The following is a 57,671-nucleotide window of genomic DNA, read 5'->3' as shown; positions in this document are numbered from 1 at the left end:
TCGCCGAGGCCAAGGCCGACTATCTCGCCACCCATCCCGGCGGCGTCCCCAAGGATGCGGACGGGGCGGGGTTGGAATAGGGGCGGGAGTTAAGCCGCGTCCAGAATCAGTGAGGCGCGCAGGCCGCCTTCCTCGCGATTTTCCAGCCGGACATCACCGCCATGATCGCGCATGATTGCGCGGGCCAGCGTCAGGCCGAGGCCCGAGCCGCCAGTGGCGCGGTTGCGCGATATCTCGGCGCGGGCAAAGGGTTCGAACATCGCCGCGATCTGATCCTCGGCAATGCCGGGGCCTTGATCATCCACATGAATCACCAGCTTGTCCCCGCTTTTATCCCCGACTTTATCCCCGTTTTTTTCCACAGAGATGGCGGCGCTCTGGCCATATTTTACCGCATTGCTGATCAGGTTCCTCAGTGCTCGGCGGATCAGGGTCGCGCGGATATTGGCAGTGGTGCGGCCGCTGCGGGTGAAGGACACGTCCGCGCCCATATCGGTAAACTCATCCGCCACCGTCTCGATCAGCGCGCTAATATCGGTGGGCTCTGCCGCTTCCTGTGATCGACCGAGCCGCGCCAGCGACAATATGTCATCGAGCGTCCGGTCCATATCATCAATCCCGGCAATCATCCGCTCGCGCTCATGGTCATCCTCGACGCTTTCCACCCGCACCCGCAGCGCCGCCAATGGCGTACGCAGATCATGGCCGATTGCGCCGAGCATCACGTCTTTCTCATCGAGCATCGCGCCGACCCGGCCGTTCATTTCATTAAACGCGGCGATCAGCTGCCGCGTGTCGGGCGGGCCGCTTTCGGCTATCGGTTCCTGCGCGCCGGGGCGGAAATCCTCCGCGCCCTTGGTCAGCGCCTTGAGCGGGCGGGATATATGGCGGCCCAGCCAGATGAGCGGGAGCAGCAGGATCAGATAGATGACGGCGGTCTGAAACAGCAACGTGCGGACCAGCCGCGGATTGCGGTCGCGCACGGTCGATGCGATGTTGAGCCACTGGCCGTCCGCGATCTGGGCTGACATCAGGATATAGCCGTCAATCGGGCGGGGCTTGTTGCGATAGCCAACCGCGCGCATTGTCTTGCGCCGTTCACCGCCGCGGCCGATCACGCTGTTAGTCATATTGGCGGGCAGCGTCTCAACTTGCGCAACCTGCACCGCCAGCACGCCAATGCCCATATTCGCAAAGGCCCGCGCGGCGCGCTCTTCCACCGCCGGCAGCCGCGTTTGGCTGGGGCTAATCGCGCTTTGCACGGTAACGCTGGGGCGGTTGCGGCGTATCCGCATCTTGCCATCGCGCCGCAGCCGCCGTTCGCGAAAACCGGGTTCGCTCATGCGTTCGACCTCGCCGCTAATCCGGCCTGCGGCCGCCACCGTTGCTTCCACAATTTTCTGATTTTGCGCGCCGCGATATAGCAGCACGATATTGATTGCCTGCGCGATTAACAGGGTGACCGCGACAAGCGCGAGCAGCTGGCCGATCAGGCTTTTGGGCAGCAGGCGCTTCATAGCGTCTGGACGTCCCCGGCCAGCACATAGCCGCCGCCCCAGACGGTTTTGACAATCTCTGGATGTTTCGGATCCGCCTCGATCTTGCGGCGCAATCGGCTGATCTGGTTATCAACCGCGCGGTCAAAGGCATGCGCCTCGCGTCCCTGGGTGATGTCGAGCAGCTGATCGCGGTTGAGCACCTGACCCGCCCGCGAAAGCAAGGCAAGAAGCATCTGATATTCGCCGCTCGACAGCGGCACCGTCACGCCTTCGCTATCGATCAGGCTGCGCTGGTCGGTCTTGAGCGTCCATCCGGAAAACTGGTAAATCGCACCGCTGCCGGGCTTCACGCCATTGCCATTGCCATTACTGGTGCGCCGCAGCACGACCTTGATCCGGGCGACCAGTTCTCGCGGGCTAAACGGCTTGGTCACATAGTCATCCGCGCCCAGTTCCAGACCGACAATACGTTCCAGTTCTTCTCCTTTCGCGCTGATGAAAATCACCGGTATCTCGGTTTTTTCCCGCACGTGCCGGCAGAAGCTCAGCCCGTCTTCACCGGGCATCATGATATCGAGCAATATGATGTCAAACTGAAACGCGTTCATCACCGAACGCGCCTGGCTGGCATCGCTCGCTTGCTGCACACGAAAGCCCTGTTTGGTCAGATAGTCGGCTAATGGCTCCCGCAAAGAAGCCTCGTCATCAACTAATAATATATGCGTTTGTCCCGACATCTGGTTCACCTAACACAGGAATAGAAAAAAGGAACGGATCACCGGCGCTGTTACGGGAGGGTATTGCCGGTGACCCGTTCACATAAAAGAGTGGTCCAGGGATTAACCGCCTCTTTTATTCCGTGCGCCGCGGCGGGCTTCGCGAGCCGCTTGCCGCTCTTCGGCAGTCACTGTGCCATCGCCATTGGCATCTACTCTTTCAAAGCGCGCTATGGCTGCGGCCTCAAACTCCGCTTTGCTGATCATCTGATCGCCATTGGTGTCGGCGCGCTTCATCATGGCACCGCGCTTGCCTTTACCGCCGCGTTTACCCCAACCTTTACCGCCGCGCTTACCGCGCATGCTCTGCATTTCTTCCTGGCTCAACGTGCCGTTACCATCGGCATCGGCGCGAGCAAAGCGTTCGGATTTGCGGGTTGCACGATAGGCTTCCATTTCGGCTTGCGAGACACCGCCGTCACCATTGGTATCCATTTCTGTGAAGCGCTGTGCCCGTTTGGCTTCCCGGTCGGCCTTGGAAATCTGTCCGTCCTGATTGACATCCATTTTCGTCCAGCGCTGTTCCAGCGCAGCGGTCATTTCGGCACGGGTGATCTGATTGTCATTATTGGCATCAGCCCGCATCCAACCTTTTCCGCCACCGCCGCCTGGAGCCGCAACAGCGACACCGCCTGCAATCAAAAGGGCTGCCGCACTCGAAATCAAGATTGTCTTTTTCATAATATTCATCCTTGTCCATTCATTCAGGGAGGCGGTCATTCGTAGCCGCCATGAATATATTTCTAAGAGGGATATGTCCCTGAAGTTTGTCAGAACAGGGTAAAATTGTCGCAAATTGTATCACAGGCAGCAAACCGTTCATTTTGTTGAAAGTTTGCAGAGGGCCTGGGGTTGGCGAATAGAGGGTTCCCTGGATATCCGTGACGTTGAATCCACGCTTCTGGATCCTGCATAGCAAAATCCCCCACGGGAATTCGCTTGTGATGAAATCATCGACATAATCCAGCCCAACAGTTAAGATATCTCGTGGTCGCTGTTGAATTTATTCCAACTATGGAGGGAATAAAATGAAACTGCTTGCCATCATTATGGGTGCCATCCTCTTCGCTGGGACAGCAGGCGCAGAAACCATGCCTGCTTCGAAAGCAGAAGCCATAGGCGCGCAGGAAGAGACATGGGCTGCAGCCCTTCTTGCCGCTGATCTTGAAACAGTCGCTACCCTCATGCACCGCGATTTTCGTTTGGTGCGTTCCTACGGTAATGCGCCACCAATCAGCCAGATCGCTAAAGGCCCCTATCGCGCAAAAATGGATGAATGACAGCAACTGGGCTGCCGGCAATCGCAAAGTCTGCGAATGCCGGCTCTGGCCCCGAAGCGGACACCAAGAAGACCCAATATGACACCCAATATGACAATGTGTCACGGGGTCACTGATCAGGAGACGAAAAAATGACGGAACAAGTTGACGAGGCCAAATTAGAAGCACTGGCCGGTAAAGTGATCGGCGATGTCGCCGGGGCAATGAGCCTGTTCATGGCCTATATTGGCGATCAGGCCGGGGTCTATGATATCATGGATGGCGCGGGCGCACTGACGGTAGATGAACTTGCCGCAAAAACTGGGATCAACGCAAAATATCTATCACAATGGCTGGGCTCAAATGCTGCGGCTTGCTATGTCACCCATCATGCTGATGAAGACCGGTTTTCCTTGTCGGAGGAACAGGCCCTTGTTTTTGCAAGGGAAGGACAACCCGCCTGTATGCAGGGATTTTTCCAATCTGTTGTATCGCAATATGAAACACAAGCCAAAGCCGTCGAGACGTTCAAATCCGGCAAAGGACGACCTTGGGGCGATCACAGTGAATGTTGCTTCTGTGGCACGGATCGCTTTTTCCGCCCTGGTTATGCTGCGAACCTGATCGACAACTGGATTCCAGCGCTCGGCGGGGTCGAAGAAAAGCTCAAGACAGGGGCAAAGATCGCGGATATTGCCTGTGGCCATGGATCATCAACAATCCTGATGGCGCAAGCCTATCCAAACTCGACAATTGTCGGGATAGATTTTCATGAACCGTCCATCGAGGAAGCAAGGGCCAAGGCCAAAGAAGCTGGCGTCAGCAATGTGGAATTTCAGGTTGCTCGGGCTCAGGATTTTGAAGGTAGTGATTTCGACTTCGCCTGCATATTTGATGCATTGCACGACATGGGTGATCCGGTTGGCGCCGCATCCCATATCAGGAAAGCGCTAAGCCCGGATGGCACCTTTATGCTTGTAGAGCCGCTTGCGGGAGATAGCATGAGCGAAAACCTGCATCCGCTGGGTCAGATTTTTTATGCTTTCTCAACCACTATCTGTACGCCGACATCGGTCGCACAGGAAGTAGGCCTGGGCCTGGGTGCACAAGCCGGTCAAAAGCGACTGACCGAAGTGCTCAATCAAGCCGGATTTTCGAATGTTAGCCGCGCGACGGAAACACCGACCAATATGGTGCTGGAGGTTACTGGCTAAGGGCCTCCCAACGCCCGCTATTGCGCCCTAGCTATTGTGAGCAATGGGGGCAGCTTGATCCCGAAAGCGGACACTGGAAACGGGAAGCTTTGGAGTCAGTTTGCTTTTTGTGCGGCTCCATTAAGGGCATTACATCTGAAGTTCAAAATATTCGAGGTCGCCGGATCAAACTCAAATTGGATGTAATTGCAACCTCCATCATCCATGCCCGGGATTAAGTCAAAATCATTCAGCCACATTCGGGTACCCGCTTCAGCAAATGAAATCCTTCTTCCTTCCGGTGTGCATATCGAAATCACTTCCTCATCATCACAAATTACGCTTTCGCTGACGTTAATGGGGGTAATGTAGACTACCGAAACCTCTCCATTTGCCGTGAAACTATAGTATCTTACATATTCGTCCAGAGTGCGACCGCTAGAAGGGATACTCACCTCATTTTCAATAACATCCATAATTGCACTTGTTTCAGCAGTTTCGTCATGCTTATTCTCATCACATCCTACGACAATAGATGACATTGCGAGAGCTAGGCAAATGCGTATGGCTGGGAGGCGTGGGTTCAAGAAAATAATCTTCAAGCTCATTCTTAGTTGTAACAAAGACGTGCTAGGTAACGGATGTCGGCCACGTTCTATTTTTTGGTGCGAGGCCGTCTCAAACAAATATCGGTTGCGGGTTAATATAGCAATCCTAGTGTCCGCTTTTGCGCCCAAAGCGAACGCTAGCATTGTGACCGCTATATCCCGAAAGCGGACGATTAACACTCAGTCTCGCACGAGTTGATACTCAAAGACTCTTCCCTTGTCGTCAAACCGCAATACGAGCCACTCAGAATCTAATCGCAACCAGCCTCGTTCCGGTCCTAACCAGTAGACTGCATCCCAGTCGGTGAAATAGCTTGTATCGGTCGGAGGGCCAAGAAGCGCCAAAATTTCATCTTGGGTCTTTCCTTCAAGCTTACGGCTTTCAATCAGTGAATCCACCATCGCAAGCCGTGGGGAACCTTCAACCTCCTCTGATTGCTTCCACCCATCTGCATCGAATGAACGGCTTGGCAGATAACCGAATTCGAATGTTAGCCACAGCATAGTAGCTCCTAGCGCCACGATTATAACGCCCATGCAGCCAACCAGTTTTCTCGGAGAAATAAATTTCATACTGACTCAATAGCATGAGCGAAAGTGTAAGCAATTGAGTCGTTAGCGGACAGTCCGATTGCTAAGCTCCAGTGTCCGCTTTTGCGCCCAAAGCAGACACTGGCCTATGGGTGAAATTTCAACTCTTTGCAGTTGGAATTCATATTGATTGATCGGGAATCGGCAAATTACGCCTAAACAATTCTCAATGCTGCGCCTTTGGCAACTGCACCTTCAGCCCATCCAGCTCATCGCTCATCGGGATCTGGCAAGCGAGCCGAGAAAATTCGGTTACGCCTTCTGCGAGTTCCAGCATCGTTTCTTCCGTTTCATCTCTGGTCGGAATTTTTGCAGCCCATTCGCCGTTGATAAAGACGTGGCAAGTTGCGCAGGCACACTGGCCGCCGCAATCGGCATCGATTCCGGGAACTAAATGGTCGAGGGCGGTTTCCATCACCGATGCACCGTTTTCTGCAACAACTTCATGAATGGTTTCATCATGTTCAACGAAAATAATTTTTGGCATCTATTTTTTATCCTTTGGAACGAGCCTGACCATCACTTCTGAATAACCCATAACGAAGCTGCTTTTCACGCGGACGGGATCGCGGACCATTTTCACTCGCTCAAACCGTTTTAAGATTTCCTCCCAGAGAATACGCACTTGCATTTCGCCAACGCGGTTGCCCATGCAGCGATGAATGCCAAATCCGAAGGACATATGCTGGCGCGCGCGTGGGCGGTCGATCAGCAGTTCATCGGCATTGTCAATCTTGGTCTCGTCGCGGTTGCCGGACACGTACCACATGACAACTTTATCGCCTTTCTTGATCTGTTTTCCTTGAAATTCAACATCCTCCTTGGCGGTGCGGCGCATATAGGCAAGCGGGGTTTGCCAGCGGATAATTTCCGAAACCATATTTGGGATTAATGTCGGATCGGCCAGGAGCTTGTCATATTCCTTTGGGTTTTGATTGAGGCCGACTATACCGGCACTGATACTGTTGCGGGTTGTATCATTGCCGCCAACGATGAGGAGTATAAGATTGCCGAGCAATTCCATCGGATTATCGATCATATTCTTTGTGTCAGGATTATGAGCCATTAACGAAATAAAATCGAACTTTGGTGGCTGGTTTGCCCGCTCGTGCCAAAGCCGGGAAAAGTAAGTGAGGCATTCACGAAGTACGGTGCGCCGTTCCTGAATCTTCTCTTCGGAGACGAACATTTCCACATTCGTAGTTATATCCGACCACTTGGTGAGCAAATAGCGGTCCTCAAACGGGAAATCGAACAATGTCGCCAGCATCTGGGTGGTCAGTTCGATCGATACGCGATCAACCCAGTTAAATTCTTCATCAACCGGCAAATCATCCAGGATCTTCCCGGCGCGTTCCCGGATAAGCCCTTCTAATTCGGCAAGGCGGGCAGGTGCGACACCTGGATTTGCTGCTTTGCGCTGCACATCATGTTTCGGCGGGTCCATCGCAATGAACATAGGTGTCGTAAAGTCATCCGGCGGATTACCAAGGGAAATCGAGGGTTCCGAAGAAAATTGCTGATGGTTACTGTCGATTTTTACAATGTCGTCAAATTTGGTGACCGACCAGAAGGGGCCAATATCACTGTCTCGGCAATAGTGAACCGGATCTTCTTTCCGCAAGCGTCGAAAATATTCTCCATGCGCGTTATTCTGAAATATGCGGGGTTGCGCCATGTTAATCTCGTCCAGAGGAATCGAATAGGGGTCTGGAATAATATCATCCGCATCCATAGTCAGGGTCGCGTCGCTCATATTATCATCCTCTAGCAATGTCTCGGGCCTGGTCATCAGTTCCAGTTTGCAACTTTATTCCAATATTGCGCGCATTTTGCAATTCCAACATCCGCTTTTGCACTCTCAGCGAACATAACTGCCTCGTTTCAAGACGCGAACATTGGCAGAAAACGCTGTATTGCTACCCCAGGGCTTTGGAGTTGCTCGCTGGCAGTAACGATGGCCAATATCTTCCCAGTGGCGTATTGTTCTGGGCGTAAGGCCGAACTGATATCGATATTTTCATCTCGGTTGTAACCAATTTACGGATCAGACCGAATAGACTCGATACTCGGGACATTATGGAGGAATCATGCCACAGAAGACGCGTCCTATCGCAATATTTGTATCAGCCCTGCTGATACTCACCGTTATTTCACAGCTAATCTATACGGCAACCCTCAGCGGTGTTGGGATTGTCGAAGGCTGGCCTCTGCGATCGACAATCTGGACCGCCGAACTTGTGGTATTTTCTGCCATTGCAATTGCTTCTCTTGTTGGTCTGGTCCGGTCGCAGGATATGCAATTGGGCTGGTCGGCCCTGGTGGTGGCCGGATTGATGAACATGGTCCAGTCAGGCATTGGCCTGTCGATGTTTCTGCCCGCGACCAATGCTGGCGAAGAGTTTGCGCCGCTTATGGGTACCGTGCTCGCAGGATCATTTCTGTTCTATTATCTCGCCAAGGTCGTCCTTGGATTGGCTGCCATATTTTTTGGTCTGTCGCTTTTTCGGGGTGCGGACACCATTGGCCGCGTCCTCGGTCTGGTCAGTTTGATCACCGGGTTGATCGCAATTGTCCTGAACATTGCTGCGCTACGTTTGGGGCTGGGAGCCGTGCCACTGGCCGGAGCAAGTGGAGCCATTGCCACTTTTTTTGCCGGATGCGCCGTTTGGTATTCCGCTCGCGAAGTGGAATAACACATAGATCAGCTATTCCCCCGGCGACCATCCGGGCACCGCGTCAAACGACAGTGAGACCGACGTCGACATTGCCGCGCGTGGCGTTTGAGTAAGGACAAACCTCATGCGCCGCGTGAACCAAACGTTCGGCATCGGCGCGATCCACACCCGGCAATGCGATCTGTAAATCGGCTGTAATCCCGTAACCGCCTTCCTCACGCGGGCCAAAGCCAATTGTTGCTGTTACTGTTGCATTGTCCGGGACTTGAACAGATTCCTTTCCTGAGACGGCTTTCATTGCGCCAAGAAAGCATGCCGAATAACCGGCGGCGAAAAGCTTTTCCGGATTCGCGCCGACACCGCCCGGCCCGCCCATTTCTTTGGGCACCACTAGCTTGACATCAACCGACCCGTCATCAGATTTGGCAGATCCATCTCGTCCGCCAGTAGCCGTGGCGTTGGTTTTGTAGATTACATTAACAGCCATCTGCATTTCCTTTCAGGTTAGAATGAGGGCTGATATTTTAATCACCCTGTAATCTACGTCCACCCAATAGTCTCGCGCTCTCACAAGCAGTTGCGAGCGCGCGGGACTATTGGGCGTTGAAAGAGATGCCTAGTTCAGCAATTCATGTTCGCCTGCTTCAAAGGCCTCGGCCAGTTTGAACTTCTGAATTTTCCCGGAGCCGGTAAGCGGCCATTCCGATACGCTTATCCAATAGGCTGGCGTCTTTTGTGGCGACAGGCGATCGCGGATGAAGGCTTTCAGATCATCCGCGTGCATTGTCTCGCCGGACCCGCTGCGGAAAAAACAGGCGACCTGCTCACCCCATTTATCATCCGGAATGCCGACCACGGCGACCTCGTCAATCGTGTCATGCTCCAGCATCGCATTTTCAATCTCCGCCGGGAACAGATTCTCGCCGCCGCGAATGATCATCTCTTTGACTCGGCCGGTAATCTTGACATAGCCGCGCGCGTCCATGCGCCCGAGATCGCCGGTATGCAGCCAGCCCTCACTATCGATCGCGGCGGCGGTGGCGTCGGGATTGTCATTATAGCCCAACATCACACTATAGGCGCGCGCGCAAATCTCGCCCTGTTCGCCAATCGGCAGCACGGCATTGGATTGCGGATCGCGAATGGAAATTTCCGTATGGGCGGCCGGCTGACCAATGGTCTGAGTCAGGTCATCGTCCGAATCCTCATACCAGGCCTGCGTCAGCACCGGCGACGTTTCTGTCTGGCCGTAGACAATCTGGATCGGTGCGCCAAACACGTCCTTGGCATCGCGGCACAGTTGCGGCGCGACCATTGCTCCGCCGGACATGATCCGCCGCGTCGAGGACACGTCCTGACCGGATCGGCGCACTTCGTCGATCAGCGCCACCAACATGGTCGGCACGCCAAGGATGAACTTGGCGCGTTGGCTTTCGATGACATTGGCAATCATCACCGGATCAAACATCGGGGCGAGCAACATGGTACCGCACCGGCCAAAGCCGCCCAGCACCAGAATTGCGCAGCCAGTGGTGTGAAAAAGCGGCATCGTGTGGACAAAGACGTCACCCTGCTCCATCCCGCCCCGCGCCATCGTATCAACACCGTTGCGGACCAGGCCGTTATGATGGAGCACTGCGCCTTTCGGGAAGCCGGTCGTCCCGGATGTATATTGCAGCTGCACCGCATCCTGCGGCTTGGGATTGCGCAGCGTACCGCTATCTTCCCCCGCATAAAGGGCATCATGGTCGCTCAGCAATATCCGGTGTTTGATTGCCGGAATTTCATCGCACACCGCATCGGCAATCTCCTGCATCGGGTTTCCACGAAAGTCGGCGACATAGTAGATCGCCTCGGAACGCGACTGTTCGAGGACATATTTCAGCTCGCGCTTCTGATAGGCCGGATTGACCGTCACCAGCGTCACGCCAGCCAGACCGCAAGCCAGTTCCAGCAACACCCATTCCGGCACATTATTCGCATAGACCGCGACCCGCGCGCCCTCTGCATGGCGACTGGCCAGCGCCCGGCCCAGCCGCTCTGCGTCGTGCAAAAGTTCGGCATAGGTCCAACTGCGATCAATCGCACCTTCATAGGTCAGCTCTTTGAGTGCCGGTTGGTCTGGCGCCTGTGCCGCCGACTGACGCAGCATGTCGCCGACAGTCATCGGAGACGGTTCCGGTCCGCCCTGCGCTGGAAAATAGGATTCGGTTAGCGCAACGTCATACATGGGGCAGCCTCCTGATTTTAAATCAGGCTAACTGCTGGCGAGAAACATGTCTAGCGCTAGCACAAGCCGAGCCTGTCGCAGGCAACTGCGATCAAGGACCAGCTTCTGGGAATTTGCAAAATGGAGCGGATGAAGGGGAATGGCGGTTGTCGTCTTTTGCAGAAAACGATGGTTTGGTGAGATATCTGACACGCTTTCTTATCTCCGCTTTGGGCACAACAGCGGCCACGAGCAATTTGGAAAAGCCGGAACGATCCGCACGGTTGCCCCTAGTGAAATCGTTCTCGTTGTTCTTTAAACAATTCTTTGTCATATATTTTCGAATGTCAGTTCATTCAATCTTCACCCCCCCAAACATCATTCTAGTAGGTGCTTTAATGGCAGCGGTTGGCGCCTGACAAGATCCGTCTATCGAATGCTGACGGGGGATAGTTTATTAGATCAGGGGCTGGCAAGCAGCTGCGTATCATGTAAATCACCCGAAAATTCTCTCTCATCAGGATATCCCTATGCGCATTCACGTCTCATTTCTTGTAGTACCGTTTCTGATCCTCCTTGTCGGCTGCGGTGGCATGGTCTCGCAGGACACGGCTCAACGGGGCGAAATCGCGCCAATATTGACAAGTGAAGAAGCGTTTGATGATCAGACTTTTGCGAAGCCTGAAGAGGCGCGGGTGACGCATATTGACTTGGATCTGGCAATGGACTTCGATGCGAAGACTATCGGAGGGACGGCCACTCTAGATGTGCTTGCGGCGGATGAGGCAAGCGAGATTATCCTCGACTCCAATGGCCTTCGCGTCTCTGCGGTCGCCGATGAGGCTGGCAATGCTCTGAAGTTTGACCTTGGCGAGGTGGTCGAAGGCAAGGGCGAACCCTTGACCATAGAGCTTCCGGCTCAGAAACTGGAGCGAGGCGCCGAACTGGCAGAGGGCGCGCTTGCCGCAACACACCGGATCGTGGTCGAATATGTGTCTGCTCCTGGGGCCGAGGCCTTGCAGTGGTTAAGCCCGGAGCAGACAGCTGGTGGCAAGTATCCCTTCATCTTCAGCCAAGGACAGGCCATCAATAACCGTACGTGGATTCCTACCCAGGACAGCCCCGGAATCCGTCAGACATGGCAAGCGACCATCTCGGCGCCCGAACCTCTGAATGTCGTCATGAGCGGTGTGATTCAGGGCGATCCCGAACCGGAGGACGGGAACCGCCGTGACTTTCGCTTCGTGATGAACAACCCGGTCCCTCCTTATTTGATTGCCATTGCGGCGGGTAATATCGAATTTCGCAAACTTGGCCCGCGTTCAGGTGTATGGGCAGAACCCGAAGTCATCGAAGCTGCCGCGCAAGAGGTCGGCGATACAGAAGAGATGATCGACGCCGGGATTGCATTGTTCGGTGACTATCGCTGGGGCCGCTATGACATGATCATCCTGCCGCCAGCCTTCCCCTATGGCGGTATGGAAAACCCGGTGATGACCTTTCTTACACCGACCTTCATTGCGGGTGATCGCTCTAACAACGGGTTGGTTGCACATGAATTGGCACACAGCTGGTCAGGAAATTTGACCACTTATTCGAGCTGGCGCGATGGATGGTTGAACGAGGGGGTTACCTCCTATTTCGAGAACCGTATCGTTGAGGAAGTCTATGGCAAAGAGCGCGCCGAGCAAGAATATGCTCTCAGCTATGCCGGTCTGGTCGACGGCATCAATGATGTCGGCGCAGACAATCCCAACACAGCCATGCGTTCACCCGACGCAATAAGCCCGTTCGATACGAAAGGTTTCGCGATTTACGACAAGGGGACAGTGTTCCTGCGCACGGTGGAGAATATCATCGGCCGTGAAAAGTTTGATGCCTGGCTGACTCAATGGTTTGACAGTCACGCATTCGAGCCGGTGACATCCGAAATGTTCCTAGCTGATCTGCGCAAGAAGCTGATCGTTGACGATGCTGAACTGGAAAAACGATTGATGTTGGACGAATGGGTTTATGGCACCGGCCTGCCGGAAAACGCTTGGAAACCAGATCCGCAGGCCTTTGCCGTTGTGGACGGCGCAATTGCAGCTTATGCGGACGAGGGAACGCTACCCAATGTCGAGGCCTGGCGCGACTGGACAGCAGCAGAGCAGCGACGCTTCCTCGAGGAACTCCCTCAGGATTTGTCTAACGAGCAACTGGCAGCACTAGACACGACCTTGGGGCTTTCGCAAACTGACAACAATGAAGTGTTGTTTCTTTGGCTGGAGGCGGCGCTAAGCAATGAATACGGTCCGGCCGTTCAGCAAGCCGAACGCTTTTTGGCGAAAGTGGGACGCAATAAGTTTGTCAGCCCCTTGTTCACAGCACTCAACGAAACGGATTGGGGCAAGCCAATCGCTCAGCGCGTCTATGCCGAAACGCGTAGCAGCTATCACGCCTATACGCGCGGCAATGTGGATGAGACACTCCAATATGAAGTATCTGCGGGAACGGCGCTATCAGACTAACTGCAACTTGCCTCTGATTGGTCTTGTCAGACTAAACGTACTTTGTTGAAAATCGGGCAAGCCGGGATAGGGTGAATTTATGCCCAAGTGTCCACGCTCGGGATATAGCGGATATCGGTGAGCTGATCTCAGAAGCTTTGTGGCGAGATTGTAACGCACTTTTTCCTCTCGCTAACCACAAGGCGAGAATTGAATAAGGCTCTTTATTTTTCCAGAAATTGGAGCGGGTGAAGGGAATCGAACCCTCGTCGTAAGCTTGGAAGGCTTCTGCTCTACCATTGAGCTACACCCGCCTGTTTCCAAGCGCGCCTATTGCCATCGCGATGGCGGCGCGTCAATCAGGAAACGGTGCTGGCCGTTTTTGTTCGCATATCCTGCCTGGCGAACCAGTCCGCGACCGCCGCTTTCTGATCTTCATTCATGTGCAAGCCAAGCTTCGAACGGCGCCACAGCACGTCTTCGTCAGTCGTGGCAAATTCATGGACGATCAGCCAGCGCAGCTCGATCTCGTATAGACCGGCACCAAAATGATGCCCCAAGGCAGCTTCGTCGCCGGCATCGCCCAGCATGGTTGCCACATCGGTGCCATAAGCGCGCACCAGCCTGATCATCACGTCTTTGCCAAGAAACGCCCAGCGCCGAGAATATTTCGCGACCAGAGCGTCAAAACCGTCTGCCGGAAAATCTCCGCCTGGCAATGGCGCGTCTTTGGTCCAGTCATCGGTCTCGACATGCAGGGCCGCCTTCAGCGTCTTCATCGCCTGCCGCGCAAGCACCCGGTAAGTGGTTATCTTGCCACCAAAAACGGATAGCACCGGTGCGCCGCCATCATCATTATAGTCAAACACATAATCGCGGGTGACGGTCGAGGCCGACTGGCTATGATCGTCAAACAACGGCCGCACCCCGGAATAGGTCCACTGAACGTCATCACGGGTGACCGGATCGGCAAAATATTCACTGGCCGCAGAGCAGAGATAGTCGATTTCGCCATCGCTGATCTTTGCCGGACCTTCATCATAGCTCCATGGTTGATCGGTCGTCCCGATTAGAGTGTGATCGCCTTCATAAGGTATGGCAAAGATGATCCGCCCATCCTTGTTCTGGAAGATATAGCTGTGATCGCCTTCAAATTTGCGCGCAATCACAATATGGCTGCCTTTGACAAGCCGTAGTTTCGCGGCGTTGCTGCTCTGGTCATAGAGCGCAGTGACCGGATCAACCCAGGGCCCGGCGGCATTGATCAACACTTTGGCCTGCTCTGTCGCTTCGCCGTCATGTCCGTTAAGCTGCCCCTTTAATTGTAGGGTCCAGTGATCGGCGCTGCGTTCGATCCCAACACATTCTGTCTGGATACGGATATCGGCGCCGCGTTGTTTCGCATCGCGTGCCGTCAACGATACAAGCCGCGCATCCTCTACCCAGCAATCGGAATAGGCAAAGCCCTTTTTCAATCGTTCTTGAAGCGGCTTTCCACGCATATCTCTGCGCAGGTTGAGGCTCTTTGTTCCCGGCAGCAGCGACCGCGTGCCAAGATGATCATAGAGAAAAAGACCAAGGCGCAGGAACCAGGCCGGGCGCATACCCTGATCCACTGGCAACACGAAGCGCATCGGCCAGATAATATGCGGCGCGTTACGCAGCAGCACTTCGCGCTCCTGCAATGCTTTGCGCACCAGACTAAATTCATAATGTTCCAGATAGCGCAAACCGCCATGGACCAGCTTGGTGCTCGTCGACGATGTGTGCGCCGCCAGATCATCACGCTCGACAAGCAGGACTTTCAGGTCTCTGCCCGCCGCGTCACGCGCAATGCCGACGCCGTTTATCCCGCCACCAATAATTGCCAGATCATACATAGATCGCCTCATAAAGCTTCTGGCCAGATGATCAATGTTGCAGTGCAATATATAGTAAAAAACAGTGCGAACTGAGAAATGCGGTCCTGTTCTTCATTGAGATTTGCTTATGTTGCTGACCACATGTCGGTCTTTCTGGCCGACTTTCTTTACACTCGACCTGTATTGTGCAAGCTTTGTCGTCGAAAAGGAGTTCCCGATGGAAATGAAGAAGAATATTCTGGTCGCCCTGGGTCTGACAATTTCCGGGATGGCGCTCTTCCCCTCTCCGTCGGTAGCGACACTAACCGATCCACAGTCATCTGATGCAGATATTGTTGTAACCGGCAATAAGACCACGAAAGCAGCCATTGCGGATTTTATCCGGACAACAATTGCAACGCCAAAAGGCGGACGCCATGACGGACAATATGCACGCTTTTCTGACCCGGTTTGTCCACATGTGGTGGGTTTGTCTGAAGAGAACAGCAAGCAGATAGAAAAACGCATGCGCGGTGTTGCGTTGGCCGCCGACATGAGGGTTGCAGGACAGGGCTGCTCGCCGAATGTTTATGTCATGGTCGTTGCCGATGGCGAGGAAGCCATGAACCTTATTCGCAAGAAAAGGTCGCGCCTGTTTGGCGGCATGGCACATCATGAGCGCGAGCGGATCGCGAAGAGTGGCGGTCCCGCTTATGCTTGGAAACGCATTCAAACAGGTTCTGCCGAAACCAGCGCTTTACAAAATTCTGATGAAGTGACTGTTCTGCCTACGACAGGAGCCACAACCGAAGTTCCGGTAATGAACTCAAACGTCAAGTCAAAGATTAAACGCACGACACAACAGACCATGACCCACTCTTTTCTGTTGCTGGAAAAAGATGCGCTCGTGGATCTGACCACAGTTCAGATTGCTGATTATGCGGCAATGCGCTCTTACATTGACACCAAAGACAGCAAATCCCGACAAACCCCGCAATATTCCATTCTGTCCTTGTTCGACTCATCAAATTCCGATGAGAAAACACCGAGCGCTGTCAGTGAAATGGATCTGGTGCTGCTCAGTTCTCTTTACAATTCCGCGTCTGATGTCTCTGCTTCCATGCAAGGTGCAGCTATGGCGCACCGCGTTGAGAAGGAACTGACCTCTCGTAACAAGGAATGAGCGGCTCTTTTCTGGCGCTCGCTTAGCGTCAGTTTGCTTTCCTCAAGAATGAGATCCCTCCTCTATCCCTGTATCCAGTTTCTCTGAAGAATAGAGGAGGTATTGCTCTAAGCGGCTTTCAGGGCCTTGATTTGATTGGAAGCGTCCTGACGTTTTGCTTTGGTATCCTGGTTCATCGCATCGGAAGCAATGACCGACACATCAGTGATGCCAACAAAGGCCAGAGCCTGTTTGAGGTAAGGAGTGGCAAAATCGACGGGGCTTCCAACCGGTGTCCCGCCGGATGCGACCAATATGATGGCACGTTTTCCTTCTAGCAATCCAACGGGCCCGTTTTCTGTATACCGAAAAGTAACCCCGGCCCGGGCAATCATGTCAATCCAGGCCTTGAGTGTCGCCGGAACACCAAAATTATAAATCGGGGTCGAGATCACAACGGTGTCAGCCGTTGCAAGCTCTTCAACAAGATCATCTGAAAAAGCGAGCTTGGCCCTGTCGGCAGCGGTGCGCGCTTCGCTTGGCGTAAAGTTGGCATTGACCCAAGCTTCGTCAACAAAGGGCAATCCGCTTGAAACATCACGGTCAACAATGTTGACGGGCGTGAGTTCGGCAAGGCGGTTGAGTGTTTCATCAGCGAGGCTGCGCGTGACAGAACCCGTTTTCCGGGCGCTGGAATCGATGCGAAGTATGCGGTTGATTGATGTCATGTCGTGTCTCCATTTGTTCGATGACCAATCCCTAGATCAGATCGTTTTGGAGAATTAGAGGGCTATTTTGGAAATCATTGTTCTGATATGGAGAACAAATGAGCAAATATGAAGAGATAGAGACCTTTGTGCGGGTCGTGGAGGCCGGATCAATAACGGGTGCGGCGGAACAGCTGCATATTGCCAAATCGGCGGTCAGTCGCCGACTCAAGGAACTGGAAACGCGACTTGGTGTTCAACTAATGCAACGGACAACCCGGAAGCTGTCGCTTACTGACACTGGAGAAGCGCTTTATCAGCGTTCTATCAGCCTGCTGGCGGACTGGGCGGAAACGGAATCAGCGACAATTAACGCGCAGACGGCGCTGGCCGGAATTGTCCGGGTCGCTGCGCCCCTGTCGTTCGGTGTTGCCCATTTGGGGCCAGCTATTCTTGATTTTATGAAAGTGCATCCAGATGTCGAGTTTGACATCAATTTCAGCGACCGAAAGATGGATCTTGTCGCCGATGGAATGGACCTGGCGATACGTATCGGTGATCTTCCGGATTCCAGTCTAATCGCACGCAAAATCGCTTCGATTACCATGGTCGCTGCGGCAAGCCGGTCCTATCTTGAACAACATGGCTATCCGGAAACGCCCGACGACCTGAAGAACCTCAAGGAATTGCGGTACGGTTATCGAAGAACGCCATCATGGAAATATCGGGCGCCCGATCAGAGCGAAGGCCAGGTTGAAATGGCGCCAAGATTATTGGCAACCAACGGCGACTTTCTTCGCGATGCAGCGGTTGCTGGCGAAGGCGTTATCATTGAGCCCCGATTCATTGTGTACGAGCATCTTGAAGCGGGTTCTCTTGTCGAAATCCTGCCCGATTATGAGTGGCCGAAATTGACTGCTTACGCCGTCTATCCGCCAACCCGGCACTTGTCTGCCCGCGTACGAACATTTGTCGACTTCCTGGTTGAGCGCTATCGGGGGACGCCGTATTGGGAAAAGGGATAGCTATCCAACCTATTTTCTCGCATATCCCATCGAAACACGGATTTCCGGACATCATTTTTCTGATCGTATAATCCAAATGGACTAATCACATTGCCAATAGTGGTTTATAAGGCCGTCATGGTCCCAGATTCTCATCAACAGCCATTGCGCGTAATCATTGTTGATGATCATCCGACAATGCGAGCTGGGCTACGCGCGTTGATCGATGATGATCCGACCCTGGAAGTGATTGGAGAAGCGCAGGATGGGGGAAGTGCGCTGCAGCTCTATAGCCACAAGAAACCTGACGTGACCATCATGGATCTGCAACTTCCGGATATGGACGGCGAAACGGTTATCAAGCAGATTGTTGCCGATCACCCGGCCGCTATGATCATCGCGCTGACCACCTTTGACGGTGCCGACACGATCAAGCGGACGCTTTCTGCCGGAGCACGCGGCTTTCTGACAAAGGATACCGCAAGGCGGGAAATTGTGGATGCCATAAAACGCGTCCATGATGGTCAGCGGGTATTCAAGGGTGAAGTCGCGGAGCGACTGGCAGATGCCATGATGCAGGAAGATTTAACCCCGCGCGAACTGGATGTGCTCAAGATACTGGCAGCCGGAAATTCTAATAAATCGATCGCCTACAAATTGGATATCAGCGAATCCACGGTTAAAATTCATCTCGGCAAGATCCTCGACAAACTGGCCGCCAGCGACCGGACTGAAGCGGTTTTGACGGCTCTCAAGAGAGGGATAATCCGTATTCAATAGCATTGTCGCAATAGCAATTTGGAGACGTCAGGATTGCGGTATTTCCAGACGCACAACCGATCCTGATCCGGCGGAGGATTCTATCGAGAACAGGGCATTGATAAGCTTTGCGCGCTCACGCATGCCGGTCAGCCCATAATGCCCCGGTAGAGATGAATTTGGATCAAATCCAATGCCATCATCGTTGACAGATATCTTGATCAAATGGGCGTCCCGAAACGTTTCGGCACGAATATTTTCAGCTTGCGCATGCGTGACTGCATTGGAAATCGCTTCATCAACAATGCGGCAAATCTCAGCACATGTCTCCGTGTCAATTGGCGGGCCATGGAGATTGTTTTCAAGGGTGATGTTGATATCGGATCTTAGCCGAAAAGCGTCCACAATATTGGACACCGCGGCGGAAAGATCATTCCCGAAATCGCTGCGGGCACCAATTATCGACAATCGCGCGGAACGCAGAGCTTCATCAGATTGTACCAGCGCAGTTTCCAGAATTTCATGCGCGACTTTAGGATCGGTTTCAATTTTAGATTTGGCCAGTTCGATATGCAATCCGGTAGCGGTGAAATCCTGTAGCAATGTATCGTGCAACTCTCTCGCAATCCGCATCCGTTCGGCCAGCGTTGCTTTCATTTCCAGAGAATATCGTTCGAATTCCGACTGCTGTTTCCTGCGCAGCGCCATTGATATTGCGAACCCGGCAATCAGAACCGCTATGGCAATTAGCGCCGCAACCGTCGCATAGAGCGACCTGATTTCAGCTTCGTTTCGAAATTGGTCCAATCGTGCGGCGGTATTGGCCAGTTGCAATGTTTCTGTTGGAGCACGAAAATTGTCATCGCGGCGGAAGGCGCGCGACAATCCAAAAGCGGCACTTCTCGGATCATTGTTAAAGGCTTCGCTCAGCCTCATGACTGGCCGCGCCGCGAACCCGCTCTGCTCCTCAACATTGCTTACATATTGCTGTAATTTCCGAATCAGCAGTTCCTGATTTTGTTGATCGGAACGCCGTTCAGCCAGATCGATTGCTGCCAATAAAATCGAAATTTGAACATCGGTCTCGGTTATGGCTTCAAGGTTTTGGATCGCCTCCCCAATCTCCGTTTTGGCCAATTCCAACTGGTTCAACTGCGTTGCTACAACTCCTCTCTTATAGTGATAAACCGTCCAAAGAACTGGATCGTTCAAAGACTGCAGACGTGGCATCACCTGATCCAGCATCCGGGCCGCGCTGGAATATTCAGACAGCTCGATGTGATAATCAGCCAGATCCAGATAGAGTGAGGCGTGAACAAAATCGGCCAAGGCCTGGTTGGTTCCAACTTCAATTTGGCCAGCGCGGTCAATCGCCAAGGATAATGTTTCGATAGCCGATGTGACGTCACCGGATTCTGCTTGTGTAACCGATATCAGGAACAGAACATCAATCGAGCTAATAAGGTCGTCGCTGGAAAGGGTGAGTTCTTTTGCCTGTAGCAGCAGTCGCCTTGCTTCAACCTTGTCCGGCGCGTTGATTCTGGCCAAGGCATCACCAATCATCGCATCAACCTTTTCACTGGATGTCACTGCCCGTTGCGTGGCCTCTTGAAAGATACGCGCTGCCTCGTTGAACCGCTGTTGTTCGAGCAGGCTATCGGCCTTCTCCATCAAAACGCCATGCTGCGCCTTACTTTCGGTTTGCGCAGCAATATCAGTGGGATAAACCAACAAAAGAAGGCTGAAACAGGCTGTGGTTAAGCGGAAAAAAGCGTTTACGGGTTGTATGGGACGAATCCGATCAGAATATCGTGCAGATCGCATGATCAAGTCAGTCCCCTTGTGCCAATTGTGAGACAGGATAAGTCAAGCACCGGGGAAGTGTATAGTCCAAATGAACTACTCCAACACCTTGCAATCGCACTACGCCCTTTGCTGACAGCTCTGCTATTCATCGTAGCTGACAAGGGCATTTAGCAATACGCGGATATCGCCATCTCTCCCCCCGAAACGGCCTCCCCCTATCCAATGCCCTTGTCAATTCTCCCTTTGATTCCGCCAACGGCGGTAGCGCTTCAACCGCTTGTTGGTCCGAAATCGATCTCCAACAAGGGCAAGTAATGGTGAGATATTTGGTTTTGGATTCAGATCTTTCGCAAGCCGCTCCAACTGTGCCTTGGCAACCGCCATGGTCGCTACTCCAGCAAGGGTTGTGTTTTTCCATTTGACCTCGGGTATAGCCACGTCGACTTTTTCTGCATTCAACCAGTTATTGGGCAATTCCGGATCAAAGGCCAATGCCCTGGCCACGCCAAGCATATCCACAGCGGAGCCTGCCTGCTCGTGATCCAGTGCTTTCTGGGCAACCGATAAACGCCGGATCCCACCGGTGATCATGATCGGCATTTTTGCCACCGCCGATATCTCCTTGGCGAAGTCAATGAAGTACGCCTCCCGTAGACCCGTACTATCTTGCGATGCTCTGCCCTGCATCGCCGGACTCTCATAGCTGCCACCGGATAGCTCAACGAGATCAACCTGCATGTCGTTAAGCTGCTCAACCACCCATTTTGCATCCGATTGATCAAATCCACCTTTTTGAAAATCCGAAGAGTTCAATTTGACGGAAAGACAAAAATCGTCCGATGTCCTCGATCTGACCCTTTCCACCACAGCGAGGAGAAGCCGGGCACGATTTTCCAATGTGCCTCCCCATTGATCCGTTCTTTTGTTCGTCAGCGGCGATAGAAACTGATTGATCAAATAGCCGTGCGCTGCGTGAATCTGAACACCGGTAAATCCTGCTTTTTCAGCCAGAGAAGCGGTTTCGGCAAAGCGTTCGATAATGGTTTCAATTTCCCCCTCTTCCAATGCTCTTGGCTTCGCAAAGAGCTTTGAATAGTCGCCGAGATCAACGGGAACATCCGAAGCTGAAACAGCGTCCTCTCCCATATTTGCATAGACCTGACGCCCAGGATGATTGATTTGCATCCAGAACTGCCCCCCGCCCGACTTGCCGGCGGTCGCCCAGCGCTGAAACGACACTAAATCGGTGTGTTTTTCCAGCACGACGCCTCCGGGCCCGGTCAAGGCATCCGCCGCAACCATAACATTCCCGGTCAGCAGCAATCCGGCGCCGCCTTGGGCCCAGCGCCGATACAGGCGGTTAAGCCTTTCGCCCGGAAGTTGACCAGCGTCACTCAGATTTTCTTCCATTGCCGCTTTGCATATACGGTTGGGGATGGTCGCTCCATTCGGGAGGATAAGCGGTTCGAACAAAGGATTTGCGATTCCAGTCACTATATTTGCTTTCTGGTCTATTGTGGATTTGGGTGCTATAAACCTTGAACCAATGTTAAAGGTCAAGCCAAATGAAAATTGGTGAACTGGCGAAGCAAACCGGTGTCACAACATCCCGGATTCGATTTTACGAACGCCACGGTTTGTTGCCCAAGGCAACGAGGCGAGACAATGGTTATCGGGATTATGGCCATGACATGGTTGAAAGACTTCGGATCATCGGCCTGTCCCAAAGCCTGGGCTTTTCCCTATCCGAGATTCGGGGGATATTGCCGAGTTCAATTGAGGAACAATTGAGTTGCGACATGATTATCGACGAGCTTGGTAAGAAACGGGAAAATGTCCAATTGCATATCACGAAGCTAAAGAAACTCAGTCATCGGATTGATGCGGCGATTGAATATTTTCATGATGTCAAATCAGCCGGAGACAAAGCCAAAACCGATGTGTTGATGAAACTCTGAATGGCATTTTTGAAAAATAGTCTGGATTGACAATATGACCAATTTTGCAAGTTCCGCACTGTTTAATCTGATTGCAGGTCAGTTGAAATCTCAGGGCCTGGAAGCTGCGAAGCCGATTGGATTTGAAGGCAAAACGGAAGCCGTCTCAAAACGTGACTTGTTGAATGTGGCAATGCGCTCATTGGGACCATCATCCATTTTCAAAATTGGTCAAGCACTCAAAACTGTTGATTTTGATCCCACGCTTGAAGTGCTTTTGAATGCTTGCGATGGACATGACCTTATCGATCGCTGGACGAGACTAGAGCGCTATTTTCATGGCCGACATAGAGTCAGGGTGATTGATCAGTCTTCTTTCAGCGTAACACTTGAACATTTTTCCACCGACGAAACTCTGCCAACCACTGGGGAGGATCTGGTTATTTCCGGACTGATCGCCAGCTTGCTGCAATTGGTGGGCTGCGGACAGCTCATGGCCCGAATAGGCCAAGCATCAACACTGGTCATGAAAAATGACGCATTTGTGAGCAGCGATGATGAGTGGAGAAATCTTCAGGAAACCGGCGACACCCGTATCTGGCAATTTGACTGGAAAGAAGAGCATAACCAGTCTTCTGCAGCACCGAGTGCGGGTCAGAACGATAGCACGTCAGATAATGATTCGATTGTGGATCGGATCACCCAATTGCTTGGCAATGATCCCGGCCGGAACTGGAAAATTGATACGGCGGCGACCATCATCGGTCAGTCCAAAAGAAGTTTGCAGCGCATGCTCCAAAAGGAGAATGAAACCTTCCAAAAACTGCTTCGTCGGTCGCGCGCGGAGGCAGCGGCTTCCATGATATTGAGTGGCCGAAGTGACTATGCTGAAATCGGCTACGCCTCCGGATTTGCTGATCAGCCTCACTTTAATCGTGAATTCAAACTGAGATATAATATGCAGCCATCTGAATATCGGACCCTGGCTAATAACTAACAGCCAACCGATAAGATTGGCGCGTATATTCAATACAAGGGAAAAATGATCGTCCAGTAGTTCGACCATAGAAAAATAATCTGTGGATCGAAAAAATGGACTTGAACGGTAAAAAAATTCTCATCACCGGTGGAGCTCGAGGAATCGGCTTGGAGTTGCTGCAAACATGTGTCGACGCTGGAGCACAGGTCGCAATTTGCGGTCGCAATGAACAGACCATCGACAAAGCGCGCGTGCAGCTCGATCGCGATATTCTGGGTATCACCGCCGACATTGGCGATCCGGGAACCCCGCAATTTCTCTACGATAGAATCCAGTCCGAATGGAATGGTCTGGACATCCTTATTAACAATGCGGCTATCCAGCAGGATCTGGATTTTATCAATAATAGTTCAGACCAGCTCCTCGAAAAAATCGCTGATGAATTTACCATTGATCTTATTGCGCCTGTTAAGATTTGCGCTGCTCTGATGCCTTTGTTGAAGCGCTCTGATGATGCGATGATCGTCAATATCAGTTCTGGCCTCGCCCTCGCACCGAAAGCGGCAGCGCCCGTATATTGCGCAGCCAAAGCCGGACTCAGCAGTTTCAGTCGCAGCCTACGCTATCAGGCCCAAAAGGACGCTCCGCACATCAAAGTGGCCGACGTGATCTTGCCCATTGTCGCAACCGATATGACTGCGGGACGTGGCAATAACAAAATGATGGCTTCAGGTGCGGCGCAATCCATTGTGCATGGCATTCGCCGCGAAAAACAGACCATCCACGTCGGCATCGCGAAGCTCTTTGCATGGATTATGCGTGTCGTCCCGAGCCTGGGCTATCGCATCCTTCGCGGAACATAGAGCTTTAGCGCGGCCAGATGGAACAACAGAAACCGAATCGAATATCCCTCAATTTGATATCCCGAAATTCTAAAAGGAAGTCACAATGAAATCTTTACTCAAAGTCATGCTCATTCTCGGTGCTATATTTGCATCCACGTTCATTTTAGGCCGGGTATTGGGGATCTTGACGGTAGAAAACGTCCAGTTCTGGCTGGAACAGGCCCAGACCGTAGACCCTTTATATGTCATCGGAACCGTTGTGCTGCTTCTCTTCATCGATCTGTTTGTTGCGGTTCCCACGCTTACGATAATGATATTGGCCGGCTATTTTCTGGGATTCCCTGCTGGTGCGGCAACCGCATTTACCGGATCGGCTATGGCTGCCTTTGCCGGCTATGGCCTGAGCAGAAAATGGGGAGATCGGGCCATTGGTTTTCTGATCAAGGATGAAAAGCAGCGAACCGAGCTGGAAGAAGCTTTCTATCGCAACGGCCCGGTGATGATCACTCTCTCGCGTGCAGCTCCAATAGTAACCGAGGTAACGGCTTGCATGGCTGGCGCGACCCGGATGCCATTTTGGCGATATGTTCTGTTCTTCTCGATCAGTACACTGCCCTATGTGCTAATCGCTACTTACGCCGGATCGATCAGCAGCCTGGAAAACCCAAAACCCGCTATCTTTGGAATGCTGTTTCTCTATCTGTCTCTCTGGATCGGTTGGTTCTTGTTCCGCAGATCGCAGGGCATGACTAAGCGGGTCTAAGCTTTTTATATGCGCATGAGAGCATGATAAGGACAAAGGTCAGTCATGTTGTGAAACTGCCAAATGTAATCGATCAACACTGTGGGGTTGATTATTCAGCACAGTTCCATAGCTAGTTACATTGGCTATCCCGCCAGCAGGAATCACAATCATGGCCGTCCCTCCCCCTGACGTAAACTATACTTTGTCACCCGCCGAGTTGGAACAACTTAAGCCCTATGGCGAGATCATCCATCATGAGACCGGTGACGTTCTCATCCAAGAAGGCGCGCGCAATCTGGATTGTCTCGTCACGCTTTCCGGTCATACCGATATCATCGCCGAAACATCGGAAGGGACGCGAAGACTGGGATGGATGGAGGCAGGCCAGTTTGCCGGCGACATTACCGTTCTTACCGGGCAGGCGTCATTGGTCCGGGTGGAAATGGGTAACGCCGGAGAAGTGCTCCACATTCCGCACGACAAGTTCAAACGCGTGCTGGTTGAAAATTCCGGACTGTCGGATGTTTTTGTGCGCACATTCACCGCCCGCCGTCAATTCGGGCATGAATCGGGCATGAGCACGGTCGTTGTTATAGGCGAAAGCTATGACCGCGAGACTTTTGTTTCCCGCAATCTGCTCGCTGTACACGGTGTCCCCCATGTTTGGCTTGATCCCACAGGGGATGCGTTGGCCGATCAAGTGATGCGCGCACGTGGTGTTGACGCGGCTGATCTGCCCGTGGTCCTGCGCGGCGCGTCTTTGGTGATGAAGAAGCCGAGCCTTTCGAATTTGTCCGAAGCTTTTGGACTTGATTTGCTGCCCGATGGCGCATGCGCGGATGTTATCGTCGTGGGTGCCGGGCCTGGTGGTCTTGCGTCATCAGTCTATGCGGCATCAGAAGGACTGTCTGTGCTGACACTCGACATTCGCGGTCCCGGCGGACAGGCGGGTACATCTTCCAAAATTGAAAATTATCTCGGCTTTCCGATGGGCATTTCCGGACAGGAACTAGCCGACCGCGCTTCCATCCAGGCCCAAAAATTTGGTGCACGCATTGCCGCGCCAGTGAAGGTCTGCTCCCTGGATCGCAATGGCGATGACTACCGCCTCAGTCTTGAAGATGGACGCAAGCTCAATAGCAGAGCTGTGGTGATCGCCACAGGCGCACAATATCGCAAGTTGCCACTCGACAAGCTTGAGCAGTTTGAAGGGCGCGGGATCTATTATGGCGCCACAGCGATGGAGGCCCAGCTGTGCAGGGGATCGGAAGTGGCGATGGTCGGTGCTGGGAACAGCGCAGGGCAAGGTGCCGTGTTTCTGGCCAAGACGGTTAAGGCTGTGCATCTCGTCTATCGCCGCGAGGATATTCGCGAAACCATGTCGGAATATCTGGTTAGACGGCTAGAAGAGACACCGAATATTCATCTCCATCCCGCCAGCAAGATTGCGAAATTGCACGGCGAGGAACGGCTCGAAGCCATTGATCTTGAAACGAGGGGTCAGCCGGTGCGCCTGGAAACGCCCTTTGTCTTCCTGTTCTTAGGCGCGGCCCCGTTCACCGAATGGTTGCCCAAAGACATGAGTTGCAGCGAAACCGGATTTGTCAAAACCGGCGCGGATTTGGCCAATCTCGACCTGGTCAAGGCTGGATGGCCATTAGAGCGCATGCCCACACGGTTCGAAACATCCTGGCCACGCATCTATGCAGTCGGCGATGCCCGGGTTGGCTCCGTCAAACGCGTCGCCTCGGCGGTCGGCGAAGGTTCGGTCGTGGTCAGCGATATACACGCAGCCCTGTCGGAAACGGACGCGGCCGCACCAGCGGAGAGCAAGGCGGTCTAGCAGCTCGGTCTTGCTCCAATCCGTTGATACCGGGTTGCTCCCGAAGCCAGCCATTGTGAAACAAATCATGGTTTTGTAGTTGGTGGAACGTGGCTATCACATGGTTCCAAGAAAATGGCTGTGTTCTGCAACAGGGAGAATGGGATGCGAGTAGAGATGGATATGAGCCGGACAAAGATCTTGCCCCTGTTGATCGGGCTAGCCTGTGTCGCATCCTGTTCTGCAAACGACACGGACAATCAGGCGTCTGCGGTGAACGCTGCGGATTTGGAACAGAATAATGTCGTCTTTACGTCAGATGCAGGATTAGATGTCGGCGCCAAAGTTCCGCTTAACATTACAGTAAAGCGGAATGAGGTCGAAACCACGCTGGGAGAAATCCTGAAGGATGGGCCTATTATCTTATTCTTCACCCGATCGGTTGAATGGTGTGGATTTTGTCAGGTTCAGCTCAAAAATGTAAATCAGATCACGGACGATATCGCCAAACGTGGATACCGAATCTGGGCACTCAGCTACGACGAGCCAGCGGTCCAGCAGAAATTTATCGAAGACCAGAAGATCGGTTTCGCTCTCTTGTCGGACGCATCTTCTACCTTGATTGATGGTTTCAGACTTCGCGATCCGCAATTTACAGAAGGTCGTGCGGAAGGTGTGCCCATCGCAACGGTGATGCTGATCGATACAGATGGCAGAATAGAATCAAAAACAGTCTCCGGTGTCCATGATATTCGACCAACCAACACAGAGATTTTGGAGTTTATTGATTCGAAATAGAGGCGCTTGCCGCAAAAATTCAGGCGCATGAGCAGACCTGACAGATGCGTATTGCATTTGCTGGGTTTCAACGATCCGCATTTATGGTCTTCGCCGTTATCTGCGATACATCCACTGCTCCCCACTTTTCGTCCACGAATGATCTGAAAATTCGTTGACTCAGTTAACTTGCGACAATATTGAGACGTTATAACATTACACGGATTCTCCAATGCAGCCTGCTTTTTACAAAGATCGTGCAGCAATTGCACTTAGCGCCGCATGTGTTGTGCACTGCATCGCTTTACCTGTCCTGGCCGTATCATCTCCTTTCTTAGCAGTCGTTGCACAGGCGGAATGGCTCCATTGGACCATGGTTGTGATGGCCGTGTTTGCTTCGATGAGTGTCCTGATGTCTTCACCATCGGCGCGCGTTCCAGCATTTCTGGTTCCAGCCGGATTTGGCGGCCTATTCATTACAGGCGCTTTGTTCGCAGAGCATTTCGGCATGGAAGACACATTGCCAACAATCATCGGGGGCGGACTGATCGCCTCCGCTCATATTTATCGAATCTACAAATAACGACAGTAAATACGGGGACCCCTCAATGACATTTTTGAATAATTCGGTATCAGCTTCGGCATTGGCGCTTACCATGCTTATGGCCACTCCATCTCATGCCCAAAGCGATGGTGAGAGCGCCGCAGAAGATGCTTCATCCTCTATTATCGTGACTGGCCTTAGACAGGCTTATCGCGGGGATTTTGATACGCTCGAAACACCGCAAGCCGATCAGATCATTGATAATGAAACACTGGTAAACTCAGGTGCACAAGACTTGGTCAGTGCCCTTGATCTGTCTGCATCGGTCGCGCGGCAAAATAATTTTGGCGGATTGTGGAATGCATTTTCGGTTCGCGGCTTCTCTGGTGACATCAATCTGCCGAGCGGCTTTCTGGTCAACGGCTTTAATGCCGGGCGCGGTTTTGGCGGACCGCGTGACATTGCCGGCATCGAATCCGTCGAAGTCCTGAAGGGGCCGCGATCAGCGCTGTTCGGACGAGGCGAACCGGGTGGTACGGTCAATATCGTAACCAAGCGCCCTGAGTTCACAACAACCGGCTATATTCGCGGTACCATCGGAAGCTGGGAACAATATCGCATCGAAGGCGATGTTCAGACAACAATAGGTTCCAATGATGAGCTCGGCATTCGGCTGGTCGGCTTTTTTGAAGATGCGGAAAGTTTTCGCAAAACGGTCGAGACAGAGCGCTTTGGTCTTTATCCGTCGATAACCTGGAAAATCGGTGAGGATACCAGAGCAACCTATGAGCTGGAGTATACAAGGCAGGACATTCCTTTCGATCGCGGCGTCGCATTTACCGAGGAATTCGGTTTCACACCGCGCCGGACTTTTGTGGGTGAGCCCGGTGATGGCCCGATTGAGACGGAGGTGCTTGGCCATCAATTCGAACTCCAGCACGACTTCTCAGAAAACTGGAGCCTGCTGACAGGTATTGGTTTTCGGGAAACTTCCCTGATCGGCAATGCGTCAGAAACGAATTTCGAAGGCCGTCAAACCTTGTTCGAGGATGGACGCACCCTTTCCCGTTTCTTCCGCTTTCGCGATTTCGACTCCGAATATCTCGTCCTCCGCGCAGAACTTGCGGGCGAGTTCAAAACGGGTTCCCTGCGCCATCGACTGCTGATCGGTGCGGACTATGACCGTTTCGATAACAGCCTTTTCATTCAGCGTTTTCGTCCCGGCTTCTTCCCTGCCGGGACGGATATCAACACGCTGGACCCAGCAGAATATCTGTTCCTTGACGTGTTCGATCCTGTTTATGGCCAATTTCCGCAGCCCGTGCCCGGACCGAATACCGATCGCGAAGAGCTGCTCAAAGGGTTCGGGTTCTATATCCAGGATCAGATCGACATTACGGATCGCCTGCAAATCCGGTTGGGTGGGCGGTTTGATGATTTCAAGCAGGACCTTACCAATCTGCGCGCCACACCGGCGACTACAGTCACAAGCAAGGACACGCGTTTCTCGCCACAAGTCGGCGCTGTGTACCGCATTGATGACGGGCTAAGCATTTACGCCTCCTATGGTGAGGGTTTCCGCCAGCAGACCGGCTCCGACTTCCAAGGCAACCAGTTCGATCCGAATATAACCGAATCCGCTGAAATCGGAATAAAGGCCGATCTGGGCAGCTATTTCAGCGGCGTTAATGGCGCCGTCACGCTTACCGCGTTTCAAGTGGATCAAAGCAATATCCTCGTGAATGATGACCGGCCGGAAGCAGTGGACGCTGGCTTCTTCTCGATCCCCGCCGGAGAGGCGCGCAGTCGCGGCATTGAGCTTGATGCCAATCTGGCGTTTGACAGCGGTCTGAGCATCTGGCTCTCCTACGCCTATACCGACGCGGAGTTCACCAATAGCAATCCCGATGCAGATTTTGGCGCACTGATTGAAGACGGCGATCCGCTGATCAACTCACCGGATCATCAGATCAGTCTCCTGGTCAGTCAGTCCTTCAATATAGGCGATGTGCCCGCGCAATTGGGCGGCGGAGTTCTCCATGTCGGTGAACGGCTCGGCTGGACGGGTTTCGACTTCTTCTTAGCCGATTACACCACCGTCCGCCTTTTCGGGGAAGTAGAACCAATCGAAGGCGTCTCGCTTCGCTTCGATGTCGACAACCTGTTTAACGAGACATTCTACACCAATTCCTTTGCAGATGTCTGGGTTGAGCCGGGTGCACCGCGCCGGTTCCGGTTCACGGCATCCTATTCCTTTTAATCGAGAGGTTCAGACAACAGTCTTTTCAGTTAGCTTTGAAAGCCATGACCAAAGAGCAAATACCAGCATCACGAATTGCCTCAATTGACATCATGCGAGGCCTGGTCATCATTCTGATGATGCTCGATCATGTGCGCGAGCGATTTTATATGCATGTGCGGACGGGTGACCCGATTGCCGACACGATAGAGCCAGATCTCTTCTTCACGCGTATGCTGACGCATTTGTGCGCGCCCGTTTTTATCTTTCTAGCGGGCATGTCGGCTTGGCTCTACGCGCACCCGCGGGAAGGGGAATATCGTTCACCCTCTAAGTTTCTTTTCAAGCGTGGACTGGTCATTATTCTGATCGAGCTGTTGCTCTATTATCTAGTCTGGGCGGACAGCTTTCCAAACTATCTCTTTCTGCAGGTGCTCTGGGCCATTGGGCTTTGCATGGTTGCCTTGTCTGTAGCGTGTCGCTTCAATTATTGGCTGATCGGTGCATTGGGTTTTCTGATCATTTTGGGGCATAATTTTCTCGTCCCGATCAATTTTCAACCTGGCGAGCTTGGCTATGTCCCATGGGCGATCCTTCATGATGGTGGCGAGTTGGGGCAGATCGGTCCGCTTACAATCAGCCTGTCCTATCCAAGTCTGCCGTGGTTTGGCGTGATTCTATTGGGCTATTTTGCTGGACCTCTGTTCGCGCGATCCACGGCAGCTTTCACGCGGCGGCGATGGCTCATCGGCCTTGGTGCCTCATGCCTGGCTCTCTTGCTCGTCCTGCGCGGGCTTAACATTTACGGCGAGACCATCCCTTGGTCGGTGCAAGAAACAACCATAGAGACGGTGATGTCGTTCATCAACTTCACCAAATACCCGCCTTCGCTCGACTACATACTTCTCACGCTCGGCATAGGTCTGCTGATGCTCGCCGGGCTCGAGACAGTCAAAAAGCAAAACTGGGCACTGGATCTGATGCAGACATTCGGGTCCATTCCGATGTTCATCTATGTGCTCCACCTTTATGTTCTTTTGGCAGCCTATTGGATCCTCTACACAATATTCGGCGCAACCCAGGGCGAACGCTATGGCTTGGACAGTGTATTCTGGATCTGGGTTGGCGCGTTGGTGTTGATCGCGGTGCACTATCCGATCGCAAAAGTCTTTGCCGCCTACAAGCATCGCGAAAAGCGCAACAAACCTTGGCTGAGCTATTTCTGATGGCGCGCTTTCCCCAACTAGCATGGGCCTCCCAATCAAGCATCTTGCTCGGTACATCTCCTGACCAATTTCACTCCTTAAGCAACGGAAAGCAATATTATGACCTCGCCACTTGAAGCCCGCTCCCTCTCATTGAATCGTGAAGGAAATGCTGTCTTGAACGATGTTTCCTTCGCGGTTGCTGAAGGGGAAATTTTCGCTTTGCTTGGAGGCAACGGAGCAGGAAAATCGAGTACCCTTCTTACCTTTCTGGGCTTTCTGGATCCTTCCGGCGGAGAGGTTTTGGTCAACGGCAAAGGCGTCGGCAAGGATGTTGCGTCCGCGCGATCAGCAATTGCATATTTGTCCGAGGCAGCGGCGTTGTATGGCCACATGACCGCCTATGAAAATCTCGATTACTTTCTTGATCTGGCGGGAAAATCAGCAAGCAAAGCGGACTATGACGAAGCGCTGAAACGGGTTGCGCTTCCAGAGGAAGCCAGTTCACGACGTTTGCAATCCTACTCGAAAGGCATGCGGCAAAAAACAGCGATCGCGCTTGCACTATTGCGCGAAACTCCGATCCTATTGCTTGATGAACCAACCTCCGGTCTGGATCCGGTTGCCATCGATGAGTTTCATGATCTGGTAAAGGATCTGGCCAGTGCTGGTCAGACCATATTGATGGTGACCCATGACGTCTACGGCGCATGCCAAGTCGCAGATCGGGTTGGATTGCTGCGGCGTGGTCAGTTGGTCGGCAGCTTTGCCGCAGAGAATGGAAAGCGAATTGACACGGAAACCGTGCACGCGGCCTTTGCCGAGCGAGAAACAGCATGAGTATAATGTTCAGGATTGCCAAAGAAGAATGGCGGCTTTGGCTGCGTTCAAAAGTGATCGTAGTTGCGACACTGATTGTCGCAACGCTGCTAGCGGTGACCAGCATGCTTACGGTCAACCGCGTCGCTAATGAACAGTCGCAACGTCTGGCGCAGCAGGTCGCGGCTGAAGAAACCTTCTTCGCCCAACCGGATCGCCATCCGCACCGCATGGTCCACTATGGCCACTACGCTTTTCGTCCTCCTCCTCCGCTGGCGGCCTTCGAACCCGGTGTCGATGCGGTAACCGGCCAATCGATCTTTCTCGAAGGGCACCGGCAAAATACAGCCATGTTTGCTGATACCAAGGCCGCCGCCGATCTTGGCGGTTTTGCGTCCCTGACGCCGGCAAACCTGTATCAATTGCTCCTGCCATTGCTTCTCATCGTGTTGGGCCACGCCTTGTTGCTGCGCGAACGTGAAAGCGGTACTTTGGCCGTGATCCTGGCGCAGGGCCAGTCAGGTGTATCGCTAGCGATGGGCAAGGCGCTAGCGTTGCTCGCTGTCATTGTAATATTCATGCTGCCGCTGATTGCCGTCGCAGCCCACTCGGTTGTCCAAGGAGAGAAGGCACTGGCAGCGGCCTCGCTTGTGGGCAGTTATTTCCTCTATCTATGCGTCTGGGGTGCCATCGTTCTGGCTGCATCAATCATTCTAAAACAACGCGCCGTTTCGCTCGGTGCGTTGATATTCATATGGCTCTTCGCAGCACTGATCGTGCCACGCTTTGCGATCAATGCCAGTAGCGCGGCAATTGATGCCCCAGGGAAGATTGAAAGCGACCTTGTGATGCTCGCCGAGCAGCGCAAACTGGGCGACGGCCACAACGCTGCGGACCCAGCTTTTCAGCGACTGCAAAAAGAGGTGCTGGAGCAATATGCTGTGGAAAATGTTGAAGATTTGCCGATCAACTGGCGCGGTGTTGTCGCTTCCTTTTCCGAAGCTGAACTGACCGATCTTCTCAACAGCTATGCCGAAAATCGTATGGAGCGGGAGGCGAACCAGTCAGGGCTTTTCAATCTGTTTGGCCTTGCGTCACCTACTATTGCTGTTGGCTCTGTATCGCGCACCCTTGCCGGTACAGATCTCGCAACGCACCATCGTTTTTTGCGCGAAAGCGAAGCTCTTCGCTTTGATTTTGTCCAATCTCTCAATGCAGTCCATGCCAATGAATTATCTTACGCGGATGATCTCAATCGTAGCAGCGATCCGGAGGCCGAACGCCGAACAAGGGTCAATTCCGCCGCCTGGCGCGTGCTCGACGAATTTCGGTTCGCGCCAGATAGCGCTGCAGACAGAGTCAACCGCGCTTCATTTCCCTTTGCGATGCTTATGACGTGGCTCATTCTCGTTAGCGCAATCGCATTTTTTGCAGCACGGAAGGTGCGTGTCTGATGGTTAGAGATATGTTTAGAGAGATACGTTTCCTTGCCAAGGATCGCGGCGCGCTATTCTGGCTTGTTCTGGCGTTTGTCCTGTCCATCATTTCAGTCGCATTTGGCGTTGCGGAAGTCCGCGACCAGCGACAAACTATTGCGGAGCTTGTGGAGGAAGACAGGGCCGACCGGATCAATGCGCTGAAAGGGCAGGAAGATTGGGGCGGTGCTGCCTATTATGCCTTTCATCTCACCTATGTCCCGCCGTCCGAATTTGCCTTTGCAGCCTTGGGTCAACGTGACAGCAGTCCCTGGAAAAACCGTGTGCGCATGCTGGCACTTGAGGGCCAGATTCATGAGGCGGACACCAGAAACGCCGATTTCGGTCTGGTCGGACGGTTTGACTTCGCCTTTCTCGCAGCGTCCGTAGCGCCGCTGCTTCTGATATTGTTACTCTATGACCTACGTTCGGCCGAACGAACAGCAAGGCGTCATGACCTGCTTGTGGCCACAGCAGGGGCTTCCAGAAACCTCTGGTTGCCCAGAGCGCTGGTTCGGGTGGTGGCTTTGTCCCTCCTATTGTTGATACCGCTATGGGCCGCATCGGTAGTGGAAGGTGCATCACTTGGCTTCACAATCCAAGCCAGTGCCATCCTGGTTGGCGCTCTTGTGTTGTGGTGGCTGATCATTGAACTGATCAGCCGGATTAACGCTTCTTCGTCTGTCCTGCTTACTACAATGATCGGATTGTGGCTCGCCCTGGCGATTATAATCCCGGCACTTTCCAAAGCCGCAATTGAAGCCCGTCAGCCATTGCCGAACGGCGGTGAGATTTTGCTGCTTCAGAGAGAAACGGTGAATGATGCCTGGGATCTGCCCAAGGAAGCAACGATGACCGCATTTCTCGAAGAACATCCTGAATGGCGCGAACATGCAACGATTGAACAGCCCTTTGAATGGAAATGGTATTATGCTTTCCAACAGCTTGGTGATTTGAAGTCCAAACCCCTGGTAGATCAATATCGGTTGGCTCGTCTGGCGCGCGATCACGAGGCAGGTCTGCTAGCATTTCTCTCACCAACCTCCCTTGTCGAGCGATCGTTCGAGAAACTGGCGGGCACGGATGCAGCCTCCATGATCACCTATGAGGATTCGGTGCGCGATTTTCATGCGGAACTAAGAAGGTTTCATTATCCGCTGCTCTTCAAGGATGAACCATTTGATCGGGACTTGCTGGAGGACCTTCCGGGTTTCGTCCCACCATCCTAAAGGTGCTCCTGCATGATGACGACGAAATCAATCAGTTCTCGCAACTATTTTGGTGGTTTTCGACGATGTGATTTTGGTTGCATCAGTGTCTGCTATATCCCGAAAGCGGATGCTAATCGGCTGCTGCATGACCAACCAGATTTGCCTGCATTTCACTCTTTCAAGAGAGTATAGATGGATGCTGAAAGACTTTTTCGGCTGAATATTGTTCCGACGGCGCAAACGATGAAACTAATCGCCAATATCAATCCTACTAACCAGAGTGGATCGGGGGCGTAACGCATCGAGAATTGCGATTCATAGATCAGTAATCCCGCGACCCACGTGCCCGCAATTGCGCCAACACCGGCGATCAGCGATACTGTAAGCCAATCATAGAGGTTGAGTTTCAGGCAGGCAGACTTTGTGATGCCAATGCTCGTTAGCAACCCATTTTTCTTTCGATCCTCTGATTCAAAACCTTTCATTGATGCCGCGATGACCAGTGCGGCCATGATCAGTATCATGATCGCGTAACCGACAGTCAGTTTGGTGACAATTGCCAGTGTATCATCGAACCGCTGGGTGAGTTCCTTCAGGGGTACCAGCGATAATGCCGGATTGTTTTTCCATAGCTGACCCAGCTCGTCCCAGGCGGCGGACGGAAGCTCCATACTGCCCATATAGAATATATCTGCCTTTAGTTTTTGAGCGGCCTTTTCAGGGATTTGAAACCAGAATGTAACGGATCCTTTGCCGGGTCGATAAGCGTGACTGGCAACCAGCGTAAAGGTAAACGGCTTGCCATTCACCAAAAAGGTCAGCCTGTCTCCAAACTGCAAATTCAGGTCCGTCATAACTTCGGGTTCAGCTGAAATTTGCTGCCAGTTTTCATCACTGGCGGACCACCATATTCCATCAACAAGCCGGTTGTTGGCAGGCACGGCTTCGGACCAGCTCAGGCGGATATTCTTTTTGACCGTAGCGAGGCTGTCACTGGGGGTAGTGATCGCTTCATCAATAGGCTGTTCATTAATGTGGGACAGTTTCGCGCCGGAATAGGGGCGCATTTGCCTGATCTGGCTTTCGTTTGATTCTGCCCACTGTTCCAGCACCGGAAGGTCCTGGGCCGGCATTTCAGCAACCATCAGATTGCCATCGTTCAACCGTGTATAGCCCTCCAGGGAATCCCCAATATCTTTCATCAGCATCAGCGTGAATAGCAGCAACAGGCTACACAATCCCAGACCGAGGATCTGCGAAGACTTGGTCAAAATCCGTTTTTTCATGATGAAAAAGTTGAAAGACAACAGGCCGGGACGATTGCGTCCCCAATATTCTCCTATGGTCAGGATGACCCATGTTAGAACTATCATCAAAAGCAGCGCTGCACCTAGCGCACCGAGCGTTAAACCGGTGAGCAAAAAATTGTCTGAATAATAGGCGGCAAGCATCGTTAGGCTTGCAAAGATCCAAAACAGTCTGAGCAGCTGTGCGGATGGAAATTCAATGGCGCGGATCAAACTCACAAGAGAAGTGCGGGTTAACTGCCAAAACATTGGAATTTGAAATGCAAGCAAAAGAAGGAAAGTTATGCCTGCCGATTTCAAAAGGCTTTGCAGGTGCCAGCCCCAGCCTATCCCAGGGAATTGCTGCGCCAATTGACCAACCAGATAATATTGCGCGCCATAGGCCAAGAATATCGCTGCAGAAAACGAAATCGCGAAGCCGATCATCCACTGCAGGAAAGACAGCCTAACGCATGATGCCAATGTCTGACCGAAACTTAGATATATGGCCAAGCGATGTTTCTGACGCACCAGATACCGGCGATTGGCCATATCGATGGCAATTGCAGCCATGAAGAACAGGATAACCGAAGCCAGCCCCAAAAAATTCTCGGTCCGTTGCCAGAATGACGATAACGGGTGACCCCCACCAGTTTTAGTCATGATCGTGTGACCGTCCAGTTTTTCCGACACCCACTGTTCGAAAAAGCGCTGTTGCGATGGCGAAGCTTCAACAAGGTAGCGGTGACGTATTTTGGAACTTTTAAAGGCATCTGTTGTGATCGATTCGGTATTGACCAATGCTCGCATGGCGACCGAATGCCCTTCCATAATGCGATCAGGTTCGTGAAACACGGTTGCTGAAAAACGAAGCTGTTCTTCGCCAATCTCCACCATATCCCCGATATCAACACCCAGCTTCCCGCTGGCTCTCGGTCCGAGCCAAATTTCGCCCAACTTCGGACCCGTTTCGACGCTTCTCTGATTTACCGCATCCTTCGCATCACCGATTTTCAAGCTGCCTTGCAATGGATAGTTTTGATCAACTAACTTGATTTGAACGGAGATGGTGTTGTTCCCGCTAGAGATAGCCAGAGGAAGAGTTTGCACTTTGGCAAATTTGGATGCGTTATTTGCGATTATCTGCTCACCATTTCCAGACAGCTGCGTGCTGCCGGATATGGTAAGGTCCGCACCCAGCATATTGTTGAGATTATCATTCAAAAACAACTGCACAGAGGCGCTTGTCAGGGACAGCGTTGCGAGAAAAAATATCAAGACGATTTGTGTTACAAGCACCAACCGGCTGTCACTCATTTTCTGATCGTTTTTGAAACTCTCAAAGGCTAATCCGAGCAAGTTCATTTGATCTGCTCCAATCCTGTATCTGACAGTGCAAAGCATTTCTCGGCTCGCTGGGCCAATTCCTCACTATGGGTTACGATGACCAGCGCGGATCCCGTCTGCTTGGCAAAATCGAACATCAAATCTGAAACGCCTGTCGATGTCTGGGCGTCAAGATTGCCCGTCGGTTCGTCAGCGAAAATAAAGACCGGGTCTGTAACAAACGCGCGGGCGATTGCGACGCGTTGTTGTTCGCCGCCGCTCAATTGATTCGGCTTGTGGTTCGCGCGGTCTGACAGCCCAATTTTATCTAACCAGTTGCGGGCAATCTCATTGGCCTTTCTGTTGCCCTTCAAGCGCAGCGGAAGCGCGATATTTCCTAGCGCATCCAATTCCTCCAAAAGATGAAACTGTTGGAAGATAAAGCCCGACTTCTGACGCAGTTCAACAATCGAAATCTGTTGTCCTTCACAGGTGAATGAAATCTCTCCATCCCGGGGAGGTTCCAGACCCGCCGCCAGCGACAAGAGGCTGGATTTTCCGACTCCCGAAGGCCCGGTGATAGCCAGCGAAGATTGACCGCTAATGTTCAGTGACAGGTCGTCGAACAATGAGATCCGGCCATGCGGCGTCTCAAAATAGTGGCTCACATTATTCAGCGCTATTTGGTTTTTCATGATGACCTCTCAATTCAGTATCGAGGGCCATCTCTAACCCCGGACATGTCAAATGATTGTGAAGTGGTATATTTTCAGATTGCAAAACTGCTGGCGAAGAAATGCGTCGCGCTTGACACTTGGTTGACAGTCGCACTGTTATACAGAAGCTTTAACCTGTAGCGCTACGAAACACGTTGTTTTCGCCGCGTGGAAATGGAGGCACTGGTGAGATGCGCGTTCTGATTGTCGAGGATAATATTGATATTCAGGCCAATATCGCGGAATTTCTCGAGAACGAGTATTTGCTGGATTTCGCTTATAACGGCGATCAAGGTCTAGAGCTCGCGCTGACCAACGATTATGATGTCATTGTCCTTGATCTGATGTTGCCAGGTCGCGACGGTATTGATCTATGCAAAAGCTACAAGGGCGAAGCCAGATTGCAATCGCCAATCCTAATGTTGACTGCGCGTGACACTCTTGAAGACAAGGAAACGGGCTTCGCCGCCGGTGCCGATGATTATCTGGTGAAGCCGTTCGAACTTCGCGAGTTAAAGATGCGCATTGATGCGCTCGCTAAGCGTCCGAAAATCAAGAATAGCGCAGTTCTAAAGCACGGTGATCTATTGCTTGATGTCGCAGACAATAGGATTTGCATTGGTTCAAAGTCGGAAACCGTGAACAAGAAAGAGGCTGTCATCTTTCAACTTCTGATTGAAGCAGCACCAAATGTGGTGACGAGCCAAACGATCATTTACCGTATCTGGGGTGAAGATGCACCGGATTCAGGCGCACTGCGAACCCATATCTACAATGCGCGCAAACTCCTTTCATCCTTGGATTCATCCTGTGTCATCGAGACAGATCGATCACACGGCTACGCACTCAGGAAAAGAAAAATCGATGACTAAACAATCGCAAGAAGTGAACAGCCTGATCCAGAAAAACTATGTCAGCTCGATTGGCATCTGCTTTGCATTTTTTGTGTTATTGGCCGCGATGTTTGTCTTCGACCTTGAGGATAACATATTTGAAAATCAGGTCAGTGTGGAGGCAGATAAGCTATCACAGACAATGGCGCTGGATGGCAAAACGAGTGGCACAGTGCGCAGTCTGGAAATGCAATATTATGTGGGCACTGACACCATGCCACCTTGGTTGAGGAACCAAGTCCAGGCAGATTGGAAAGCAGGAGAATATGAGGTGTTCGGCGGCGACAAGGGCCATTATCACCTGGCAGTCCGGGGAGAAGATCAAACGAGTAGGCTTTATCTGATATTCAATGCCAGGCCTTATATCCGATCGACCCAGCAGGTACGAAACCTCGTTATATTCTTTGTCATATTCACAAGTCTAATGTTGCTGGTTGCGGGATATTTCTTGCGGCGGATGACCAAGAAATTGACAGAGCCGATAGAAAAAATCGCTTCTGCAGCATCGTCCGGTGCAACGCTCGATTCATCGTTGCTTGAAAACCATAACACACCCGTTGAGATTGCAATATTGGCCAAAGCGATTGCAGAGAAAGATGGCCGGATCGAGAGTCTTCTGGAACGCGAACGACAGTTTAATCGGGATGTAAGCCACGAACTCCGGACGCCATTGGCTGTTGCTGTTGGTGCCGCGGAGATTGTCCAAAAGGAAGACAGCAAAAGCGAAGCGCTCCAGCGGCTAGTGAAATCGCTCGGTGATATGCGGTTGCTGACCGAAGGAATTTTATGGCTTGGCAGATCACCAAATGAAGGGGAAAATTGTAGCGCGAAAGAGGCGTGTCACCAGTCCGTTCGCACCAATAAGCATCTATTGGGTGACAGAAATGTTGCGGTCGCAATAACCGGCAAAACCGATACCGACATCCCGGTCCCATCTGCCGTGGCGCAAGTGATTGTCGGAAATCTAATTCGCAATGCTTTTCGGTATACAGAAACCGGATCGATTGAAGTCAACATATTGGATCGCGGTGTCTGTGTGCGTGATACCGGTATCGGTTATGGCAATGCATCTGATACAGAAATCGGCTTTGGCGTTGGTCTGTCGCTTGTCCAAAGGCTTTCCGCCCATTTCGGGCTAGGCTTGACCGTCGCTGCTCGCCCCGAAGGCGGTACAGAGGCGGTGATCAGCTGGTAGTCAATTGTCAGGAAAACCGCAGGCTTCTTAAAGCCGAAGTCAACTTGACAATCTTTTGACGAACTGCCTGTTAGGCCAACTCCAGATGGTCTGGAGATTCATAAAATGAAAAAATATTTATCAAGCTTTATGGCGGCGATTTTGGCTGCTGCTCTTTTAACTGGCGGCGGCAATGCTTTTGCTCAGACCAATGTTCAGCAAATCGCATTGGAAGCAAATGACGGCAACCGGGTTACAGGTTTTATCTATCAAAATCTAAAAACGGAAAAAGACGCACCATTGGCGATACTGATGCATGGAATGACCGGATCAAGCCTGATGTGGCTAGCGAATGATCACGGCGCATATGGAGATATTGTTGTACGTGACTTGATTGCCCGGGGATATCGGGTTGTTGCCTTGGATGCCCGCGCTCACGGGGCACGCAAGGATGATATGAAACCTCTGGAGCGCCTCAAGCTTGCGCGATCGGGCCAAACCGGCCCTTACCTGTCGATGATCAATGGCACGGTAAGCGACTATAAGGTGCTGCTGGCCAAAGTAAGAAAGCAATTTGGTGAGCCACGCCACATCCTGGCCATCGGATATAGCATGGGCGCCCAAATGGCTGTACTGTTCGCTGCAGAACATGAAGAGATAACGCATATAGTGACCATGGTTCCGCCGGCGGCAAAAAGTGTGCCCATCGTCGCTCCGGTCAATCACGCAAAGAAAGTGAAAGCAAATTGGCTGCTGATAACGGCAAGTCAGGACCAGTTTTCAAACAAGGCCGATAACGAAGCCCTGATGGCAGCGGCCGGCGGAAAACTCGACCGGGTGGAATTTGACAGCAAACACCGATTGCCGCGAGCCTACACCGCTGCCGCGATTGATTGGATTGGAAAAATCGAAACGAGAAATCCAGCGAACTAACTGAGCTTTAGCTGTTACCAGGATCGGAGAATTCCAAGGTGTCAGAACCCCAAGCTACAAGAATTGACATCGGCGAAGGCGCATCCCAATTCAGGTTGGGTGCGCTTTTCGATCTGCTAATCGTCATGGCCGTGCTTGTTATCGTGAAACAGTCGATATTGCCATATTCGTTCCTATATGCAGGCCCTGCATCGACATTCAGTGCAATGGCAGTCGCCACAATTCTATTGCGACGTCGCGGCTTCGGCTGGAGAGACATGGGACTGCAATGGCCGGACAACTGGCTCAAGACCGCCGGCCTGACGCTTCTGTCTATGGTTGTGTTTATCATCGCAGTTCTATTGATGAAATTGGTCGCCGGAATATGGTTTGAACATGTTGGAGCGAGCGGCAGGTTTGATCATGTTGAAGGCAATCTGGGAGCCTATATGATCATTATGGCGCTTACCTGGACCCACGCATCATTTTTTGAAGAACTGCTTTTCCGAGCCTTTGTCATCAACCATGCCAGCCGGTTCATGGGCGGCGGCATTAAGGCGGATTGGATCGCCGTCCTCTTCTCATCAGTATTCTTCGGCTATCGACACTATTATTATCAAGGCATGTACGGAGCGCTGGTCACCGGAGCAGGAGGGTTTGCTTTTGGGGCACTCTATCTGTGGTTCGGGCGCAAAAACATAATGCCGCTGATTTTTGCGCATGGAATTTTCAACAGCATTTCACAGACAAGCCGATTTTTCGGATGGGAAGATTAATGGCGAGTTTTGATCCCTAACTAACATATAGCTGCGCACCACTTTCGGGTGGGTAGGCCAAGCGAAATGAATCATACCTATCTCTGAGCCATACTATTCGTTTGAGGCCCAAGAAGTCAGTAACTACATTTCCTGAGGTAAATGGCCAATCCGACCCCACAGCGCGCTACCACATTGATCCTGGCTCCAGTTCCGGTTTTGCAGCCCGCTAACTCACGGAAAAGAGGGCACAACATCCGACCCTATTGAGTGGACCTCGAGACGTCTAAATTATAGAAGAAAAATGGTGCGGGGTGCAGTCCTTCGAGAACGGGTCTCAACTGACAATTCCCTGTTATTGGGCAATTTACAGGGAAATTATCCACTTTTCCGGCAATTTCGCTCAAATCAAGAACCTGCAACCGCCCATTCCTGCGGACTTCAGGCACAAATTCCCTACTCGGCATAACAGGGAACATTAGTGCGGTAACAGGGGGATAAAAATCAGAAACAGGGAGTTTATCTTCCTAAACAGGGAATTTCGATACGCTGATAGTTATTTCGCTCCAGGTCTTCAAATATCCGATTGGAATTATACCTCATCAATCCTAGTTTGTTTTCATCACGAGAGGAAAATGAGATGGATGAAGGCTCACCATTCTTTGTATTTGATCCTGAAAGCAGGGGATCGCTATTCTATAAGTTTGACAATAAAATGTGGATTGAAAAAGCCGACATTGATTTGGTGCTCGAGAAAGATGGTGAAGCAGCTCAAGATCCTCGCATGCTTCCCATTCTCATTGCCTCACATAAAGGACTTTTGAATTCCAAACGGGGGCGACCGAACCACAAAGACAGTTTCTCGTATAAAGGTCGAGTGTTTTGGGCGGCAGAAGATGTGCAAGCACGAGCAAAAGAAATCCACGAAGAGCGCAAAGGCTTAAGCAAACTCGAAACCAGAGCTCTGAAAGATCCGATGGAGCAAGCTGCAGATGAAATCGCTGCGAAATACAGATTTCGCAAAAGCGGACGCAGTCTGCTCAACGATATTTCATCACAGAAAAGCGCCCCGCTTTTTGGTGACGGAAAAGACCGCAAGAAATAGCCACGACAAAACCTCCTTTCACAACGGAGGTTTATATGAACCACTTTACAAGGCGACTTGCCGAAAAAATCATCAGTCAAAAACTGTCTGATCTCAAACCCTATGCTGGCAATGCCCGCAAACATTCCGCTAAACAAATTGACCAGATTGCCAAAAGCATCAAACAATTTGGCTTCACCAATCCGGTCTTGGTCGATGAACATAACAACGTCATCGCTGGCCATGGTAGGATCGCCGCCGCAAAAAAGTTGGACATATCTGACGTTCCGACCGCCTGTATCACCGGCCTTAGTGAAGCAGATCGCAAGGCCTATATCATTGCCGACAACCGCCTCGCAGAATTGGCTGACTGGGATGATGATCTGCTCAAACTGGAGCTTGAAGGCATTTTGGACCTGGAACCGGACTTTGATCCGGACAGCATCGGCTTCAGCGATGCCGAGGTGACCAAAATACTGGAACCGCTCGAAGCCGTTGAACCTGAAGATGCTGTGCCGGATGTTGATCCTACCGTTCCTGCAGTCACCAAGTCGGGCGATATTTGGCAACTTGGAAATCACCGACTGATTTGCGGCGATTCGTTGCTGGAACAAACTTACATCTCACTTATGGCCGGTGATACTGCGCAAATGATCTTCACTGATCCACCGTACAATGTTCCTGTCGGCGGTCATGTGTGTGGTCTTGGCAAGATCAAACATAATGAATTCGCAATGGCTTCTGGCGAGATGACATCCGAAGAATTTACCGGCTTTCTAAAAAACTGTTTCAAGCAGCTGGCAAAACATAGTGATGATGGGTCCATTCATTATATCTGCATGGACTGGCGTCATATGAGCGAAATCCTGGCGGCCGGAGGCTCGCACTACACTGAACTCAAAAACCTCATTGTCTGGAACAAAGATAATGGCGGGATGGGCTCATTCTACCGGTCCAAGCACGAGTTAATCTTCGCGTTCAAGAGCGGTTCGGCCAAGCATATCAACAATTTTGAGCTGGGACAGCACGGGCGCTACCGGACCAATGTCTGGGACTATGCCGGCATAAACTCCCTCAAGGAAGGCCGCGATGAAGAACTGGCGATGCATCCAACCGTCAAACCAACGCAGCTTGTTGCCGATGCAATCCTTGATTGTTCCAAGCGTGGCGGCATCATCCTGGATGCCTTTTCAGGCTCTGGGACGACTATTATCGCCGCAGAACAAACCGGACGTCACTGCCGGGCAATTGAACTGGATCCGCATTACTGCGACGTCGCGATAAAGCGCTGGCAATCCATGACGGGCAAACAGGCCGTTCATGTCGGGCTTGATGCCAAGTTCGATGATCTGCGCAGTTCCCCGCCAAACTAATCATCCCGGGCGACATGGCAGTGCCAATCCTCTCACCATAATGCGTGCTGCTTTGATGTGAGAGTTTCTGGCTGACCCATTCGATAAGGCAATCATTCCCTACAAAAAGGACTAGTTATGAATGATCCATCCAAAGTTGGTTATCGCAAACCTCCTAAAGAACATCAATTTAAGAAAGGACGCAGCGGCAATCCGCGCGGCCGGCCGCGCAAACAAAAACCGGCAAACCCGTCCGAGGCTGAGATTCTCAGAAAGATTTCTGCCGAAACTGTCGTCGTCGACGGCAAAGAAATGACCAAGCTGGAGTTATGGCTCCGGGTACTCGAGAAAAAGGCCCTGCAAGGTGATTTACGAGCCATGAAACTGCTTGAAGAAAAACTTCAGAAGGCTGGGATTGATGGCGGTAAGCCCCAGCGGCAAGGCGTTCTGGTTTTGCCGCCACCAGTGTCGGAGGAAGACTGGATCAAGCAGGCAGAACAAAATCAGGCCAAATATCGTGAGCGCAAGCCTGACGATTGAAACGCTTCTAACCAAACAGTATTTTAACCAGATCGGCCGTGCTGTGCACCTTATTAAACCAGCCCTTCGGAATGTTACGCAAGGCAGGACGGACCGCCTTGATACCTTCAGAATTGGCGCGACTGTGTTTAACAACGCGGTCGCCCAAATCTGGCAGTGGCTCGCCGGGTTCCCCTCCAAACCAAAGGTAGTGATCAATATCGAGACTTGCGGGATCATAGATGATCCAGATGACGCAACCCGATGATTTGTTACCTAGGGTTTGGTGGACGTTGATGCGGGCTCTTGTCCCGCCTTTGCGCATTGCTTTGAGTTGGACATGGCGCATCACACCGTTTGCTTCGATAACGATATCATATCCACTGTTGTCCGATTCTGAATGTAGCACCTCGAAATCATGGATGCCCCTTCCCCAAAGCGTTGTTCCGCAATCGGCCAGGAATTTATGTTCGATGATCGATTCCAACGTATGTGATGAAAGACTGGCTTGGTCGGCTGCTTTATAGCTTTGCGATTGGGTTTTGGGCATCTGTTCTAAACTCGCTGTCGTTTATCAGTGACATCGCATTCGCTTGCGGTACCGCTAACAGTCAAGCATAATGTCACTGATAGTCTGTAGATCAATCGTCTACACCGCACGCATTACAGACGCGTGGATATACAACAGCGCCTCGGCAAAAATCTTCGCAAGCTCCGCAAAGCCAAGGGCTGGTCACAGGAAGAGTTCGCATTTGAGGCCGGTATTCACCGTACTTACATCAGTGATCTTGAGCGAGGCGCGCGCAATCCTACCATCACTGTGGTTGAAAAGCTTGCTCAAGCGTTGGATGTTAAGGCTGGGGAGTTACTCGACTAGCGTCCGCTTCATCCCGAAAGCGGACATGAGACGCCAGTGATAAACATGCAGGGCGATTCGATGCTCCCTGAAATTCCCTGCGATTGATTTTTGGCCATCAAGCGCACTTATCCATATTTATTGACATTCTCATGTAACGACATTATTCATGCCAATATATAATGGCACGAACGATGCTATATTATATGGGAGAGAACAACATGAAATTTACAAAGCAACTCGTTTTGGCGGCACTGTGCAGTACCGCTATGAGTACACCAGCCTTTGCACAGGATGGTGCCGCAGAAGAAACTGATGATAGCGTTATCATCGTGACCGCTCAGCGCCGTGCGCAGGACGTGCAGGATATTCCGCTCGCCGTGACTGCGGTTAGCCCGGTTCAACTGGAACGGCAGGGCGTTGTTAACGTCACACAGATTTCGCAGGTTTCGGCCAGCTTCTCGACCTCAAACGCGCAAAACACAGCGGGCACGAACGTGCTTCGTATCCGCGGTGTTGGTACCACTTCGAATAACATTGGTTTTGAATCTGCTGTGGGCATCTTTATCGACGGCGCATATCAATCACGCCCGGGCGTTGCGCTTTCAGAGTTTGTGGACGTAGAGCGCGTTGAAGTCTTGCGCGGGCCGCAAGGGACTTTATTTGGGCGCAATACATCGGCCGGCGCATTGAATATCACCACCAAACGCCCCGATCTCAATGAGTTTGGCGGCTTTGTAAATGCAAGCTACGGCAATTATGATCTGATCAGTGTTCAAGGTGCTGTGAATGCACCGCTGATTCAAGACACCTTGGCCCTTCGGGTAACCGGCGCTTATCGTCAGCGCGATGGTTTTGTTCGTGTTGTAGACGCAACTGGTACAGTTGGGCGATCTAACGAAATTGATCAGTTTTTGGTTCGCGGCCAGCTTGGCTATGAAAGCGACAGCGGTTTCACAGTTCGCTTGATCGGTGATTATTCCGAGATTAATGGCAATTGCTGTGCTCCAGTTGAATTGCTGAGATCTCCTCTGGAGACAGGCGGTGTATTCGCTGCTTCGGGTCTCGGCGCAACCGGTGGTAATTTCCAACCAAATGGATCCACAAGCCCGTTTGACACTACGGCAGCTGAGACCGCGTTAGATGACCGCATTGCTTCTCAAAGCTTTGTGCCAACCAACGCGATTGACCAGTGGGGTATCACTGGCGAGATCGATTTCCCGATCAGTGACAGTGCCGACATCATCTATATTGGTTCCTATCGCGAGTTTAATGCGAGCAACACTTCTGACTCCGATTTTACGGCTCTTGATTTGTTCAATGTTGGTACGGCGGTAGGCCCTGTACCTAATGGTACCAGTATCGATACAATGACTCACGAGTTACGTATTCAGGGCGAAGCTTTTGACGGTGCTCTCGACTGGCTCGTCGGTGCCTATTATTCTGATGAGGATATCGATCAGGTGGCAACCAGCACCCTCGGTACGCAATGGGATCAGTTTGTTGGTGCTTTGTTGCAAGGTTCGGCGGGCCCGGCGCCAATAGCGTTATTTTCCGGTGGCCTGAATCCTGCGGGCACAAGTTCAACCAATCGCTTTACCCAAAGCAGCCAGAGCTGGTCGATCTTTACGCATAATACACTTGAAGTTGCCGAAGGCTTGAAACTAACGCTTGGTCTTCGCTATTCTGACGAAACCAAAGATGGCGGTTTTGAACAACTGGCTTCTAATCCAGGCGCATGTGGCGGCATTGTCAACAATGTTGCTGGCGGGCCGCTGGCGCCGGGGCAGCCGAGAATTCCGGGTGCATTGGTGCCGACCCTTTTGATCACAGGTTGTTTCCCGTTTGTCGCGCCAGCTGATCTGGCGGCATCGGCGGTGTTGCCGTTGCCACGGACTTTCAACGGTACATTTAAGGACAACGAGCTAATATATACCGGCAAGGTATCTTATGAATTTGCGTCGCCGATCAATGTCTATGCCAGCTTTACCCATGGTTATAAATCAGGCGGTTTCAACCTCGATACCACTGCTGCCATTGGCGGGGCAGACCCGCGCTTTGCCTCAGAGGAAGTTGATGCTTATGAAATTGGTTTCAAAGGCAAGTTTCTTGACAATGCGGTTACTCTCAACGTTGCAGCGTTTATCGAAGAATTCTCGAACTTCCAGGTGCTTGAATTTACCGGTGCCCAATTCCAGACCTTCAACGTACCGAAAGCAGAATCTGTTGGTGTTGAAATTGAAACAGTTATTCGGCCCAGCGATCATTTCACCATCAATGGCGGCCTGACGATTGTCGATGCGAAATATCCGGGTGACTGTGCAACAGCCGCTAATCCTTTGCGGGTGCAAAACCTTTGTAATGCTCCGCTCACCAATGCTCCAAAATATGTCGGTATCATGGGTGCTACGTACAAGAACACCATTGGCGATAGCCTGAACTTCTTCCTGAACGGTCAAATCCGGATGGAAAGCGATCGCCGGACGTCAACCCAGCCATCGACACCGCCAACAACTGCGGCAGCGCTCGGCAACACACCATTGCTGCCGTTTGATGTTCAGGATGGCAATATCAAGGTCAATCTGCGTGCCGGTATTGGTGACGCTGAAGATGCATGGGGCTTGGAATTCTGGGTCACCAACTTGACCAATGAAGTTACCCGCGGTGTTACCTTTAGTACCACATTGCGTTCCGGCTCTCGTTCGGCTTTCCCACAGGAACCAAGGATGTTTGGTGTAACCGCCCGCGGCAAATTCTAAACCGAAGTGGATTTTGATCCTTCTCTCCCGTTGGATCAAACGAGGCGGCCGGTTGGGGAACCGGCCGTCTTTTTTGTCAAGTTATGAAGCCTTTCCTACTCTTCGCTTGTCGCCTCGGACTAAAGATTCTCTCCCAAAGGATGTCGGGGCAGTGAGTTCCATCGGCGCTTGACGCGTTTACTAATATAGCACTATAAGTGCCAATATATTAAATAGAGGCAGAGATGGTTATGAAGCGCTGGCAGAAAATAACGGGCAGCATTGTTCTGGTTCTGGCCATGGTCGCAGGGCTTGCCTATATTTTTCGAACTGATTTGATCCTTTGGGGCGTCAAGAACCGTGACCAGCCAGAGATAAATACCCAAACGCCGAGCATTAACTGGCAGCAAGGGCCGAATATCGCTGCCGTGGCAGCCGATCAAAGGCCTCCCAATGTTGTCCTGATCCTTGCCGATGATCTTGGCATAAATGATATATCTCTTTATGGCGGCGGCGTAGCGGGCGGTCTGGTGCCAACGCCTAATATCGACCGTATTGCCAAGGAAGGTGTGAATTTTACGCAAGGCTATGCTGGTAACGCGACTTGCTCGCCGTCACGCGGGATGTTGATGACCGGGCGGTATCCGACACATACCGGATTTGAATTTACACCTACGCCGGCCAGCATGGGGCGCGTGGTCAATTCGGTTTCCGGTGACATCCGACCGGATATGCCTTCCGGAAGTCTTGATGCCGATGCAGCGGCCCAGCGCCCGTCTTACGAAGAACAGGGGCTGCCATCTGAAGAAATTACCGTCGCAGAAATGCTGAAAAACAAGGGTTATCACAGCATCCATATCGGCAAATGGCATATGGGAAGCAGCGAAAAACTAGATGCTAGATCGCAAGGTTTCGATGAAAGCTTGCTCATGAACGAGGGGCTTTATTTGCCCGAGGATAGCCCTGATGTCGTCAATGCCAAGGTCGAATTTGACCCTATCGATCGCTTCCTTTGGGCCTCGCAGCGTTTTGCAGGTTCATTCAATCGCTCCGAATTGTTCCAGCCTGGAGGGTATCTAACCGATTGGTGGACGCAAGAATCGCTTGAGGCCATTGAGGCAAACCGTAACCGGCCATTCTTTCTCTATATGGGCCACTGGGCCCCGCATACCCCGCTTCAAGCGACGCGTGCCGATTACGAAGCGGTTGGCGATATCAAGCCGCATCGTTTGCGCGTCTATGCGGCGATGATCCGGGCGCTTGACCGCAGTGTAGGGCAAGTGCTCGACAAGCTCGAGGCCGAAGGGTTAGCGGACAATACAATAGTGATTTTTACCAGCGACAATGGCGGAGCAGGCTATATCGGGTTGCCTGAAGTAAACGCGCCCTATCGCGGTTGGAAACTGTCTTTGTTTGAAGGCGGAGTGCGCGTGCCGATGATGATCCGCTGGCCAGCAGGTTTGCCCAGCGGGCGCGAAATATCAAAACCCGTGACACATATTGATCTTTTCACGACCATTGCGGCCGCGACCGGCGTGTCTCTACCGGACCGTGAGATTGACGGCGTAAATTTGCTTCCGATAGCGCGCGGTACCGGCCCTATCGACAGGCCGGATAATGCGATTTTCTGGCAAAGCGGGAAATATCAGGCGGTGCGAGCAGGAGACTGGAAATTCCAGACCGACCAAAGGCAGGGCAAAAAATGGCTGTTCAATCTGGCAGATGATCCCACCGAACAGAAAAATCTGATCAAACAGGAACCGGCTGTGGCCAAGCGCTTACAAGGATTGCTGGTGAAGCATTTGAAAGATCGTAAATTGCTATATCCCGCCGCAACATCGATGCCGGTAATGATCGATAAATCGCTGGCTGAAGAATATCAGGATGGCGACGAAATTATCTACTGGCAGAATTAGGCGCGACGTTACGAGGACGATATGAGCAGAACGATATGAATAGAGCAAAAGGGATCTGGCTGGGCACGCTAGCGCTGCTCTATTGTAGCTTCTGGGTCTGGTATGGCGGCAATGGCGATCCGATCACGCAGGCCGAGGGTGAAAAGATGCTCAATCAAATTGAGCATGTACACGGCGTCAAATTCGAAGACACCCCCGAAGGTAGTATGAGCCGCAATCTAAGGACCATGCTGCCCCATGATGACGGCAAGGAATTTTACGCGGTTAATCTGGAAATCCGCAACAAGGGCGCGAAGGCAAAGGAAGCCGAGGCGCGATATGGTGAGATTGTCATTCCCTTGCTGTTAAAACGCGGTGGTCATCCGGTTTTTGTGAGCGAACGTGCCGGATTGATGCTTGGTAAATATGGTGAACGGATCGATCGGGTTGCCGTGGTGCGATACCGTTCCTTGCGCGATCTGCTTGATATGGTCGGTGACGAGCGGATGGTCGGGGGCAACAAGTATAAAAGCGCATCGCTGGCGCATACAGAGGTGTTTATAACGCGGCCGACAATCACTTTTGTACAGGTGCGTTTGATGCTGGGAATGCTTTTTCTGATCCTGGGTTTTGTCGGTTGGAAGCTGATCGGCTTGCGACAGAACAGGAAACGTGACACCGATGCTGGAGCCTGACAAAAATCCCAATCCCCGTCTGATGGTCGATCCGCCGGGCTGGCTGCGTCACCTGATGCGGCGGCAGTTTGATAGCGTCTCTGACCTCAAGCATGTCAACAAACGCCGCGCGAAAGCGGAAAAGAAGCGGCAGCGTAGCGGTGATCCGCATGTGGTGGAATATTTCCACCAGCTGGATGACCCCTATTCGCATTTGACCGCACAAGTGCTGGCGATCTTTGCGGAGCGCTATGACGTCGTGATCAAGCCGCATCTGATCCGCGCATCTGGCGGCAAGAACCAGCCGGAAGCGGAGAAACTCGCGGCATGGGCACGGCGTGATGCGGAATTGATTGCGCCCTATTATGGATTAGAGTTCCCCCACGAAGCGCCGGTTCAGCCGAATATCGGTAGTCAAATGGCAAGTGCCCTGTCGTTGTCCAACAAATCAGATGAAAAATTTACAGCCGCGCTGTTCGATGAAAGCACAGAGCTGTGGAGTGGAAAGACCAAGATTGGCCTTGGCGGTTCTACAATGGATGAGATTTTGAAGAAGGGTAGTGAGCGCCTCGCTGAACTCGGGCATTATTCCGGTGCGACATTCTATTATGCAGGTGAATGGTATTGGGGCGTGGACCGGTTGTTCCATCTGGAACAACGCCTGCGCGATCTGGGTGTTTGCGAAGCCCCCGATCTGCCTTTCATCTGCCCGCGCCCCGATATTAATGTCAGCGGCGTGGATGCCAGCGGATTGACGCTCGATTTCTATCCCTCGCTCAACTCGCCTTACACCTCGATCATCTATGACTGCACGATAGCGCTCAAAAACGAATGCGGCATCCGGTTCAATCACAAACCCGTCCTGCCGATGATTATGCGCGGTGTACCTGCGACCCGCGCCAAGGGCATGTACATCATGTTTGATACCTGGCGCGAAGGGCAATTTCTGGGGGTGAATTTTGGTCCGGTGATGACACCGATTGGCGAGCCAACCAGGCTTGCTTACTCGCTGTTTCCCTGGGCGATGAAACAGGGCAAGGATGAAGCATTGATGTCATCCCTGCTGCATCATGCCTTTTCACAAGGCCTGCCATTGCACACCACAAAAGGGTTGAAGCAAGCTGTCGAAGCGGCGGGCCTAGATTGGGATCAAGCATCAAAATATCTCGGCAGCGATGAGTGGAAACCAATGGTGGAACGTCATCAGGATGAAATGGTTGATGGCCTGGGGCTTTGGGGTGTGCCGAGTTATAAGTTAAGCGGTCCAGATCGCGAGCCTGATCTGGCCGTATGGGGGCAGGACAGGCTGTGGCTGATCTCCGCCGAAATCCGGAGGCGCGCTGCAGCACTTAGAACTTGATCAGCAATGAGAGCCAATAAATATTTTGGCACAGTGGCTGGCCATTGCTAGAGCCCAATCAAAAGGAAGACTATGGCAAAGCAAACCACATCGAAGAAGATGCAAACAGAGCATGAAAAACCCCATCCCGATGGCCGCCGTCAACGCAGCCAGGCGAGCCGCGCAAAAATCGTCAAAGCTTTCATGGAATTGATTGAGTCTGGCGATCCATCGCCCAGTGCTGCGAGGGTTGCAAAACGTGCGGGTGTTGGATTGCGGTCGGTCTTTCGCCATTTTGACGACATGGACTCACTATATGCAGAGATTGATGGCATTTTGAACGCAAAATGGGGGTCTTTTCTGACCGCGCCTTATAAGTCGGGCGATTGGCAGGAACAATTGATCGAATTGATCGCGCGCCGCGCGAAAGTGAACGAGGCCACTTATACCCACCGGATCATGACCTCAATAGCCCGGTTTCGCTCGGAATTATTAATGTCAAATTACAAGCGATTGCTGAAATTTGAGAAGGATTCTTTAAACAGGATTCTGCCCAAATTTGTTCAGAAAGACAAGCAACGCAGTCACGCGATATTGCTCGCGACTAGCTTTGATAGCTGGCGGCTTTTTCGTCAGGATGAAGGGCTCAGCAACAAGCGGGTTATTGCCACCATGTCGCAAATGGTCAGTGATCTTGCTGCGCAGATTGACGATTGAGTCATGCGTTGCTGGATAGCGGTGGTAACGTTTCTGATTGTCGGTTGCGGTGCCGCGGAAGATGATCAGTCCACGGAAGCGGTCGAAGTCAGCCAATGTCAGGGCCTGATCACTAACAAGATGATCTGGGTTCCTGGCGGCAGTTTTACCATGGGAGAAAATCCGCGTTACCGTGAAGAAGGCCCGCCGCGCGAAATCCGTGTGGATGGCTTCTGGATGGATAGTCACGAAGTCACCAATGCCGAATTCGCGGCCTTTGCGAAGGAAACGGGCTACAAGACGCTAGCTGAACGCGATCCCCCGAAGTTAAAAGGCGCGCCACCGGAAATGCTGGTGCCGGGTTCCGCTGTATTCAATGTGCCAAGCGATGATGATCCGCGCTGGTGGCGCTGGGAAACCGGGGCGCAGTGGCGCAATCCTTCGGGATCAGATAAGAATATCACCGGCAAAGACCAGGTGCCAGTAGTACAGATCGCCTATGACGATGCACAAGCCTATGCCAATTGGGCGGGCAAGAAGCTGCCCAGCGAAGAGCAATGGGAATATGCTGCGCGCGGCGGCGAAGCTGCACGCGCAGAACCCAAAGATGCTAATGGAGCACCGCAGGCGAACTATTATCAGGGTGTTTTTCCGGCCAGGGATCTGGGTGAAGATGGGTTCACAACGCGCGCGCCAGTGGGATGCTTCAAGCCCAATGGCTACGGGCTCTACGATATGCTGGGTAATGTCTGGGAATGGACCAGTGGAGACGGCGTGCGCGCCGATGCCAGTGAAGGTGTGAAAGTAATCAAAGGCGGATCCTTCCTTTGCGCCGCCAATTATTGCGCCCGCTATCGCCCCTCTGCACGGCAGTTTCAGGAGCGAGGGCTAGGCACCAATCATATCGGATTCCGGTTGGTGGACAATGAAAAGCCGGCGCCACAAAGCTGAATAAATTTGACTCGAAAAATATGACATATATAGTGCCAATATAATTGAATAGGAAACTAACCATGAAAGTCTTGCGCACTCCCGATAGCTGTTTTGAAAATCTTGCCGGCTACGATTTTGAACCTCATTATTCTGAAATTACCGCTGCCGATGGCACCACATTGCGGCTGCATTATCTCGACGAAGGGCCGCGAGATGGTGAGATTATCCTGTGCATGCACGGGCAGCCTTCATGGTCCTATCTGTACCGGAAAATGATCCCGATCCTGACCGGTGCTGGTTTCCGGGTAATCGCACCGGACCTGATCGGCTTTGGCAAGTCGGACAAACCATCACATATCGATGATTATGCTTATCAAGGCCATGTTGACTGGATGAACCAGTGGTTCCGGGCGATGGATATTTCGGACGTGACCCTGATGTGTCAAGACTGGGGCGGCCTCATCGGGCTGCGCGTGGTGGCTGATAATGTCGATCGATTTGCCAGGCTGGTCATTGCCAATACCGGATTGCCGTCTTCCGCGATGATCAGCGAAGAAATGTCGGAGATGATGGGCAATCTCTATCAATCTATTCCGGTGCCGGACGCCGCAATGGTACGCGAACAGTTTGAAAGTGGCTCGCCCGGCGCGTTTATGTTCTGGGTCAAATATGCGGCAGAAAGCCCCGAATTTTCAGTTGGCGAGGTATTTAATCTGCTCTCCGGCATAGACGATCAAGCGATCCTAGACGGCTATACCGCGCCGCATCCGGACGAAACCTATAGTGCCGCGGCCCGAAAATTCCCCTCCTGCGTCCCGTTCATGCCGCATCATAAACCCGACCGCGAAGCCAATGACCGGGCGTGGGACGTGCTGGAAAAATTCGAGGGGCCTGTGCTGACAGCTTTCAGCGATGGCGACCCCGTGACCAAGGGCGGTGAAACCCAATTTCAGGAACGGATCCCCGGCGCGAAAGGCGTCGATCATGTTACCATCAAAGGCGGTGGCCATTTTCTTCAGGAAGACCAACCCGAACAGCTTTCCAAAGCCATTATCAACTTTATGAAGTCATAGGAGCACGCCCATGAAAGTTTTCAATCAGGTCAACCCCTCGCCAGAACTTATGCAGGAATTTTTCGGCGGTGAAGAAGATGGTGCGTTCGTCATGGTCAACCTGCTCAAATTCAAGGACAAAGCTGAATATGCCGATGGCCGCGACACCGATCTTAGCGGGGCAGAAGCCTATGCTCTATATGGAGCTGCTGTGGTGGAACGCCTTGCGGCCGTTGGTGCAAAGCCGCGTTATAGCGGACCGGTCACCGGATTGATGCTGGGCGAGGTTGAGGAAAATTGGGATATGGTTGCGCTGGCAGAATATCCGTCGCTGGAAGCTATGAAGACCATGATCATGTCGCCCGAATATCAGAAGATTGCGGTTCACCGCGTAGCGGGCCTTGAAGGTCAGCTGAATATCAAGACTAAGCCAGGATCTCTCTAGCTCTCGGCATTTTTTCCCGGCCAAAGCGCCAAAACCAGCATCATCAACGCGACAAATGGTAGGACAAGATTGCCAATCTGGCCCGGTGCAGTGCCGAGAGTTTCGACTGGTTTGAACTGGCCGATCAATCCGCGCCCAATCCATTCCATAAGCACAATCAGCCACAAGAGTGGCACCATGGATTTATAACGGACAGCCGCCAGCAACATCAGCATGCCCAGCAATAACTGGATCAGGCCCCATTGCGCAAAAATGGCGATGATCGTGGCGGTTGCTCCATCAGAATAATTGTCGAGCGGAATAGTCGCAATACTCTGCGCGCCGCCATCGGCGGCAAGCATATGATGCTGGCTGCGCCACAGGGTGATTGCGGTGAACGGATAGAAAACCCAAAGGGCGATTTTCTGTCCGCGAAAAACATTGTCGAATTGCGCCGGGAAGAGGCGGGCAGTAAAACTGTTACTCATGATAATCGATCCGAACCAATACGTATGATGTTCGTGTCAAGGCGCGAAACTCGACCGGCCTTTGATGCCCCAACGACCATTTTCAAAAACAATGACATAGAGAGACTCATAAGCCTGGATCTTTGAGCCATCCTTACGGAATCGCACAAAGGTGGTGGCAACATGAACCTTGGACTCATCTCCCTGTACAATATCGCGCCTAGTCCACGCGCTGTGATCCCATTCGGGACCAAGAAATTTTAACAGATTTTGCCGTTGCTGTTCCTTCGATAATTTGAGGAATGGCATGGCCTCTTCGGCATTTTCAGAGATATTGATTGTACCACTGGCATAACGGAAATGCGGAAAGTGATAGGTCTCAAAATGCTTCTGAAGGTCAAGTTCGTTCAAGCCATCCATGAACTTGTCCAACACTCGCATGATTACTGCATCGCGTGCGTCATTCGCTATCTGCTCTGCCTTTGCAGTGGCGGTCGTGCCCATGGAAGCGATTGTTAACATCAGGAATGCAAGAAAAATCTTGAGCAGCTGAGTTGATTGAAGCCGCATCATTGCAAGAATTCCAAATAGTTATTTTCATCCAATATCGGATCAACCTTCGCCCGCGCATCGGCGTCCAGCTTGCTGTATCGATAACGCAATTCTCTCAGGCATTTGAGCTGATATTTGAATGTGCCTTGTGAGTAAGGAAGCCCGTCAACCTCCATGCTGAACGTTTCTTCGCCTGCTTCCATCGCTGCCTCATTGGCAAGAAGGAACGGCACATAGACACGGCCAAACTCTGCCAACAGTTTTAAGGCGACGGGTTTGATCGGTGCATTGGCATCATCCCATTCACCCTCGATCCCCGACATATCATCGACATGGAGTAACCAACGAAATGTATAGGGAAAATCGGCGCGCATCATCGCTTGCGCTGTCGGATCGACACCCAATTGGGAAAACTGTCCATAAATGCTGATTTCGGCCAAAGAAGGCCGCGAACCAAACAGGTAATGTTCGTTCACCACATGGTCTTCGAGCGCCTTCATAACCCTGCGGGTGGAGTCTTCGATCAACGGGAAATTTTCGCGCGTACAGCCGACCATTCCCATCCGGCCTACCTGCCGCTCGCGGAAAATCTTTGCCATGCTTTGGCTCGTTTTCAAATTGCCGCCTTTCAAAGCGTCAAAGGATAGCCAGCGGCTCATCTGGATTTGGTCCACTTCCTCTAGCCAGCGATAGCCAAACATCGCTTTGGTCAACCACTCATCGCCAAAATCCTCCAGCAAATGTGCAATAAACGCCTGTGCAGGATCGGGTGGCACAACGCCGCGTTCCTTGTGGCGCTCTTCCAGATCATAAAGCACGGGCGTGCTGTCATTTTTGAAGCTGCCATCG

General features: G+C 52.1%; 55 protein-coding genes and 1 tRNA gene (2 of these 56 running past the window's edge). 36 read left to right on the top strand and 20 right to left on the bottom strand.

Annotated elements, in window-relative coordinates; genetic code table 11:
* Positions 1 to 80 carry the 3' portion of a hypothetical protein gene (locus DG177_RS13065; protein WP_108811878.1) on the top strand. The gene continues 811 nt to the left of window position 1, outside the view, so the window shows 80 of its 891 coding nt (coding positions 812–891); the start codon falls outside the window, past its left edge; it ends in the stop codon at positions 78 to 80.
* 9 nt (positions 81 to 89) lie between these two features.
* Here the strand turns inward: DG177_RS13065 and DG177_RS13060 are convergent, their stop codons facing one another.
* From DG177_RS13060 to DG177_RS13050, 3 genes are all read right to left on the bottom strand, one after another.
* Positions 90 to 1,517 carry an ATP-binding protein gene (locus DG177_RS13060; RefSeq protein ID WP_108811877.1) on the bottom strand — a complete coding sequence of 476 codons (1,428 nt, stop codon included), beginning with the start codon at positions 1,515 to 1,517 and terminating at the stop codon, positions 90 to 92.
* Positions 1,514 to 2,236, bottom strand: a complete 723-nt coding sequence (locus DG177_RS13055; RefSeq protein ID WP_108811876.1) for a response regulator — start codon at positions 2,234 to 2,236, stop codon at positions 1,514 to 1,516. The genes DG177_RS13060 and DG177_RS13055 overlap by 4 nt, the downstream gene beginning before the upstream one ends.
* 102 nt (positions 2,237 to 2,338) lie before the next feature.
* The gene (locus DG177_RS13050; RefSeq protein ID WP_108812973.1) at positions 2,339 to 2,956 is read right to left on the bottom strand and encodes a hypothetical protein; all 618 of its coding nucleotides are present in this window, start codon (positions 2,954 to 2,956) and stop codon (positions 2,339 to 2,341) included.
* Between the two features lie 347 nt (positions 2,957 to 3,303).
* On the opposite strand from DG177_RS13050, the gene DG177_RS13045 reads away from it, so the two are divergent.
* Both DG177_RS13045 and DG177_RS13040 read left to right on the top strand, forming a co-directional pair.
* Entirely contained in the window at positions 3,304 to 3,555 is a 252-nt protein-coding gene (locus tag DG177_RS13045; protein WP_108811875.1) for a hypothetical protein, read from the top strand.
* A gap of 131 nt (positions 3,556 to 3,686) precedes the next feature.
* A complete protein-coding gene (locus DG177_RS13040) occupies positions 3,687 to 4,748 on the top strand; it encodes a methyltransferase domain-containing protein (RefSeq protein WP_108811874.1) in 1,062 nt (353 codons plus the stop codon).
* Positions 4,749 to 4,843: 95 nt separating this feature from the next.
* On the opposite strand, the gene DG177_RS17740 is transcribed toward DG177_RS13040, so the two are convergent.
* From DG177_RS17740 to DG177_RS13020, 4 genes are all read right to left on the bottom strand, one after another.
* On the bottom strand, positions 4,844 to 5,269 hold the full coding sequence (locus DG177_RS17740) for a hypothetical protein (protein WP_337658825.1): 426 nt from the start codon (positions 5,267 to 5,269) through the stop codon (positions 4,844 to 4,846).
* Between the two features lie 246 nt (positions 5,270 to 5,515).
* Positions 5,516 to 5,908, bottom strand: a complete 393-nt coding sequence (locus DG177_RS13030) for a hypothetical protein (protein WP_337658824.1) — start codon at positions 5,906 to 5,908, stop codon at positions 5,516 to 5,518.
* Between the two features lie 184 nt (positions 5,909 to 6,092).
* Entirely contained in the window at positions 6,093 to 6,413 is a 321-nt protein-coding gene (locus tag DG177_RS13025; RefSeq protein WP_108811871.1) for a 2Fe-2S iron-sulfur cluster-binding protein, read from the bottom strand.
* Entirely contained in the window at positions 6,414 to 7,682 is a 1,269-nt protein-coding gene (locus DG177_RS13020) for a cytochrome P450 (RefSeq protein WP_108812972.1), read from the bottom strand.
* A gap of 334 nt (positions 7,683 to 8,016) precedes the next feature.
* Here DG177_RS13020 and DG177_RS13015 point away from each other — a divergent pair, with 334 nt between their 5' ends.
* A complete protein-coding gene (locus tag DG177_RS13015; RefSeq protein WP_108811870.1) occupies positions 8,017 to 8,622 on the top strand; it encodes a hypothetical protein in 606 nt (201 codons plus the stop codon).
* Between the two features lie 43 nt (positions 8,623 to 8,665).
* Here DG177_RS13015 and DG177_RS13010 read toward each other — a convergent pair whose 3' ends face one another.
* Positions 8,666 to 9,091: an Ohr family peroxiredoxin gene (locus DG177_RS13010; protein ID WP_108811869.1), complete on the bottom strand. Its 426-nt coding sequence runs from the start codon at positions 9,089 to 9,091 to the stop codon at positions 8,666 to 8,668.
* Positions 9,092 to 9,220: 129 nt separating this feature from the next.
* A complete protein-coding gene (locus DG177_RS13005; protein ID WP_108811868.1) occupies positions 9,221 to 10,834 on the bottom strand; it encodes an AMP-binding protein in 1,614 nt (537 codons plus the stop codon).
* Between the two features lie 509 nt (positions 10,835 to 11,343).
* On the opposite strand from DG177_RS13005, the gene DG177_RS13000 reads away from it, so the two are divergent.
* Complete coding sequence (locus DG177_RS13000) at positions 11,344 to 13,323, top strand: leukotriene A4 hydrolase C-terminal domain-containing protein (RefSeq protein ID WP_108811867.1); 1,980 nt, start codon at positions 11,344 to 11,346, stop codon at positions 13,321 to 13,323.
* A gap of 219 nt (positions 13,324 to 13,542) precedes the next feature.
* On the opposite strand, the gene DG177_RS12995 is transcribed toward DG177_RS13000, so the two are convergent.
* Together DG177_RS12995 and glpD are read right to left on the bottom strand one after the other, a co-directional pair.
* Positions 13,543 to 13,616 (bottom strand) — tRNA-Gly (locus DG177_RS12995).
* Between the two features lie 45 nt (positions 13,617 to 13,661).
* Positions 13,662 to 15,182, bottom strand: coding sequence for a glycerol-3-phosphate dehydrogenase (glpD, locus tag DG177_RS12990; protein WP_337658823.1), 1,521 nt, complete (start codon positions 15,180 to 15,182; stop codon positions 13,662 to 13,664).
* 205 nt (positions 15,183 to 15,387) lie between these two features.
* On the opposite strand from glpD, the gene DG177_RS12985 reads away from it, so the two are divergent.
* Complete coding sequence (locus DG177_RS12985) at positions 15,388 to 16,326, top strand: hypothetical protein (protein ID WP_337658822.1); 939 nt, start codon at positions 15,388 to 15,390, stop codon at positions 16,324 to 16,326.
* Positions 16,327 to 16,433: 107 nt separating this feature from the next.
* Here the strand turns inward: DG177_RS12985 and DG177_RS12980 are convergent, their stop codons facing one another.
* The gene (locus tag DG177_RS12980; protein ID WP_108811864.1) at positions 16,434 to 17,033 is read right to left on the bottom strand and encodes an NAD(P)H-dependent oxidoreductase; all 600 of its coding nucleotides are present in this window, start codon (positions 17,031 to 17,033) and stop codon (positions 16,434 to 16,436) included.
* Positions 17,034 to 17,131: 98 nt separating this feature from the next.
* Here DG177_RS12980 and DG177_RS12975 point away from each other — a divergent pair, with 98 nt between their 5' ends.
* Together DG177_RS12975 and DG177_RS12970 are read left to right on the top strand one after the other, a co-directional pair.
* Positions 17,132 to 18,037: a LysR substrate-binding domain-containing protein gene (locus tag DG177_RS12975; RefSeq protein ID WP_108811863.1), complete on the top strand. Its 906-nt coding sequence runs from the start codon at positions 17,132 to 17,134 to the stop codon at positions 18,035 to 18,037.
* Positions 18,038 to 18,136: 99 nt separating this feature from the next.
* Positions 18,137 to 18,796 carry a response regulator transcription factor gene (locus DG177_RS12970; RefSeq protein WP_337659035.1) on the top strand — a complete coding sequence of 220 codons (660 nt, stop codon included), beginning with the start codon at positions 18,137 to 18,139 and terminating at the stop codon, positions 18,794 to 18,796.
* A 27-nt stretch (positions 18,797 to 18,823) separates the two neighbouring features.
* Here the strand turns inward: DG177_RS12970 and DG177_RS12965 are convergent, their stop codons facing one another.
* Together DG177_RS12965 and DG177_RS12960 are read right to left on the bottom strand one after the other, a co-directional pair.
* Positions 18,824 to 20,506, bottom strand: coding sequence for a sensor histidine kinase (locus DG177_RS12965; protein WP_337658821.1), 1,683 nt, complete (start codon positions 20,504 to 20,506; stop codon positions 18,824 to 18,826).
* A gap of 306 nt (positions 20,507 to 20,812) precedes the next feature.
* A complete protein-coding gene (locus DG177_RS12960) occupies positions 20,813 to 22,075 on the bottom strand; it encodes an oxidoreductase (RefSeq protein ID WP_108811860.1) in 1,263 nt (420 codons plus the stop codon).
* A 71-nt stretch (positions 22,076 to 22,146) separates the two neighbouring features.
* On the opposite strand from DG177_RS12960, the gene DG177_RS12955 reads away from it, so the two are divergent.
* The 12 genes from DG177_RS12955 (at position 22,147) to DG177_RS12900 (ending at position 35,197) form a co-directional block, all read left to right on the top strand.
* Positions 22,147 to 22,539, top strand: a complete 393-nt coding sequence (locus tag DG177_RS12955) for a MerR family transcriptional regulator (RefSeq protein ID WP_108811859.1) — start codon at positions 22,147 to 22,149, stop codon at positions 22,537 to 22,539.
* 34 nt (positions 22,540 to 22,573) lie between these two features.
* Positions 22,574 to 23,515, top strand: a complete 942-nt coding sequence (locus DG177_RS12950) for a helix-turn-helix domain-containing protein (RefSeq protein ID WP_108811858.1) — start codon at positions 22,574 to 22,576, stop codon at positions 23,513 to 23,515.
* Between the two features lie 95 nt (positions 23,516 to 23,610).
* The gene (locus DG177_RS12945) at positions 23,611 to 24,360 is read left to right on the top strand and encodes an SDR family NAD(P)-dependent oxidoreductase (RefSeq protein ID WP_108811857.1); all 750 of its coding nucleotides are present in this window, start codon (positions 23,611 to 23,613) and stop codon (positions 24,358 to 24,360) included.
* An 85-nt stretch (positions 24,361 to 24,445) separates the two neighbouring features.
* On the top strand, positions 24,446 to 25,105 hold the full coding sequence (locus DG177_RS12940) for a VTT domain-containing protein (protein ID WP_108811856.1): 660 nt from the start codon (positions 24,446 to 24,448) through the stop codon (positions 25,103 to 25,105).
* Positions 25,106 to 25,256: 151 nt separating this feature from the next.
* Positions 25,257 to 26,930: an FAD-dependent oxidoreductase gene (locus DG177_RS12935; RefSeq protein ID WP_108811855.1), complete on the top strand. Its 1,674-nt coding sequence runs from the start codon at positions 25,257 to 25,259 to the stop codon at positions 26,928 to 26,930.
* A 162-nt stretch (positions 26,931 to 27,092) separates the two neighbouring features.
* Positions 27,093 to 27,707 (top strand): peroxiredoxin family protein, encoded by a 615-nt coding sequence (locus tag DG177_RS12930; protein WP_337658818.1) that lies wholly within the window; start codon positions 27,093 to 27,095, stop codon positions 27,705 to 27,707.
* A 211-nt stretch (positions 27,708 to 27,918) separates the two neighbouring features.
* Positions 27,919 to 28,269, top strand: coding sequence for a MerC family mercury resistance protein (locus DG177_RS12925; protein WP_108811853.1), 351 nt, complete (start codon positions 27,919 to 27,921; stop codon positions 28,267 to 28,269).
* 25 nt (positions 28,270 to 28,294) lie between these two features.
* Positions 28,295 to 30,490 carry a TonB-dependent siderophore receptor gene (locus DG177_RS12920; protein WP_108811852.1) on the top strand — a complete coding sequence of 732 codons (2,196 nt, stop codon included), beginning with the start codon at positions 28,295 to 28,297 and terminating at the stop codon, positions 30,488 to 30,490.
* Positions 30,491 to 30,534: 44 nt separating this feature from the next.
* A complete protein-coding gene (locus DG177_RS12915) occupies positions 30,535 to 31,695 on the top strand; it encodes a heparan-alpha-glucosaminide N-acetyltransferase domain-containing protein (RefSeq protein WP_108811851.1) in 1,161 nt (386 codons plus the stop codon).
* A 156-nt stretch (positions 31,696 to 31,851) separates the two neighbouring features.
* Positions 31,852 to 32,514: an ABC transporter ATP-binding protein gene (locus DG177_RS12910; protein WP_337658817.1), complete on the top strand. Its 663-nt coding sequence runs from the start codon at positions 31,852 to 31,854 to the stop codon at positions 32,512 to 32,514.
* On the top strand, positions 32,511 to 33,947 hold the full coding sequence (locus DG177_RS12905) for a DUF3526 domain-containing protein (RefSeq protein ID WP_108811849.1): 1,437 nt from the start codon (positions 32,511 to 32,513) through the stop codon (positions 33,945 to 33,947). Before DG177_RS12910 ends, DG177_RS12905 begins: the two co-directional genes overlap by 4 nt.
* Positions 33,947 to 35,197: a DUF3526 domain-containing protein gene (locus DG177_RS12900; protein ID WP_337658816.1), complete on the top strand. Its 1,251-nt coding sequence runs from the start codon at positions 33,947 to 33,949 to the stop codon at positions 35,195 to 35,197. Before DG177_RS12905 ends, DG177_RS12900 begins: the two co-directional genes overlap by 1 nt.
* 152 nt (positions 35,198 to 35,349) lie before the next feature.
* Here the strand turns inward: DG177_RS12900 and DG177_RS12895 are convergent, their stop codons facing one another.
* Positions 35,350 to 37,830: an ABC transporter permease gene (locus tag DG177_RS12895; protein WP_337658815.1), complete on the bottom strand. Its 2,481-nt coding sequence runs from the start codon at positions 37,828 to 37,830 to the stop codon at positions 35,350 to 35,352.
* A complete protein-coding gene (locus DG177_RS12890; protein ID WP_108811847.1) occupies positions 37,827 to 38,486 on the bottom strand; it encodes an ATP-binding cassette domain-containing protein in 660 nt (219 codons plus the stop codon). The genes DG177_RS12895 and DG177_RS12890 overlap by 4 nt, the downstream gene beginning before the upstream one ends.
* A gap of 212 nt (positions 38,487 to 38,698) precedes the next feature.
* Here DG177_RS12890 and DG177_RS12885 point away from each other — a divergent pair, with 212 nt between their 5' ends.
* From DG177_RS12885 to DG177_RS12855, 7 genes are all read left to right on the top strand, one after another.
* Entirely contained in the window at positions 38,699 to 39,379 is a 681-nt protein-coding gene (locus DG177_RS12885) for a response regulator (RefSeq protein ID WP_108811846.1), read from the top strand.
* Entirely contained in the window at positions 39,372 to 40,595 is a 1,224-nt protein-coding gene (locus DG177_RS12880; protein WP_337658814.1) for a sensor histidine kinase, read from the top strand. Before DG177_RS12885 ends, DG177_RS12880 begins: the two co-directional genes overlap by 8 nt.
* A gap of 105 nt (positions 40,596 to 40,700) precedes the next feature.
* Positions 40,701 to 41,507 (top strand): alpha/beta fold hydrolase, encoded by an 807-nt coding sequence (locus DG177_RS12875; RefSeq protein ID WP_108811844.1) that lies wholly within the window; start codon positions 40,701 to 40,703, stop codon positions 41,505 to 41,507.
* A 38-nt stretch (positions 41,508 to 41,545) separates the two neighbouring features.
* Positions 41,546 to 42,262 carry a CPBP family glutamic-type intramembrane protease gene (locus DG177_RS12870; protein WP_108811843.1) on the top strand — a complete coding sequence of 239 codons (717 nt, stop codon included), beginning with the start codon at positions 41,546 to 41,548 and terminating at the stop codon, positions 42,260 to 42,262.
* A 619-nt stretch (positions 42,263 to 42,881) separates the two neighbouring features.
* A complete protein-coding gene (locus tag DG177_RS12865) occupies positions 42,882 to 43,346 on the top strand; it encodes a hypothetical protein (protein WP_108811842.1) in 465 nt (154 codons plus the stop codon).
* A gap of 35 nt (positions 43,347 to 43,381) precedes the next feature.
* Entirely contained in the window at positions 43,382 to 44,698 is a 1,317-nt protein-coding gene (locus tag DG177_RS12860; RefSeq protein ID WP_108811841.1) for a DNA methyltransferase, read from the top strand.
* 117 nt (positions 44,699 to 44,815) lie between these two features.
* The gene (locus DG177_RS12855) at positions 44,816 to 45,217 is read left to right on the top strand and encodes a DUF5681 domain-containing protein (protein WP_108811840.1); all 402 of its coding nucleotides are present in this window, start codon (positions 44,816 to 44,818) and stop codon (positions 45,215 to 45,217) included.
* Positions 45,218 to 45,224: 7 nt separating this feature from the next.
* Here DG177_RS12855 and DG177_RS12850 read toward each other — a convergent pair whose 3' ends face one another.
* On the bottom strand, positions 45,225 to 45,746 hold the full coding sequence (locus DG177_RS12850; protein WP_108811839.1) for a hypothetical protein: 522 nt from the start codon (positions 45,744 to 45,746) through the stop codon (positions 45,225 to 45,227).
* 123 nt (positions 45,747 to 45,869) lie between these two features.
* Between DG177_RS12850 and DG177_RS12845 the strand changes: the two genes are divergently transcribed.
* From DG177_RS12845 to DG177_RS12805, 9 genes are all read left to right on the top strand, one after another.
* Positions 45,870 to 46,073, top strand: coding sequence for a helix-turn-helix domain-containing protein (locus tag DG177_RS12845; protein WP_108811838.1), 204 nt, complete (start codon positions 45,870 to 45,872; stop codon positions 46,071 to 46,073).
* Positions 46,074 to 46,273: 200 nt separating this feature from the next.
* A complete protein-coding gene (locus DG177_RS12840) occupies positions 46,274 to 48,811 on the top strand; it encodes a TonB-dependent receptor domain-containing protein (protein ID WP_108811837.1) in 2,538 nt (845 codons plus the stop codon).
* A gap of 230 nt (positions 48,812 to 49,041) precedes the next feature.
* Positions 49,042 to 50,706, top strand: a complete 1,665-nt coding sequence (locus tag DG177_RS12835) for a sulfatase-like hydrolase/transferase (protein WP_108811836.1) — start codon at positions 49,042 to 49,044, stop codon at positions 50,704 to 50,706.
* 35 nt (positions 50,707 to 50,741) lie between these two features.
* Entirely contained in the window at positions 50,742 to 51,380 is a 639-nt protein-coding gene (locus DG177_RS12830) for a hypothetical protein (protein WP_108811835.1), read from the top strand.
* A complete protein-coding gene (locus DG177_RS12825) occupies positions 51,367 to 52,719 on the top strand; it encodes a DsbA family protein (protein ID WP_108811834.1) in 1,353 nt (450 codons plus the stop codon). Before DG177_RS12830 ends, DG177_RS12825 begins: the two co-directional genes overlap by 14 nt.
* 72 nt (positions 52,720 to 52,791) lie before the next feature.
* Positions 52,792 to 53,415, top strand: coding sequence for a TetR/AcrR family transcriptional regulator (locus DG177_RS12820; RefSeq protein ID WP_108811833.1), 624 nt, complete (start codon positions 52,792 to 52,794; stop codon positions 53,413 to 53,415).
* Between the two features lie 3 nt (positions 53,416 to 53,418).
* The gene (locus DG177_RS12815) at positions 53,419 to 54,345 is read left to right on the top strand and encodes a formylglycine-generating enzyme family protein (RefSeq protein WP_337658813.1); all 927 of its coding nucleotides are present in this window, start codon (positions 53,419 to 53,421) and stop codon (positions 54,343 to 54,345) included.
* Positions 54,346 to 54,407: 62 nt separating this feature from the next.
* Positions 54,408 to 55,400 carry a haloalkane dehalogenase gene (locus tag DG177_RS12810; protein ID WP_108811832.1) on the top strand — a complete coding sequence of 331 codons (993 nt, stop codon included), beginning with the start codon at positions 54,408 to 54,410 and terminating at the stop codon, positions 55,398 to 55,400.
* A gap of 10 nt (positions 55,401 to 55,410) precedes the next feature.
* Complete coding sequence (locus DG177_RS12805) at positions 55,411 to 55,824, top strand: DUF1330 domain-containing protein (protein ID WP_108811831.1); 414 nt, start codon at positions 55,411 to 55,413, stop codon at positions 55,822 to 55,824.
* On the opposite strand, the gene DG177_RS12800 is transcribed toward DG177_RS12805, so the two are convergent.
* The 3 genes in view from DG177_RS12800 to DG177_RS12790 are tightly spaced (at most 36 nt apart) and all read right to left on the bottom strand, a layout consistent with a single transcriptional unit that may run on beyond the window.
* The gene (locus tag DG177_RS12800) at positions 55,821 to 56,291 is read right to left on the bottom strand and encodes a hypothetical protein (protein WP_108811830.1); all 471 of its coding nucleotides are present in this window, start codon (positions 56,289 to 56,291) and stop codon (positions 55,821 to 55,823) included. The genes DG177_RS12805 and DG177_RS12800 overlap by 4 nt on opposite strands.
* Before the next feature lie 36 nt (positions 56,292 to 56,327).
* Entirely contained in the window at positions 56,328 to 56,843 is a 516-nt protein-coding gene (locus DG177_RS12795) for a hypothetical protein (protein WP_108811829.1), read from the bottom strand.
* Positions 56,840 to 57,671, bottom strand: the 3' portion of a protein-coding gene (locus tag DG177_RS12790) for a glutathione S-transferase N-terminal domain-containing protein (RefSeq protein WP_108811828.1). It continues 161 nt past the right edge of the window; the window shows 832 of its 993 coding nt (coding positions 162–993); its start codon lies beyond the right edge, outside the window; it ends in the stop codon at positions 56,840 to 56,842. Before DG177_RS12790 ends, DG177_RS12795 begins: the two co-directional genes overlap by 4 nt.

The organism is Sphingorhabdus sp. Alg231-15 (assembly GCF_900149705.1).
GTDB lineage: Bacteria > Pseudomonadota > Alphaproteobacteria > Sphingomonadales > Sphingomonadaceae > Parasphingorhabdus.
This window is presented reverse-complemented; position numbering and strand designations above follow the sequence as displayed.

Excerpts from the sequence above, each read along its gene's own strand:
- DG177_RS12900 (WP_337658816.1), top strand. The coding sequence starts at position 33,947 with ATGGTTAGAGATATGTTTAGAGAGATACGTTTCCTTGCCAAGGATCGC.
- DG177_RS12840 (WP_108811837.1), top strand. The coding sequence starts at position 46,274 with ATGAAATTTACAAAGCAACTCGTTTTGGCGGCACTGTGCAGTACCGCT.
- DG177_RS12945 (WP_108811857.1), top strand. The coding sequence starts at position 23,611 with ATGGACTTGAACGGTAAAAAAATTCTCATCACCGGTGGAGCTCGAGGA.
- DG177_RS12980 (WP_108811864.1), bottom strand. The coding sequence starts at position 17,033 with ATGACATCAATCAACCGCATACTTCGCATCGATTCCAGCGCCCGGAAA.
- DG177_RS12925 (WP_108811853.1), top strand. The coding sequence starts at position 27,919 with ATGCAGCCTGCTTTTTACAAAGATCGTGCAGCAATTGCACTTAGCGCC.
- DG177_RS13055 (WP_108811876.1), bottom strand. The coding sequence starts at position 2,236 with ATGTCGGGACAAACGCATATATTATTAGTTGATGACGAGGCTTCTTTG.
- DG177_RS12835 (WP_108811836.1), top strand. The coding sequence starts at position 49,042 with ATGAAGCGCTGGCAGAAAATAACGGGCAGCATTGTTCTGGTTCTGGCC.
- DG177_RS12955 (WP_108811859.1), top strand. The coding sequence starts at position 22,147 with ATGAAAATTGGTGAACTGGCGAAGCAAACCGGTGTCACAACATCCCGG.
- DG177_RS17740 (WP_337658825.1), bottom strand. The coding sequence starts at position 5,269 with ATGTCATCTATTGTCGTAGGATGTGATGAGAATAAGCATGACGAAACT.
- DG177_RS13060 (WP_108811877.1), bottom strand. The coding sequence starts at position 1,517 with ATGAAGCGCCTGCTGCCCAAAAGCCTGATCGGCCAGCTGCTCGCGCTT.
- DG177_RS13045 (WP_108811875.1), top strand. The coding sequence starts at position 3,304 with ATGAAACTGCTTGCCATCATTATGGGTGCCATCCTCTTCGCTGGGACA.
- DG177_RS12895 (WP_337658815.1), bottom strand. The coding sequence starts at position 37,830 with ATGAACTTGCTCGGATTAGCCTTTGAGAGTTTCAAAAACGATCAGAAA.
- DG177_RS13005 (WP_108811868.1), bottom strand. The coding sequence starts at position 10,834 with ATGTATGACGTTGCGCTAACCGAATCCTATTTTCCAGCGCAGGGCGGA.
- DG177_RS12855 (WP_108811840.1), top strand. The coding sequence starts at position 44,816 with ATGAATGATCCATCCAAAGTTGGTTATCGCAAACCTCCTAAAGAACAT.
- DG177_RS12935 (WP_108811855.1), top strand. The coding sequence starts at position 25,257 with ATGGCCGTCCCTCCCCCTGACGTAAACTATACTTTGTCACCCGCCGAG.
- DG177_RS12975 (WP_108811863.1), top strand. The coding sequence starts at position 17,132 with ATGAGCAAATATGAAGAGATAGAGACCTTTGTGCGGGTCGTGGAGGCC.
- DG177_RS12795 (WP_108811829.1), bottom strand. The coding sequence starts at position 56,843 with ATGATGCGGCTTCAATCAACTCAGCTGCTCAAGATTTTTCTTGCATTC.
- DG177_RS13015 (WP_108811870.1), top strand. The coding sequence starts at position 8,017 with ATGCCACAGAAGACGCGTCCTATCGCAATATTTGTATCAGCCCTGCTG.
- DG177_RS12830 (WP_108811835.1), top strand. The coding sequence starts at position 50,742 with ATGAATAGAGCAAAAGGGATCTGGCTGGGCACGCTAGCGCTGCTCTAT.
- DG177_RS12915 (WP_108811851.1), top strand. The coding sequence starts at position 30,535 with ATGACCAAAGAGCAAATACCAGCATCACGAATTGCCTCAATTGACATC.
- DG177_RS12890 (WP_108811847.1), bottom strand. The coding sequence starts at position 38,486 with ATGAAAAACCAAATAGCGCTGAATAATGTGAGCCACTATTTTGAGACG.
- DG177_RS12800 (WP_108811830.1), bottom strand. The coding sequence starts at position 56,291 with ATGAGTAACAGTTTTACTGCCCGCCTCTTCCCGGCGCAATTCGACAAT.
- DG177_RS12850 (WP_108811839.1), bottom strand. The coding sequence starts at position 45,746 with ATGCCCAAAACCCAATCGCAAAGCTATAAAGCAGCCGACCAAGCCAGT.
- DG177_RS12860 (WP_108811841.1), top strand. The coding sequence starts at position 43,382 with ATGAACCACTTTACAAGGCGACTTGCCGAAAAAATCATCAGTCAAAAA.
- DG177_RS12920 (WP_108811852.1), top strand. The coding sequence starts at position 28,295 with ATGACATTTTTGAATAATTCGGTATCAGCTTCGGCATTGGCGCTTACC.
- DG177_RS12875 (WP_108811844.1), top strand. The coding sequence starts at position 40,701 with ATGAAAAAATATTTATCAAGCTTTATGGCGGCGATTTTGGCTGCTGCT.
- DG177_RS13040 (WP_108811874.1), top strand. The coding sequence starts at position 3,687 with ATGACGGAACAAGTTGACGAGGCCAAATTAGAAGCACTGGCCGGTAAA.
- DG177_RS13010 (WP_108811869.1), bottom strand. The coding sequence starts at position 9,091 with ATGGCTGTTAATGTAATCTACAAAACCAACGCCACGGCTACTGGCGGA.
- DG177_RS12880 (WP_337658814.1), top strand. The coding sequence starts at position 39,372 with ATGACTAAACAATCGCAAGAAGTGAACAGCCTGATCCAGAAAAACTAT.
- DG177_RS12810 (WP_108811832.1), top strand. The coding sequence starts at position 54,408 with ATGAAAGTCTTGCGCACTCCCGATAGCTGTTTTGAAAATCTTGCCGGC.
- DG177_RS12815 (WP_337658813.1), top strand. The coding sequence starts at position 53,419 with ATGCGTTGCTGGATAGCGGTGGTAACGTTTCTGATTGTCGGTTGCGGT.
- DG177_RS13000 (WP_108811867.1), top strand. The coding sequence starts at position 11,344 with ATGCGCATTCACGTCTCATTTCTTGTAGTACCGTTTCTGATCCTCCTT.
- DG177_RS12820 (WP_108811833.1), top strand. The coding sequence starts at position 52,792 with ATGGCAAAGCAAACCACATCGAAGAAGATGCAAACAGAGCATGAAAAA.
- DG177_RS12985 (WP_337658822.1), top strand. The coding sequence starts at position 15,388 with ATGAAGAAGAATATTCTGGTCGCCCTGGGTCTGACAATTTCCGGGATG.
- DG177_RS12825 (WP_108811834.1), top strand. The coding sequence starts at position 51,367 with ATGCTGGAGCCTGACAAAAATCCCAATCCCCGTCTGATGGTCGATCCG.
- DG177_RS12805 (WP_108811831.1), top strand. The coding sequence starts at position 55,411 with ATGAAAGTTTTCAATCAGGTCAACCCCTCGCCAGAACTTATGCAGGAA.
- glpD (WP_337658823.1), bottom strand. The coding sequence starts at position 15,182 with ATGTATGATCTGGCAATTATTGGTGGCGGGATAAACGGCGTCGGCATT.
- DG177_RS12930 (WP_337658818.1), top strand. The coding sequence starts at position 27,093 with ATGAGCCGGACAAAGATCTTGCCCCTGTTGATCGGGCTAGCCTGTGTC.
- DG177_RS12885 (WP_108811846.1), top strand. The coding sequence starts at position 38,699 with ATGCGCGTTCTGATTGTCGAGGATAATATTGATATTCAGGCCAATATC.
- DG177_RS13050 (WP_108812973.1), bottom strand. The coding sequence starts at position 2,956 with ATGAAAAAGACAATCTTGATTTCGAGTGCGGCAGCCCTTTTGATTGCA.
- DG177_RS12940 (WP_108811856.1), top strand. The coding sequence starts at position 24,446 with ATGAAATCTTTACTCAAAGTCATGCTCATTCTCGGTGCTATATTTGCA.
- DG177_RS12905 (WP_108811849.1), top strand. The coding sequence starts at position 32,511 with ATGAGTATAATGTTCAGGATTGCCAAAGAAGAATGGCGGCTTTGGCTG.
- DG177_RS13025 (WP_108811871.1), bottom strand. The coding sequence starts at position 6,413 with ATGCCAAAAATTATTTTCGTTGAACATGATGAAACCATTCATGAAGTT.
- DG177_RS12865 (WP_108811842.1), top strand. The coding sequence starts at position 42,882 with ATGGATGAAGGCTCACCATTCTTTGTATTTGATCCTGAAAGCAGGGGA.
- DG177_RS12950 (WP_108811858.1), top strand. The coding sequence starts at position 22,574 with ATGACCAATTTTGCAAGTTCCGCACTGTTTAATCTGATTGCAGGTCAG.
- DG177_RS13020 (WP_108812972.1), bottom strand. The coding sequence starts at position 7,682 with ATGAGCGACGCGACCCTGACTATGGATGCGGATGATATTATTCCAGAC.
- DG177_RS13030 (WP_337658824.1), bottom strand. The coding sequence starts at position 5,908 with ATGAAATTTATTTCTCCGAGAAAACTGGTTGGCTGCATGGGCGTTATA.